We start from the raw sequence: 57,671 nt of genomic DNA on the forward strand, positions 1-57,671 counted from the left end.
TGAGCCCGTAGAGGACTTTCACCTCCTAGATCAACGCCATGCTCGGCGCACAATATAAAAAATGGACGCTCGTAGCGTCCATTTTTGTCTCAGCGGCTAACCACGAGAAGATGTCTGATTTGATTCGTCTACGAAGTAAAGAAAGAAGACAACATCCAGATAGCTAACACGATGAAAACTCCGCCCATGACTTTCTGTTGATAGGTACGAAACTTCGCGTTTTCTACGAGAGATTTACCAATCGTACCCACTAACGCCACCAGCAAAAAGTTAAACGTTAAGCCGAGAACATTCAGTAATAAACCCAGAACAAGCATCTGCTGACCGGAAGTCGCTTCAATATTCGTCGACACAAACTGAGGCAGAAACATCACAAAGAAAACCAACGCTTTAGGATTAAGCAGGTTACTGATTAGCGCTCTTTGATAGTACGCTTTTGCTGCAAAGTTATCGCTTAACTCAGGCGCGTTACCCTGCTCTGTTCGCAGGCAATCCCAACCCATCTTCAACAAGTACGCGCCGCCTAACAAATGGAGAGCTTTAAGCGCTATTGGGCTCATTGCGATCAACGCTGATACACCCATGGCCGCTAATACTGTCAGAATGATTCCAGAAGTCGCATTACCTAGGCTTGCAAACACGCCGACCTTACGGCCATAGCTCATGCTTGAACTCGCAATCAGTAACATATCAGGGCCAGGTAAAAGAAGAAGTGCAACAACGGCAGTCAGGTAGACAGGTAAAATGGTTAAGTCGATCATGAGGGTCAGCATTGATAAAAACGGAGGCGGATTTTATATCAATTACTAACACCCTTCCAGATGCAATCAGTTGTTCGACGTTTATTTAATCGAATTAAAAACCAACATTAAGCGACAAAGCCAATTTATTAACTAAATAGAAAAGACTAATTAACTTGCTACCCATTCGATCTCAATCAATGTCGTATCGCCACACTTTAGGCGACCAAGGAAGATATCGCCTCGATGTACGGCCCCAACACCTTTTGGCGTACCTGTCATCACAACATCGCCGTCTAGTAAGGTGGTATAAGAAGACAGCTCTTCTAGGATAGTTTTTGGAGAGTAAAGCATCTGCTCAACATGTCCTTTCTGAACACGAACACAGTTAATAAACAACTCTAGGTTTAAGTCTGCAAGGTCTAAGTTATCAATTGGAACAAAGCGACTAAATACGGCTGAGCCATCAAAAGCTTTGGCGCGTTCCCAAGGTAAGCCTTTCGCTTTTAAGCTACTTTGCAACTCACGCTTGGTGAGGTCTAACCCTAAGCCCACGGCTGAGTATTGGCCATTTTCAACGATAAAGCAGATTTCAGCTTCATAGTGCAGTGCTTCTTGATGAAACGAAGAAAGAGAGGAAGTCACGCTGGTGCTTGGTTTATTAAACACCACCATAGAGTCAGGGATCGCGTTGTTAAGTTCTTCAATGTGATCGACATAGTTACGCCCAACACACAGCACCTTGGTCGGTGTTGCGGTTCGTTTCGAATTCATCAATTGTTCCTGATCTACAACGCTGCTCATAGTTTATCCCTGAACTATTTTTAGAGAGCAGAGTTTAGCGCATCATAAAATGAGAGTCTTCGACAAGATGATTACCGATCTCTAAATTCTGATCTTGAGCTCAATTCATTGATTTGAATACTTTTAGGTAAATATCGGTGTATACCTCGACCGACCCAGCAGGAATAGAGTCATCGGCTTACATAAATTAGAGAAAATGAAACTAAAGTAGGCAGTTAAATTTGAAGAGCATTAAAACGAAAGAAGCCCTCTCAAACCAAAGGCTTGAGAGGGCTTAGCATGGTGTCTAGGACAGTATCCTAAAAGGTAAACTTAAGGAGTAAACACTATGCTAAATAAGTCTGCGACTTATAGGTAGTAACGAGCACCAAGTAGCCACTGGTCATCAGCTTTTTCTTTGTACACGCCAGAACCTTGTAGGTCGAACTGGTAACCAGCAAAGCCTACGAACTGAGATGTGAAGTTGTATTCAGCTTGTAGAGCTGAAGTGCTGTATACAGTTTCGCTGTTCTTGTCGTCTTCTACCGCTTCGTAGTTAACGCTTAGGTTAAGGCTGTTAGCTAGTGCGTAAGATGCTAAAAATTCGTAACCTGTAGACTCTGAAATAACGCCAAACTTACCATTATTCATGTAGTTGTTCGCTGCGTATACAGCTGCAACGTAAAGACCTTCAGAACCGTATGAACCGTAAGTTGCACTTAGTACATTAGAATCAGCAGTCTTTGAATCAGTACCAACATTAGCACCAGTACCGAAAGTAACGTCACCAGTATTGTAAGCGTAGTTCACAGAGAAGTTAGCGATATCGTAGTTCAACGCGATTTGAGCACGGTTGCCGTACTTATTCTCTGAAGCAACTTCGTTGTATTTTTCGTCAGAAACCTTACGACCTTGCCATGCAACGCCAATTGCTAGAGAGCCAGCGTTACCGAAATCCACAGCGTTAGCGTAGCTCACCATCTCTTCAGCACGACCAGTACCTAGATTACCGTGATCGTCGTAGATGAAGTCATTCGCGAATGCGATTGGCATATCTGCAACACCAGCAACGTTGTAGTATGGCGCCCATTGAGTACCAACAACACCACGACCGAAGTCTTCATGAGTTAGACCAATGTAGCCAAGACGAGTTGTGAATGACTGATCACCACCGTCAAGCATGTTTAGCGCCCATTCACCTTTAGCATCAGCAGTAAAGCCGTTACCAAGTTCGTGAGTTGCACCGAAGTTGATACGTGGAGAAACAGTTTCAACACCGATGTCATCGCTGTTTTGACGATCGTCGCTGTTTACATCACCAACTGCAACTGAAACGTGGCCGCCAACAGAGAATGTTGTTCCGTCTTCGTTGTAAAGTTCTACTGCAACTGCCTGTGTACCAAATACTGCACCAGAAATTGCTAGCGCTAAAAGTTTCTTATTCATTTGTCATGTCCATTATGTAACTGGGTGAGTTATTCACTAACAACCTCGTGCTTACGGAGAAGTTGTTACCTGCATTTAACAAGTAGGCAAACCCTAATATACGAATGACAAGAAAGTTGCATTAAAATATATAAAATAAAAAAAATCGCACTATAAAAAACAAAAATACCTTCTAAAACAAATAAATAATACAGTAATCACTGGGAGCTCTTTTCATTCTTTGAGATAATTACTTTGATTATTTTTGATTTTATAATCACCAAGAAAGCATTAAAAATCTAAACCCAAGGTAACTCATCAGACCATCGAGAGGCTCGCCTTTGCCTTTGAAACATTTTGTAACACGTAGATCTCAGCTGAAATATTTAGCTTTGTGAAACAAATCCCAATATGAGCTAGGAAAAATCGTTCAATAGAAAGTTCATTAGAGAAAAACAAAAAAAGGGCAACCAATCAGCGACTGGTTGCCCTTCATAACTCATCATTGAACTCTTATTTGAAGCAAACCTCAGCCCAACGAGCTAAACCTGCAGTTACTGAACCGAAGTAATTACCACTCACAATCGGTACATTCGGCACAGCTTGTTGTACGGCTTCACGAAGTATCGGTGAACGAGCGGAACCACCCGTCATGTAGATTACGTCTGGCTTTTTCTGGCCTTGTTGAATCGCTTCTTTAACCAACTCAATCATCTTAGACTTTGGTGTTTCAATCGCTTCAACCATCTGTTCGACTGAGATATCTACCTCGACCAGTTCAGAGGCAACATTAATCGCAGCACGATATTGAGGGGATTCTGCCAGCGCAATCTTGGCTTCTTCAGCCCTACGCACAATGCCGTAGCCCAAAGTGTCGTGATAAACCTTCATCAAACGTTCTAGCTTTTGAGGCTCTGACGCTTCTTTACGAAGTAATTTTAATGCTGCTAGGTTTTCTCTTGAATAGAAATTCTTTTGAGCTTCAACATTATTAATCGCAATTGGATTCCAGAATTGAGTCAGTGGCATATCAATACCCGAAATGCCTTTGCTGCCCATACCAAAAGGTGACATCAGTTGTTTGAACGCAAGATAGATATCGAGGTCATTACCCCCTACCCTTTGTCCACTGTGTGCGAGCAAACTCTGGGTACGATCCGCTTTACCAGACCAGCTTGGTCCCATATCCAATAATGAGCAATCGGTGGTACCACCGCCAATATCAACAACCAATACCGTTTGGTTTTCATTTAGTGTGCTTTCATAATCAAGACCTGCGGCTACGGGCTCAAATTGAAAAGCGATATCAAGGAAACCAGCACGCTTAGCTGCGCGAGTGAGGATGTCTTCAGCTTGTCTGTTTGCTTCTTCACCACCTCGACCGTGGAAGTTGATTGGTCGACCGATAACAGCTTGCTTGATCTGCTCTTGAGTCGTGAGTTCGGCTTGATTCTTGATATTTGCCATCATGGCGCACACTAAATCTTCGAAAAAGCTCACCTGCACATCATGCAGTCCACTCGCGCCAAGGAAAGACTTAGGGGACTTTACATAATAAACATCGCGAGGGTCTTCTAAATATAAGTCCAACGCAGCCTGACCAAATGCCATGTCTTCTGGCACTAAGTCGATACTCTCTTCTCTGTTCTGCGCAATCGCACGTCGTAACACTTGCTCACCGATCGCATCACTCGGCTTGATATTCAAGTGGCGGAATAAGTGTTCAGAAACACTCTCACGGGTAGGCGCAAACACGGTTGAGGGAATATAGTGGTTGTTACCTTCTAGCGGTAACAGGCTTGGCTCTCCATTAACCATCGCCGCGACAGAACAGTTCGCTGTTCCATAATCAAATCCAATAAACATAATATCCCCCACTCAACAAAAGGGGCGAGATGCTACATGAAAAGCCTAAAAATTACGAGGTCATTTCTAAATTTAACTGAGTAATTTCTTAGCTCAACGACTCTTCAAGAAGAAACAAATATGCTACATTTCAGCCCAAATTAATCACAGGTTAGAGAAATGAAAACACCTTGCCGAGCGGCTTGTAAAAATAATGGCGGAATGTGTAGTGGCTGCTTTCGAACAATGGATGAAATTATAGGTTGGAAAGGCTTATCTGAAGAAGAGCAAACGTCGGTTATGGATAATCTTAGTGGCGCGAGTTCGACTCACCAATGTCCACAGTGTAATGAGCCAGCTCAATGCGATATCAGTGCGGGCAAAGAGACGTGTTGGTGTTTTGAGTTAGAAAAACGAGATACTAGCGATATTCCAAAGGCTGGAGTTTGTATGTGTCGTAAGTGCTTGTCTGCCCTGCCCGTTCAGTAGTTTAGAGCCCATTTAGTAAGTTACTGGATAGCAAGTTACTAGCCAGTTCAACATAGACAAAAAAAGCGAGAGGTTGTTTTCTCGCTTCAAAATACTGAGATTAAATTTCGACCTAATCGTTACCTGGTTAGTGTCTACTTCACTTTTGCAACCAGCGCAGGCTGAGAAAACTGGATACCATTCCAGCCATGAACCATAAAGTTACGAATATTTTGATGGTCGCTGTTCTCAGGAAAACCTAGCACGTCGTTACGATAAAATTGACCAAAACAAGCAAGTGTTTGCTCTGCTGATAGGCCTTGCTCTAAACCAAAAGCAAAAATCTTACACGAACCATTATTCTGCCCTGCAGCGTTCACTACCTCACCATTGCGAAATTCGCGCTCAGAAAAATCATAGTGAGCTTCGATCACTTGCATTGTATCTTCAAATTGCACGGCCTCTGGGGTTTCAGCCAGAGTATTCAATAAGGTTTCCAGTTCCATTTACTATTTCTCCATCAAGTATATATCTGTCAGCAGTGTATCTTGTTTTACGACAAGAGTAAGCCGTTGTTTACTTGAGATAGCGATTCACTTTTTTGTTGTACGCTGCTAATTACTTCAATGAAACTAATGACATAGTTTTATCAGGGCGTTATATTATTTTATCAAACGATTAACATTGTTCAGTAACGAATATGCATAAAGATAAAAACTTAGAACTGTTCAGATACCTAAAGCCAGGTACAAAAACAGCAGGTGTATTGGAATTTGGCCCAGACGACTCAATCCAGATCAGTACACTTTATATCGGACACAAAGAAGATCAGTACCTCATCCTAGAGCTTACGCAAAAAGCGACAGAAGCACTGACGCTGAGAAAGCTCACAAACGTTGATATTATTGTTCGTGCGATTACCGACACCGAACTTGGGCACATTGTCGCGTTCAAAACCAATGTACTGGCTCATATCACCTCTCCAGCACATCTAATCTTCCTTCGCCCACCCTCAAACTTTGCAAGCAAGCCTATTCGTGAACACGAAAGGTATAAAGTACGTCTCAGCTGTGAAGTCACTTTTGATACCTTGTCGCTGGATGCCACACTAGTCGACTTTTCAGCGTCAGGGTGCGGTATCTATCTTACCCAGCAATCAGATATTGATGTCGGCTGGAAGATAAAAGTTAATTCTGACTTAAATGAGTACTTAGATGACGATCTTGTCTACAAGGTGGTAAGTAAGAAAAGGCAAAGACAAGGCTGGCTGCTAGGTATCCAATTCCCTGAACACCTAGATATGAGTGATGAGTTGAAAACGCTGCTATTGGAACAAGCCTTTGTCGCTGGCTCGATATAAAGGCAGAAAATTAGTTACTTCTCTTCAACAGACTCCATTAAAGAGCACTAAGTTAAAGCCTAGTGCTCTGTGTCATTCCAGTATGAGTTTTTGAAATGAACAAACGCTTGGTGGAGCGACTCTTCTTTAATCGGCTTTACAATCACGTAATTCGCCCCTGCGGCCATAAAGCTGTCTCTAGTTGACTCTTGAGCATCAGCGGTACACGCATAAATAGGGGCTGACACACCAATCTCACCTCTTAGCTGCTGAGTGGTTTCAACACCACCGAGATTAGGGAGTTGGTTATCCATCAAGATCAAGTCATAGGTAATCGTCTTAGCCATCTCAATCGCTTCTAAGCCATCTTTTACCCAGGTGACGACCATGCCATATTTCTTACAGAAAGCCTGAGCAATAAAGGCGTTGGTGTGATTGTCTTCCACCAGCAACACATTCAAAGGTCGACTAAACAACGCCTCTGGCTCAACCTCAGCTTGTTGCTTAGCATCGACTAATAGCGGCTTGGCGTGTACGACTACAGGAATTTCTATCGTGAGCTCTGAGCCTTGACCTATCACGCTGCGGACTTGAATGTCCCCTTCCAGCATATCGACCAGATTTTTTACAATTGTAAGTCCTAAACCAGTGCCACCATATTCACGAGTGGTGGTATCTTCGGCTTGAACAAAGGGTTCAAAAACAGCATCAATTTTGCTTTCATCAATACCAATGCCAGAATCTTTCACTCGAACGATCAAGCTGGCGTGATCGGAGTTAAAGATACTCTCGATCTCAAAGCTGACGGAGATACCGCCTTGATGAGTGAATTTAAAAGCATTACTCAACAGATTAAACATGATCTGATTGAGGCGTACTTGGTCGGTATTGATTTCAATGTCATCAACCAAGTGATTCACAATGGTAAATTCGACGGATTTATCTTCACACAGCGGTCGATAGATGCTGTCTAAGGTATTAACTAACTCCCCTAAACGGAAGTCTTTCTTTTGAATATTAAACTGCCCTTGCTCAATCTTTGAGAAGTCCAAGATATCGTTAAGTACCGCCAGTAAATGTTCCGCACTATTACACAGTACATCCACCTGCTCGCGATTATCTTCATTGTGCATAGAGCGCTTGAGCAGCTGAGACACACCGAGAATACCGTTGAGCGGCGTGCGAATCTCATGACTCATCTTAGCTAAGAAGTCTGCTCGCACATTCGCAAGATGCTCAGCTTCTTCTCTTGCTCGATCAGCCTGTCTTTCCGCCTCGATTAGCTTAGTAATATCTTGCCCTTGTACCACCACTCCTGTGATGCCGTGTTCCACGCGAATAGCAGACATGTTCCAACGAAACACCTTTTCACCAATGGGTACGTTAATACCCGTCAGTTTAGAACCCTGAACCACCATTTGAATATTAGGCAGCATTCGCTGCTCAAACTCTTGGGCAATTGGACCATAATTGTCATCAGCATCGAACAACGCCATGCGAGCGGCGGGGTTCATCTGAATCAAATCGCCTTTTTCAGACCAAACTAAGATAGGCGAATGAGCAAAGTTAAAGAGATCTTGGAATTTTTGATTCTGTTCAGATAAGCGCTCAAAGGTGTCTTCAAGAGTACAACCAATATGATGAAATTCGAAAATGTTAGAGCCATCGAACTTGTTGTACTCTTCGCTAGCACTTGCCGAACGAGTAAAGTCCATTAGCTTATCAAGCTCGGCTGAGACTCTCTTTTGAATCCAAGTTCGAGCAAAAAAAGACATCAATATGATCACCACAATCACCACGATGATCGCACGCTGATAATTCTCTTCTAACGCAATGAAATTATTATTTTTTTGAACAGCTCGAATGATTAAAGGAGTTTCAACAGCATTAATCTTAATGGTTGCGATGGTAACGAAATGACGCGGCAACTGTTCGTACATTTGGTAATTGAGGATGTCAGTAATGGTGTAGCTTTCATCACCACTGAATGTCGATGTCACCGGTGTACCGTGCGCTTCAATCACGATATTTTCGCTATTACTGCCCTGTTGGATTGACTCAGCCAAAGAGAAGTTGTTGTCAAGCACAATGGCGATATAGAGTTGACCAAGGACTTCCCCAGTAGCGTTATCAACAATAGGGGTACGGCGAGCCAACAAGTGACGCTTACCTATATCTGTCCTCAGTTTAATAAAATGCCAATTACTGCTGAACGAAACCTCATCAGAAATATGCTTTAAGTTGGACTCATCCAAACCATAAAATTGACTGTTGCCGTCTTCCCAAGCCAAACCATCGTGGGTTGAGACAAAGCGTAAATCTGGTGCATGATCCGGTTCACGTTGGTCAACACCAAAGAAAAAGTAGCTCAGAGTCTCGTCATTACCCGTATCAAAGTACTCTCTGAGAGTTTCACTGTGTGAGCTACTGTCTTGATGGATTTGCAGCACCGACAAACGATAATCAAACATGTTTTGGATCAGGCTTGAGGTTTGCTGTACCGTTCGATTCGTCTCTTGCTGTACGATATTACTGCTGGTTTCATAATTATGAATAAGCACGCCAAGTGCCATCACGCCTATCACCAAAATAACGATACGCGTAATGAGTCTAGCTAAAGTGTTTCTAGGTGTACTGGCGTAACTTTTCTTCATTAGTGACCTGAGTACCTAAATGCTCGCTGTTTAAGTTCTGAAATACGTTCTGGGGAATCTTCCTTGGTGACAATTTCAAATTCACCAGAGTAAACGGTAGGCACTTCCAAACCGGCTAGATCCCACTTGATCGCCTCTGCCATTGCAATGCCTGTATCGTCGTTCATACGCATGACAGTAACATCTAGGTCGCCCCTTGCAATGGCTTCAAGTTCAGCAGAGCCGCCTCCCCAACCATTCACTAAGATGTCTTGGCCCGATTCACGAATCGCTTCCATTGCACCGAGAGCGACATCCGTTGAACATGCATAGATAAAGTCTAGATCCTTATCGTTCTCTATGCTGATTTTAGCCGCTTGGTAGCCACTGTCTTTGTTTGATTTTGTGTAAAACGAAGACTTAAGGGTAAAGTTGGTAACCGTATTCACTTCATGGATAAAAGTATCTCCACGCGCATCACTGATATAGCCTTGTGAGTAATACAAAACAGAATACTTACTGTCTGGCGGACTTACTTGTTTAAAATAGTCCGCCAGTTTTAAGCTGCCTGTCGCATGGTCAAAACCCACATACATAAATGGCTGTCTATCTGCCCAAGCTCGCACTGGCGTCGTGATATTTTGAAGAATCAGTTTGGTGTCTGTAGAGGTCAACACGTGCTCGATAAACTTGCGGTGGCGCGTGGTATCTAGCGTGAAAATCAAATAATCCGTCTTGTTTTCAATCGCTTCTTGCAACGAAATACTCTGCTGCGCGAGATCGGCATTAATACGGGTAAATACTTGATTTATTTGGTAGCGGATCTTCAGCCTATCGAGACGCTTCTCAAAAGCTTGAATATTACGAACCCAGTAATCCGAGATCTGTTGGCCCGGATACACCACGGAAATCGTAATTGGTTCGTCTTGGATTCTTCTCAGTGGCACAGGGTGATTTTGTACAGCCTCGACCATTTTATCGGTCAATGCTCTTTGTTCTGGAAAAGTGGAAAGATAATCTTGGTATTCCCAGTACCCATTGAGGACATGAGTACCATGGGAGAGAGCGGACGCAGAAAATACGGCAAGTCCAAACAACATCAGTAAACGTTTCATATTTTTCTCGTTTTATATGAGCTACTTTGGCTCATTTTTTAACCTAGCATGACACCATCTCTTTGTATGGCTAATGGATATTATGTAGGACAACGATGATAAATGATAGCGTCTAACACTAATTAGAACGACATTCTAAATGAGCAATATGTTAATTTGGAATGGAGATTAAGAACATCGAGTTAAATTATGATTTCAGCCCATTCACGGTAAGAGTAATTACCATTTAAATTCATAAGCTTAGCTAGAGCCGATATAGCTCCTTACACTATTAAGATTTAATCAATAACAAACATTTTAGCTATGAATTATGAGACTTCGATATATTGAATTTTGTCTTTTTGCCACTCAATAATCAGTTTGAGTGATACCAGTTTTTCTTTGCGGGATTTGGGCAACTGCTTGATCGCGTATTCGGTTTTCAACGCCTCACTTTTTGAGCCAACACCAAAGCTCCAAACCAGCTTAAGTGGGCCTTTACCTTTTAAAGCTTTGGCGCCTTTACCGGTTTGATGTTGTTCAAATCGACGTTCTAGATTGTTCGTCACGCCACAATAAAGGGCATTGTGACGATTGCGGATCAAGTACACGACCCAATCCGCATTTTTATCAGCATCTGACATTTAAAGCAGTGATTCAACCAGAGCCTTAAGCTCTGCCACTTCTGCTCGTAGGCTTGCAACTTCAGACTCAAGCTCTTCAAACTTTTCACTCGTTGCAGAGGGGGCAGCCGCGCTTACTGATGCCATCGCAAACGCTTCAACGTCCACTTCACCGCTAAACAAATGCTGGTAGCGTGATTCACGTTTACCCGCTTCGCGTGGCAGCTTCACAACCAAGGCACCTGCTTCTCTTGCAGCGAGTTTGTCTAATGTTGCTTCTACTTCTTTCACATCACTAAAGTTTGCAAGGCGACCCGTTCGAGTACGAAGTTCACCAGGTGTTTGCGCACCGCGCAGTAACATACAGCAGATGATTGCACGCTCTTGCTCTGTAAATTGCAGATCGCCGAACTCAGTGTTGCAGAAACGATGCTGATACTTATTAACACGGCTATTGAAGCTGCTCTCATCACTCACCATGCGACGTCCGATTAAACCATCAACTGCATCTAAAACATCTGACTCAGAAAGAGAGAGAACAGGTTCACGGTTACTCTTTTGATTGCATGCCGTGGTTAAACTGTTCAGTGTCAGTGGGTAATGATCGGGAGTAGTGACTTCTTTCTCGATCAAACAACCGATAATTCTCGCTTCAATTGGGGAAAGTACTGTGTTCATCGTTTTTCCTTTTTATTATTTTGATAATTCCATCTCAACACCTAACAATGCAGTAACTAGTGTTCAGACAAAATTGGTACTCGTTTCTTTCTGCCCTGTTCATCAATCATTATGATCTTAGAACGGTTTAGCTCTATTTCCACGACTTCCAAATAAGTACGCTCTTGTACATACGCATCACGAAGCTTGTTTTGTTCTGCTGAAGATTCAGTGACATTCTCGTCCAATTCTTCGTTTTCCAATTGTTGTTGATTCATTTCACATTTCGTATCAATGCAGTATCTACATGGGATACTAACTTGAACGGTAAGATAAAAACAATCACACATCAGCGAGAGTGACGAATAATTAAACAACCTTACTTTTGCTTTGATCTAAAGACTGTTACATCATCAATTGATGTGCTTTAATCAGAAGCAGACAACGTATTTGACGAATAGGAAAAGGAATCTATGAGCAGCGTATTTGAAATTGTTAACCAAGCACGACGTAAGAACAAACTTAAGCGTGAACTTTTAGACAACGAAAAGAAAGTTCGTGACAACCGTAAGCGTGTCGACCTTCTTGATAACCTACTTGATTACATCAAGCCAGAGATGACTCACGACGAGATCCTAGGCATTATCAAAAATATGAAAGCTGACTACGAAGACCGTGTTGATGACCACATCATCAAGAGCGCTGAGATTTCTAAAGCTCGCCGTGACATCAGCCGTCGCATTCGTGAACTGACAGAAGAAGACAAGCAAATCCAAGGTAAGAAGTAATCTAACCTCGCTAATTTACTTGTAACAATGTTAGTAACCCACTCTTAGTAGTGGGTTTTTTTTACCTAAACTCCAGCGTCTATACTTAAGCATCTAAACCTAACCGTCTAGGCTTAAGCGTACCTAAGCAAAATGAATGAAACTCAACAGCAGTATCAAACTAAATAACCAGTGTACACTAGCGATGGAGAGACTTTATGTACGGAAGTATTCTGATTACCTTGGCGTTATCAACGACACAACCTTACCCTGAAAAATTTGAGAAACTTTATACCGAAGAAACCGAAATCACTTATGACGATCTCGTGGTCGATGTTCATGGCTACAAGGTTCCGACCCGATCAGCATTTCGAGGTTGGATGCTCCTCAATCACGCTCAAGACCAAGTGAGAGCAATCGGACAACAACTCAAGGACAATGGCGTTACTCAGAGCATGCCTCTGCATCTCGTTCTATTGCAAGGGACGGATTGGGCAATGAGTAATACAACCTTGTTTACCCTCCCAAATAAGAAACATGTGCCAAACATGATCAATACCCTGAAGTACATACAACAATATATTGAGCCTGAAATCGGTGTTGTTATACCAGTATCTGGAGAGCGAACCGATATCTACAATCAACAAGCTGGTGGTGCACTGCGAAGTAAGCACTTAGAGTTTTGTGCCTTAGACCTAGTGCCTGCAAATGACATTACTCGCGAAGATCTACACGTGAAACTTAAAAAGATTCATTCGGAATTCGGGCAAAAAAATAATGTTGGGCTTGGTTTATATTCAGGTGTTCGATTCCACATCGATACTTGTGGGTTTAGACAATGGTAAAGAAACACGATCAAGTCATAAAGACCTGAAATTCGCACGTGTCACTTAGACTCTAAAAACAAGTGAAATTACATAAGATTATGATTTTAAATGTAAATTAAAACTGGAACGCTAATTGATATTAATAACAAGTATCATAATTATTAATAGCAATTAGGAATTCAATATGAAGACGATGACTCAACGCTTTCAAACTCTGCTTTCTGTTTCAAACTTCAGTCTAGCTATCACAACCTTGCTTATGCTTCTCAGTATTATTGTTGCTTATCCAATGGCCGATCACTTCTCACTGCCAATTCAAATCGTCGCCCACATCAGCACCATCTTAGTCGCAGCCTTGCTGAACATCAGCTATGTCGGTCGTTGCCTTGCACAATACAACCTTGGATTGGAAGTTCGTTAAGTAGCGCCGCGCTAGCCTTGATACGGGAGCCCTAGACAATATCAAGGCTACTGAAAAGATCGTACAGCTGGTGAGATTTATAGGGTTTAGGTAAGTAGGCGTTCATACCGGCTTCAAAACAATCTTTGATGTCTTCTTCTAGAACACTGGCGGTTAAAGCTATGATGGGTAATGGTGTGACTTGTTGATCGGCTTCCCACTGACGTATCGCACGAGTCGCCGTTATGCCATCCATAACAGGCATCATGCAGTCCATTAAGACTGCATCAAACTGAGCACCCTGGGTGATCACATCCACCGCTTCTTGGCCATTACTGGCAATCAAATATTCATAACCCGCTTGCTCAAGGAAGAAGCTCGCTATTTTTTGATTCATCAGATTGTCTTCAACGATCAAAATGCGTCGATTCAGAGAGCGAACTTCTTCATCTTTTGCTTCCACTTGAGGCGTTTGCTCTTCGCCCACATCGAGAGATTGTAAGCTGGTTAAGAAACGTCGGCCCAAGAATGGCAAGGTATGAGTCGAGTGGACCGTTTCTCTGATTAGGTTGGTTTTAAATAGGTGATGCTGACAAACGATGACGCGAGCAAGAGGATATATCACCTTCAACGTCGCAAGATCTTTTTCCATAGAGTGGTGCAAGGTATGACAATAAAGTATGAAGTCACTTTCTTTTACACTTTCACTAAGGGCAGCAATGGATGACACCACATTGGCTCGAACATTCAAACGCTCACACTCTTTAACGAGCTGATCGAGGTAATTGAAAGAGTTCGAGATGATGGTCGCTCGGCTCAGGTTATCGAAAGTTTGAACAGGCGCTTCTACAACATCGACATACAAACAAAAAGTGAATGTAGAGCCCTCTCCTTTCACTGAACGCGCGGTAATGTAACCACCCATCAAATCAACAAGCTGTCGACAAATCGCAAGCCCTAACCCCGTACCGCCAAATTGACGGGTAATGCTGCCATCTTCTTGAGTGAAAGGTTCAAATATGGACTCTAACTTCTCGGGCTCAATCCCAATCCCGGTATCAGACACGCTGCATTCAAGCTTGCCCCTGCCCATAGACATAGGTGTATAAGCAATGTCAGTTGTAATTGTGCCCTTAGATGTAAATTTGATGGCATTAGAAAGCAGATTGGTCAGCACCTGTCTCACGCGGTACTCATCGAAAAACAGTTGTGACGGCGTTTGATAATCGATATTGATGTCGAGCTCAATATCCTTACTTATCGCTTTCGACTGAATCACACTCACAGAGTCATAAACCGCTTCTCGCAAATCAGCATTGTGTGGTGACAACATCAAGTTACCCGACTCGATTTTAGACAGGTCGAGTATGTCATTCAGCAGCACCAGTAAAGAGTGAGAGGACGATTCGATATCCCCCAGTACTTCTTGTTGATTTGGGCTCAGTTGGCTTTGAGATAAGATCTCAGCCATGCCAATGATCCCGTTAAGTGGCGTGCGTATTTCATGTGACATATTTGCTAAGAATGCGCTTTTGGCTTTGTTAGCCGAAATCGCGTCTTCTTTTGCTGTTATCAACTCTTTGTTGTGCAGATAGTTGCGTTCCATCACTCGATTTAGGGTTTCAGTGAACTCGGCAAGCTCATCGTTCCCTTGGATACGAATCACCTTTGGCTGGCCGTAGCTATCAGCGCATTCCGACACACCTTTCAAGATAATCGACAGGTTTCTGTTTAAGCGCAGAGATGTCGCAACCCCAAGCCACATCAAAACACCAGAAGCGATGAGTATAAGCAACGTCATGACCAAGGTTTGCCTTTTCTGCAACGCGATATTCTTGGTCAGTTCAAACTGTATTTGATTGGTGTAAGCGCCAATCGCGTTTGAAATAGCCCGTTTTTTAACCTCTAAGCTTTTCAAGTGTTGATATATTTCGGGTGATGAAAAGTCCCCTTTGAGGATTCGAGATATAAATTTGTCTTGAAAATCATCTTTGGCAACCGCGTTTAGCAGTTGCCTAATTTCAGGTGAACGAGTATCAGAGCGGAAAAATGTATCAAGCAACTGTTGCTGCCTCTCTAGCGCACCTACATAGCTCAATAAATATTGATTTCTTAGCTCGGGCGAGCGATACAAACTGAAGCTTAACCACGCTTCTCTCTGAGTCCAAAACACATAATGCGTAAGATTGATAAACATCGCTTCCGCTTGACCAATATTGCCATCGACTAAAGCCATGCGATATTCGGACAGCTCCATCAGCACGTCTTTTAACAAGTCGAAAGCGCGCTCTGTCAATTTTCTGCTGTCTGTCGTTTCAGGTGTACTAGCTAGGATCATCAACAACTTTTTCAATTCAGCTAACTGAGGGTCAATACTCCAATTGCTGTCGAACCGTTGAAGTCGCATTCCATACTGAGTCAGTCTATCCAGTTCTGATTGCAGTGTTAAAAGCAACTGACCTTTCTCAGGGGAATCATTAGACAGCACCAACCATCGATAAGCATCACTTGAAACCGTATTAAAAAATTGAAGCGCTTCGACCTTAATACGCGTTGTTTCAAGGTGATTCATCTTCTCATCGTTCTTAAGCACTTCATTCACTGTAAACCCGAACATAATGAGTACAGAAACCGTGGAAAGAAAAATAAGACGCCATCTAATTGACATATTTATCATTTTTATAACGACTCCCTTCCCGAAAGTAATTTACCTAGCCCAAATTAAGAATAGGACATTAACAGGGGGTTATTGATCAAATTGGATATGAACAAATGATACTCTGAGCCCAGAACGAAAAATTAGAATCAACAGGCATCCAAAACAGGGCTTTAAAGCGGAGGAGTCTGCTTTACTAAGTGAGATTGAGACAAGCCGATTTTAGACAAGTGAACGTTACGTGAGAGAGGTCTACTCGAGGAGGTTTCTACAAATGAGATGTAAGCAAGCGAGGTTTTAGTGAGCAAAATGTAAACAAAAGACGTTTTCTCCAGTTATTATCACCGGCATAACAAGTACACATCCACATTCTGCGGCTCAACTAGACTGTGAATAATGACTCTGCGTGCTAACAAAGTGGATAGTTAGGTTAAAATTGTGACATCCAATCGTTTGCGTGATGCACTTTTCACACTCAAGCTAGGCTTATTCAAAGGTCAAACATCAATACTCGTTAATTCCCTTATTTATCGTTTACTGTTTACGTGTAACTTGAGTTAGCGATCACACCTTTAATGTTCAATATGACCTGTATTACATATTATCCTTTGAATTGAGTATTTTTTGACGAAAAATAAGTGCTACAGATTATTAAAGTCAATAGTCTTTATCGACGTTCAAATCTTGATTTATGGCTAATATAAAGCCAATTTACAGATATTTTGTCTGCATTTATTTTTCCTAGCAGAATAACCCGTCGTACCTTACAATCCTGCCACATAAAAATTACAAGTTACACACAAGGTATATCAGCACATTTAAGTGGCAATAAAGACCACAGACTGATGCCTCAAATCCCCTATGCTGATTGGCTTCCCTACAACCGTCATGAATGCAGAAACTTAACGTGAAAGGTCCCGAGTAAAGATGAGTCCCGAAAAGCACCTCCTAGATTGGCAAACTAGTCAAACCATTGCTGAATCCATCGCTCCAACTTTAGGTCAGTTATACCGTCAAAAAGGCGTAGAAGTTATCCTCTTTGGTAAGACCTTAGTTAACGCGACAACTATCGACATCATCAAAGCTCACCGCATCGCAAAACGTTACACTGGTTCTCCTCTTACAGCAGAACAGACTCAACCTATTATTCAACACCTTCTCTCTATGGACTTGTCTCCATGTCGTATTGATGTTGGTCGCCTTGCCCATGCATTCTGGCAAGATCGCGAACACACACATGGATTGGATGATTTTCTACAAACTGCACTTGTAGAATCGCTTCAAGGCGATGCAATGACAGAACCTCGTGACGTTGTATTGTACGGTTTTGGTCGTATTGGCCGACTGCTAACTCGTCTGTTGATCGAGAAAAGTGGCCCGGGTTACCCACTGCGTTTGCGTGCCATCGTTGTACGTGGCGGCAAAGATGGCGACCTAGAGAAACGTGCAAGCCTGCTTCGTCGTGACTCTGTACACGGCCAATTCAACGGCAGCATTGTTGTAGACCAAGAACGCAAAGCGATCATCGTTAACGGTAACTTCATCCAAGTTATCTACGCAAACAAACCAGAAGAAGTGGATTACACGGCTTACGGTATTGAAAACGCACTTGTGGTTGATAACACAGGCGTATGGCGTGACGCGGAAGGCCTGAGCCAACACGTTGCGTGTAACGGTGCGAAGAAAGTGCTACTGACTGCGCCTGGTAAAGGCGACATCAAGAACGTGGTATTTGGTGTGAATGAAAATGTTATTCAGCCAGAAGACACCATCATCTCTGCAGCAAGCTGTACTACCAACGCAATCACGCCAGTATTGAAAGCGGTTCACGACAAGTTTGGCGTGCTGTCTGGTCACATCGAAACGGTGCACTCATTTACCAATGATCAAAACCTAATCGATAACTTCCACTCGGGTGATCGTCGTGGTCGTGCTGCGTCACTGAACATGGTTTTGACATCGACTGGCGCTGCTAAAGCTGTATCAAAAGCGATGCCGGAAATGGAAGGTAAGCTAACAGGAAATGCGATTCGCGTACCTACGCCAAACGTTTCAATGGCAGTTGCGAACCTAAACCTTGAGAAAGGCACAAACAAAGAAGAGTTGAACGAGTACCTGCGTGAAATGGCGCTGTCTTCTGCTTTGTCTGCACAAATTGATTACACAGACTCGACTGAGATTGTATCTACCGACTTGGTTGGCTCTCGTCACCCAGGTGTGGTTGACGGTGTGGCGACTATCGCACAAGACAACCGTGCCGTGCTGTACATTTGGTACGATAACGAGTTTGGCTACAGCTGCCAAGTTGTTCACTGTATGGAACAGATGATGGGTGTACGCTACAAGACATACCCAGAAGTTTAATTAACTTCGCTCTTGTAGATACGTCCATCGCAACAAGCTCCACAACATAATAACTATATCTGCGAAGTCTGTATGGACTTCGCAACCCCTTTTGTTTTACTCCCCCGTATAAACAAGAGGGTTGCCACTTAGGTCTGCTCTCTCTAACTGATCTAGGTGGCCTTTTTACATCTAGCGCCCTAACTTTTATCGCTATAATAAGATCTTGTCTTCATCACTCTTGCACAGCTTTACGTCTGTTATAACTCAACCTCAACATCTGACTGAATCGAGCTTGAACATGCAAGCACGTAGCCCTGTTCAATCTGCTCTGGCGTCAATGTTTCTTGGCTGCTTGATTCCACAGATCCTTTGGTCACTTTGCATTTACACGAACCACAAATCCCACTACGACAAGCGATAATAATTGGAACGCCTGCTTTTTCTAATGAATCCGCCAATGGTGTGCCAGTTTCCGCTTCAACTTCAGCGCCGAACGCAGGCACAAATACCTTAACAGCACTATTCGTATCGTCAGCAATTTCGGCGTTTGACGCTTCTGATTGAGCATCCTGAGTAGCAGGAGTAAAGCTTTCTTGATAGAAGTTATCCATGTTGAACTCAAGCTCTTTCAGATAACTCTCAATATCTTGCATGAAGCCGACAGGCCCACACAGGTAAACCGTTCTATCTAAGATATCTGGGCTCAGTTTCACCAACCAGTTTTTATCTAAACGACCTTGAGAGGCGGTTGTTCCTTCGTTGTCTTTTAACAGCAGTTTTAAGTTGAAATTCGCATGTGATTCATCGAGCTGATGAAGTTCTTGAAAGTAGATAGTCTCAAGCTTGTTGCGTGCCATGTGGACGAAATCAATCTCAATGTCACTGTCACTGTCTTGAGACAGCCAATATTTTACCATCGCCATTACGGGTGTAATGCCACAGCCCGCACTCACTAGCGTTACTTTCTTTGTTGCCGTTGGCATGCAATCAATACAGTTAAACGAGCCTGCCGGCTTCAACACAGAAACCTCGTCACCTTCATCAAGCTCATCAACAATAAAGTTCGAAACCAAGCCACCTTCCACACGCTTGACCGTCAACTTCAGGCGGTTATCTTCGGGGCAAGAAGCCACGGAATAAGCACGGTAATCCGTTTTCGTCGGCATATCTAAACCCAAGGTGATGAACTGACCGGGCTTAAAATTGAAATGTAAATCTTGTGGAATACTGCCAAGCTCAAAGCTGACCGTATCTGGCGTCTCGTGCCATTTCTTTAAACACACTAAATTGATTGAATCGCTATCCGACCATGCATACATAGTTCACACACCTCACTGATACTAAAGAATTAAATCTAAAAAGCCCCGCCGCTGCACGTTCCTAGAGAACAGCAACAACGGGGCTTGGGAGTGGGCTTAGATTAAGCCGCTAAGATTGTTTTAAGATCTTGCTCTGGCGTTGAGATAGAACGCATATCGAACTCGTCTTGAATAATCTTTAGTAGGTTTTCAGTTAGGAATGCAGGCGCTGTTGGGCCTGTGTAGATACCTTTCACACCCAGTGCGAACAGAGTAAGCAGGATAACGATCGCTTTTTGCTCGAACCAAGAAAGAACAAGTGTTAGTGGTAGTTCGTTGATGCCACAATCAAACTCTTGAGACAGCGCAAGAGCAAGCTGAATCGCTGAGTATGCATCGTTACATTGGCCAACATCGAGCAGACGTGGAATACCGTTAATGTCGCCGAATTGGTTTTTGTTGAAACGGAATTTACCACATGCCAATGTCAGGATTACTGAATCTTCTGGCGCTTGAGCTGTGAAATCTGTGTAGTAGCTACGTTCAGATTTGTCGCCGTCACAACCACCCACTAGGAAGAAGTGTTTGATGTTGCCTTCTTTCACTTGTTCAACAACCGCAGGCGCTGCTTCCATCAAGGCGTTACGACCAAAACCGACAGTGATCATTTGCTCGATCTCGTCATGCTTAAAGCCTTCTTGCGCAAGAGCACAATCGATCACTGCACTGAAATCGTCACCTTCAAGGTGAGCAACACCCGGCCAGCCTACGATGCTACGCGTAAATAGGCGGTCAGCGTACGAGCCCACATCTGGGTTAAGCAGACAGTTAGATGTCATTACGATCGCACCTGGGAAGTTCGCAAATTCTTTTTGCTGGTTCTGCCAAGCGCTGCCGTAGTTACCCGCAAGGTGTGGGTACTTGTTTAGTTCAGGGTAGCCGTGTGCAGGTAGCATCTCACCGTTGGTGTAAACGTTAATGCCCTTGCCTTCCGTTTGTTGAAGGATCTTTTCTAGATCATGCAGGTCGTGACCAGAAACAAGGATACAGTGACCTCGCTTCGTCTTCACATTCACGGTTGTTGGTTGAGGGTGACCGAAGGTATCTGTCTCGCCTTTATCCAACATTTCCATGACCTTGTAGTTCATTAAGCCGATCTGCATAGACGTATCTAACAGTTGTTTTAGGTCTGATGGATCTGTACCTAGGAACGCCATGATTTCATGGTATTCAGCGAAAATAGCATTATCAGTTTGACCAAGAACACGTGCGTGCTCCATGTAAGCTGCTGCACCTTTTAGACCGTATAGGCAAAGAAGGCGAAGACCAATCACATCTTCGTGTTGAGAGTCGTGACCACGGTTTACCGCCGCTTGAGGGGCAAGCGCCAATAGCTCTGAAGAGTCCGTTGGAAGGTCGAATTGAGCAGCAGCAGAAAGCGCTGGGATCTCAAAACCAATCAATGTCGCTGCCGCGCGAACCTGTTGTTCTAAGCGCTGCTTAAATTCATGAGATTGCTGTGCAAATTCAATGATACGAGCAGGGTCGAAGTTAACGTTGGTTAATGTTGCGAAAAACGCTTTTGGCGCCCACTCGTCGATTTCAGTATCAATAACATCACACGCACGGCCCAAATTGGCCCAAAAAGAAACACCTTGAAGAGAATGCACCAACACGTCTTGAAGGTCGGATACTTCAGACGTTTTTCCACACATGCCTTGTGCGAAAGAACAGCCTTTTACGGTTGGGGTTTGAATTGTTTGTTCACATTGAATACAAAACATATAAGGGCTCCAGTAATTTTTATTAACTGTAAGTACTTTGCTTACAGTGACTTATTCCAAACCCTATAGAGCATTAAGCGTGCCAACCTTTAAGTTATTGATTTTATTTAACTTAGTTTTATTCCATATTTTTAGTGCGTGATTATGACTACATATAAACTCCCTAACAGCACACATCCGTGTCATAGTGACTCTCTGAGATTTATTAACGACGTTCATGTTTCGTTCAGAATAGAAGCGATAAAGTAACAACATAGAAAAAGAGGAATGAATATGAAAAATATATTAGTTACGATTGTTGCATTGTTTACTGGCCTTTTGGCGTTATTCACAAGCTTGATCCTTGCTATTCCTTTAGCTATTGCAGCTTTAATTACTGGCAAGCGCATTCAGAATCAAATGAAGAAACAAGGTTTCGCAGCACATATGAACACTCGTCAGTCATCAACCAATGATGCCGGTGTTATTGAAGGTGAATACGAAGATCTTTCAAGCAAAAAGTAACCTAAACTTTAGTTTCAGACATAGTGAAAGCACAACAGAGACAAAATTACATAATGCAAAGAAAGCCCCTCCTAGCACTGCTGGCCTTAACGACTTTAAGTCTCGTTGGTTGTTCCAACGAGACACCGATACCCGCTTACGAAACATCTCCAGACTTGCCTAGCTATCAGCAAGACAGCTTTGATGCCTACGTCAATGACACACAAGATTGGTTATTGAAAAACCGCGTGTTCATGACGGAAGACAAGCAACTCGAGATCCAACTCAATTCACCAACCGAGTATCAACCAACCTCGCCAAACGGCAAGGCGGTATTATTGGTTCATGGATTAGGCGACTCACCTTACTCATTTAAAGACATCGCTACCCATTTGGCAGAGCAAGGTTACTTAGTGAGAACCGTATTACTTCCGGGTCACGGCAGTCGCGTGGGTGATTTAATGCAGCCGAGCCTAGAAGATTGGCAAGGTGTGGTGGCTCATCATACGAAGTTACTTGAGCAAGAGTATGATTCTGTTTGGCTAGGCGGCTATTCAACCGGCGCGAACCTCGTGACTTCACAGGCGATGAACGATCCAAAGATCTCTGGGTTACTGCTGTTCTCACCTGCGTTTCAACCGAGCTCGTCTGCCGTTCAATACGCGGGACTAGCAAGCTACTTTGTCACTTGGGCGGATCAAGATCCTGAAGACAATGTGTTGCGTTACAACTCGTTGCCAATGAATGGTGCATCGGTTTACTACGAGACATCAGAAGTCGTACGTGGTGACTTACAAGATAAACACTTCGATAAACCAGTTTTTATTATGATGAGTGAAGGCGACAGCGTGATTGACACCAACTACGTTCAGCAAGCCTTTATTGAATCTATGCCGAATCCAAACAATGTGTTGGTTTGGCAAGGAGAGACGACTCTCGAGGATCCTCGCGCTGTTCAGTACAGCATGAAGATCCCAGAGCAACGCATCTCGAACGGCTCTCACATGGGCTTACTGTTCTCACCAAACAACCCTTATTACGGAATCAATGGTAGCGAGAAGATTTGCTCCAATGGTCAGGCAGAAGGGTTTGAAGAACAATGCAATGCAACCAGTGAGGTTTGGTACTCAGCTTGGGGCTATCGTGAAGAAGGGAAGAACCATGCGCGTTTGACCTACAACCCCTACTTCTCAGACTCGATGGCGAAGCTAGATGCCGTACTGAACTCTGAAGGCTAATAAGCTCAAGTCTTCCAAAAGCTAATCCAGAGAAATCAAAAAGGCTCACTAGATAACGTCTAGTGAGCCTTTTTTAATGAGTGTCGTTTCTGGTGAACGTCTAGGGTCTGTTGACCTTTAGAGCTGATTTTTGCAGCACTTTGTGGGAAATTTCTACAAGGCAGAGGCTTTGAAGTGTAGCTAGCCTACATGAGAAGCCGATAACGCAGTAGAAATGAACCACAAAGGCTGCCCGAAGGGTTCGGCTAGAATCGTTTTATGCTTTGTTAAGAAGTATTAACTTAGAATGACTAGGCTACATACTCCTTGCCGCGCCTAAAACGATTCTATCTCGAACAAAATTTAACCACTAAAAGTTAACAGACCCTAGTTACTTATTCTTATCGTTTACTGCTATATCGTCCACACCACGCGAACAGCAAGCAGGATCAGCACCACGCCAGATAGTCGATCAATCAACTGAGCTTTCGAGCGAATACGTTCAACAATCAACGGGCTAGACAGTACCAAGGTGATAAAGGTGTACCAAAGGCCGTCGACAATCAGCGGCGTTGAGACAATAATCACTTGATTGGTCAGTTCATTACCTAGCGCTACAAATTGGCTAAACAGAGCGATGAAGAACAGTGCGATCTTTGGGCTCAAGATAGAGATCAAGAAAGCCTCACGAGCAGACTGCATGTAACTCATCTTTTCACCCGCTTCTAATTTCGCGGCAACACCACCTTTCGAACGTAACGCATTAACGCCAAGATAAAGCAGATAAGCAGCCCCCGCTAAGCTAATACCTTTAAATAACATTGGGGATTGCTCAAGCACAACGGCTAAACCAACAATGGTTGCGAACGCATAAATACCGATACCAGCAGCGTGTGACCAAGCTGCGATAAGCCCGTTCATACGGCCACCAGCCAAACTGTGTTTAGCGATCATCGCCAAGCTTGGGCCCGGAGACATTGCACCCAACAAGCAAATCGCTAATAAAGAAAACCAAATTGTTACTGTCATCATTCCATTCCTAATAAAATAAAGCGTTCCAGCTGAACGCTCTACGCTTAATACTCAATACTTGGCACTTACCATAATTCGCATGAGGTATTATTTGAAATCAAAGATTATCATCACACCTATGATTTCAAGTCATACTGATATTGTAACTCGACTTTTGCATGGCTTGGAATGCTTTTTCTCGCGCCCATTTGTGGGCAGAGTCGTTGTCATATTTAGGATGCCACATTAACCAATAGGTATGCATTTCCGTATCAAATGGCAACGAAAAGTAGGTAGTATCGAGGTGTCGACCTAGGTTATAGGCAATATGTTCTGGCACGATCATCAGATAGTCGTCTTGCAATAACACAGTACCAGCAGATGAAAAGAACGGAACCTGTAAAGCCACTCTTCGCTTCAGCCCTTGCTTCTTCAATGCTATGTCCGCGTAACTGTCTTTATCTCCACCACCCGTCACTTTGATGTGAGAGTAGTGAACAATATCTTCTGCACTCAAAACCGCTTGTTGAGCCAGCGGGTGCGACTTTCGCATCAAACACACCGACTTATCTTCACCAAGTTTGATACTTGAGACATGTTCTGGCTTTGTGGGAAACATACTAGAAGCCAAATGAATCCCAGACTCGTTCAGTGCTTCAAGGTAGTTTGGCTGCCACAATCGATAAGCCAAATTAATGTTCGGCGCTTCAGCAGACACCTCTGCCACAATCACAGGAAGAATATACTGAGCGACATAATCACTCGAAGACAACACCAATTCACCCTGCCAGTCTTGCGGCTCGAAGGGTTTATCATCTAACAGGTGGTCAAACTCGCCAAGCAGGTCGTCGAGTTTACCTTTGAGTAGCAATGCACGGTTGGTCGGCACCAGTTTGTTGCCGTCACGGACCAGCAAAGGGTCGCCACACAAATCACGTAACTGGCTGAGCTGACGGCTCACCGCGGATTGTGTGATATGCAAACGTTGGGCGGCACGGCTCACATGACACTCTTCAAGAAGTACATGCAGTGAACGCAGTAGGTTTAAGTTGATATTGCCTAACATGAATGCACCGTCGTATTCTGTTTGTTGAAAAACTCGGTCAAAACCGTATGAGTCATTAAGTGGCGAAGATCCGGGTAACTTTGCAGCTGATCGCGAACTCGGTTCAAGCTCTCCATGCTTTCCACTTCCACGTACAACATCATATCTGTCTCACCGCTAATAGAGTGGCACCATTGCACCTCATCAATACTCTGGATTTGTTTCGCGTAAGACTCACAACTATGGTCACTACTCGACATGTCGAACTTCAACAAGATATAAGCGCACACATTCTTCGTTTGGTTGGGTTCTGCCACTTGAGCGCAGTAGCCCGTAATCACTTTGTCGCTTTCCAGTTTCTTGATTCTGGCGTTCACCGCTGAGCGCGAGAGGCTGACATCTCGGGCGATATCGCTCACTGAGCATCGTGCATTGGTTTTGAGAATATCCAAAATCTGGCGATCAAATTTATCCATGCTTCTGATTCTTTTCATTTATTGTTCTATTTATAACGCCTAATTTGACACAACTTTCCTACTTATAACAGCCATTCTGACAGCCGACACTTTCACACTGAATCGGATTAATACCGTTAAAATGACGGTGTCTTACGACGTTTCGCTAGCTGTATTATTGATGTCAACAATGTATGCTTTCAATCATAACTTCTCACACACCAGAAGAAAGTTACTGGAAGACCGTGACCAGAATCAAATAGCTAGGAGAGCGAATGACACAACTCAAACAAGAAATCACGCTTATTTCAGGAATCGGACAACTCTCGACGACCTTGCTAGGCACTGGATTATTTATGATCCCTGCGATCGCAGCAGGCATTGCAGGACAGTTGTCTCTTCTCGCTTGGTTAATCCTGTTTATCGCTATTTGCCCGATTGCACTGACCTTCGCATCATTAGGAAAACGCTACCCGAATGCAGGTGGTACTGCCTATTTTGTGCGCCAGGCGTTTAGCGAGCGATTAGAAACAAGCGTGGCGTGGTTGTTTGTGAGTGTTATTCCTGTCGGTATTCCAGCGGCCATTGCACTGGCTGGTGGTTTTGCTCAACAATTGTTACCCGCACCTCTCGATACACCACTTGGTGCTCAATCCTTTACCGTCGCCCTGCTTATTGCCGTCAATTTGATGGGCAGTAAATCTTCTGGCCGACTGCAAACCGTGATCGCATTGTCGATTTTTGCCTTAGTCAGCGCTTTTGTTTGGAAAGCCGACATCACGGCAACCGATGTTGCTCTTCCTGCCATCTCATCCAATTCAATGTGGTCTATCGGCGCTGCTTTAGCTGTCATGTTTTGGTGCTTTGTCGGAATAGAAGCTTTTGCTCACATGGGAGAGGAATTCAAAAATCCACAACGTGACTTCCCAATCGCCATCATTGCAGGCTGTTTTGTTGCGGGGCTAGTGTACTGGGCTTGTTCAGTAGTGATTCTTAAGCTGGGTGCTTTCGGTTCATCTGAATTCGATGCCGCATCCATCCCTTGGGTAACAGAACAACTGTTTGGTAATGGCTTCAAAACCGTCATCAGCGTGCTGGGGTTCTTTGCTTGCTTTGCCAGCCTAAACCTTTACACACAAAGCCTGTCTCGGATGATCTGGGCTCAGGCCCGCCAACACAGCCCTGCAAGTCGAATGGCTCAACTGAACAGCCGCGGCGTACCGCTCTACCCAACGTTAGCAATTGGCTTTGTCGTGCTTATTTCGTGTGTGATTGGTGAGCTGTCTAATTTAGACCTTGAGTTCTTTCTCAAGCTCGCCAACGGTATTTTTGTTCTGGTTTATCTGCTCGCAATGTTAGCCGCTTGCCGATTACTAACAGGCGCATCTAGATACACTGCCATGCTTTCATTGGTCATCTGTACCTTGGTGTTTATCTGTTTAAGTTGGTCGATGCTCTATGCTGTGATTGTTTTTGTGACATTGTCACTCCCTTGGCGGAAGTGGCTAGGTAAAGGTAAACCCACCGTCTCTATCGACAAGTTGTAACTCGATTCGTGATGAATCAGAAAATGGTAAACAAGCCCTACCAATATTACTGATAAAAAAGCCGAGCGATCTGTTTGATCTTCGGCTTTATGTCAGCCAATCGGATATTTCCAAACCCCAACACCACCCCACTCCAATCACGAGCATCACTTGATCCATATTCATAAAAATCAAACGGACGAATGATGATATTTTCAAGCTCAGCTCTATGACTCCATTCAGTCTCAGATATACCTTGATACCACTTCACGGTCACATGTAGCCCTGCTGCCTGACTGATCACTTCAAGATCACCGTTAAACTCGCTTTCAATCGCTTCTATCATCGCTTCATACTTGAGTTTGTATGACCGACGCATCTTTCTAATATGACGCAGCAAGTCGCCTTCTCGAACAAAATCCGCCAAAGCTTCCTGTGTGTGGGACGCCGTGTCTCCAGTGAGCGCGTCTTTGATCTCAAGACACTTCGCCACCAGACTTTCTGGCACCACTAAGTAACCTAAGCGGAGTCCGTTGAACATGACTTTACTCAGCGAACCAATATAAATGATTCGTTCATCAAACCCGAGTTTACCCGCTAAGCCTTGCATACTGGTGTAAGGGCGATGAGCAAACTGGAACTCACTGTCATAGTCATCTTCAATGATCCATGACTGATGTTGATTGGCCCAGTCGATCAGTTTAAGGCGTTGCTCAGTATTTAAAGTCGTGCCCATTGGGTATTGGTTACTCGGTGTGACATACAGAGCCTTAGCATTACTGGCCAACACTTTTTCAATATCTAGCCCCACCTTTTCACGCACACTTACACGATCCAGCTCTAATCTCAACAGATCGATAATTTTATGCACTTGTCGATAACCGGGCTCTTCCACGAGGATTTTTTCGCCCATCGCTAACGTCGCCATTAATCCGATTGAGATGGCTTGCTGCGCACCTGCGGTGATGATGATTCTGTCGGCACTGCAATGAACGGAACGACTGCTTGCAAGATACCCACTCAACGCTTCCCTCAAGGCTGAGCTTCCCTGAACCTCTTGATTGCCCGCAATGTTCTGACGTGTAGAGTGACGTTGCAGCAACCTCTGCCATTTCGCAAAAGGGAACGCATCTAAGTCAGGAACTCCTGGGGCAAAGCTGCGGTTAATGTCGTTAGGTGTCGCTATGTTTGTACTCGGTTTACTGACTGTTTGTTTGACCTTCGGATCCTGAACACTGTTTGGCTTAGACAAACTTAGAAAGTGTTCTGGTTGTTCAACCGAGACATAAAACCCTGAGCCTTGCTTACTCTCGATATAGCCTTCAGTAACCAGTTGTTCGTACGCATAAATCACCGTATTTCGACTCACCGATAACTCGACAGCCAACTTACGTGTTGAAGGTAACTTACTGCCCTTGCTCCATAAATCTTGAATGATCTTCTCTCTTATCGCGTGGAACAAGGCGGTTTGACGCGTGCCGTGTTGTTCGTCTAACTGTAGATCACCGACATCGATAGGCTGCATAACTGGATCCAAATAGTGTTTAAAAGTGGCTCTATTTAATAGACCAGTTAATCGCTACATTAATCAAAAGGCAATGATTAAGGAGCGATTATGTTATCTAACACGAAAAGAACCACGATTAAAAAAGGGGCTCACAAAGCCGTATTTGAACAAGAGAAACTGCACCAAATTATTGATGAGAGCTTAATCGCACACATTGCATTGCAGGGCGAACAAGGACCAATGGTCATCCCGATGCTCGCGTGGCGAGTGGGTGATATAGTCTACATTCATGGAGCTAAAAACAGTCGCCTACTAAAAGGACTAAAAAAGGGAGAACCAACCTGTTTAACGTTCACCTTGTTCGATGGTTGGGTGCTGGCTCGTTCGGCATTTCATCATAGTGCGCATTATCGTTCTGCTGTGGTATTGGGGTCATTTTCAGTCATCGATGACAATCAAGAAAAGGATCGCTTGTTGAATATCTTTATTGAGCAAATCGCACCGGGCAGAACCGATGAAGTGAGGCTCAGTAATGAAAAAGAACTCACTGCGACCGAGTTGTTGGCGATACCTTTAACAGAAGCTTCCGTGAAGATTGGTAAACATGGAGTGAATGATGATAAAGCCGATATGGACATTCCAGTTTGGGCTGGCGTATTACCCTATAGAACTGTTGTTGGGCCGTTAGAAACCGTTCCAGAACAAGAAGGCATCATTGAAACACCAGATTACCAACAAGCTTATGGTGAACGCTGGTATCAGAATTAACACTCGAAGATGGTGAACTTGATAAAATTGCATACAATCTGAATTAAAAAAATTTAACATGACTCAATAATGTAATCAGACGATGAAAACGAACAAGGATATTCTGCCGTTTCAAGGCTTGCTCAATGGCATTGGGCAAGTCTATTTCACACCGTCTATCATGACGTCGACTTTGCTGTTGCTTGCCATTTCTATTGAGTCACTGGCGCTGGCTTTTCTTACCTTACTTGGCGCCAGTTGCAGCTATGCATTAGCTTTCTATGGCTATATGTACACCAACACCAACACCAACACCAACACCAACACCAACAAGTCAGTTGACGACATTGATAGTGGAATGTACGCGCTAAATGGCGCTTTGATTGGTTTATTTATCGGTAACTTTTTTGGTGTGACACCATTATTGGCTTTAGTGACTGCGTTAGGTGCATTACTCACGGTGCCGATTGCCCACATCGTATTCAGTTTTGAGAAATATCGCGGTTACACTAGCGCCTTTATCCTCACCACTTGGCTGATTTATATTATCCAATCAACCTTTGAGCTGTCAGCGTTTTCTGCACCTGATTCCGCACTGATGCCACTCATCAGTATTGAGGCTAACTCGTGGTTCAACCTGCCGACAGTGGTGATCCCGTTGTTAAAAGGGATAAGCCAAGTCAGCTTCATCGAAAATGCGTTGTCGGGGCTCGTTATCTTAGTCGCCATCGCACTCAACAATATCAAGCAGGCCATTTGGGTTATGCTCGCAGTAATAATTAGCACCGTATTTAGCGGGTTGATTGGCGCTTCTAACGAACTGGTAGCCCAAGGTCTTTACGGGTACAACGCCATTCTTGCCACTTTAGCACTTGTGCCCTATCCGCGAATCCGTTGGCCGTTAATCCTATTAGGCATGCTGTTAAGCTGTCTCATCACACTTGGTTTTCATGAACTGTCACTGTTACCACTCACCGCCCCTTTCATTTTGAGTACTTGGGGGATGGTTTACTTGTCCAGCCTGATCCATAAACGAACCATAAGTTAGCTCTGAATAGTTACAGGCCAGTTTTTAGGCGCTCAACATATTGCTTGGGTGTCAAACCTCGATGTTTCTTAAACATCCGATTAAAGCTCGCGACATTGGTATAGCCGAGCCTCGTCGCGACTTTATCTATTGGCACTGAATACATCAACAACTCCACCGCCACATTACTTAACGCATAGCCCATAATGGTAGAAAAGTTGATGCCTAAGTTATGCAATCGACGTTGAAATTGCTGTTCAGATAACCCAAGCAAACTCGACACTTTATGCAGTGTTGGCAGGCCGAAATGGCGACTGTAATTGATCATCTCATAGGTCACCTTATGCTCATCCGCGGCATCAGGCATGTTGAGGTAATTATCTAAGTCATGAAAGTTCATTGCCAAGCTCATCTTGCCGCTAGAAGGGGCTTGATTGCTCGATAACCTCGACTGGCTTGGTATCCAGATTTCAGTTCGTGGCTGGCCCCACTGAATATTGCACCCAAAATACTCTTGATAGAGTTGAGTGTTCTCGCGATAACCTGCGATAGAGACGGCTGCGGGAGTAAAGTCGTCTCCCAAGTAACGCCTTAATATCTTCATCATAAAGATGGCAACTCGAATTGAGTCATGAACTTTACCCACCTCAGTATAAGCAGGATTGTCGTAGCACCATTTGATGAAATTACCGACTTGAGCGCCATATAGAAAAGCCCCGGACTGCAAACAGTGCAACCCGATGTTAACTCGGCGTATAGACGACGCCAGATCGTGCCCCGAGAAAAACCAGTTAGAGAGAGGACCTAGCCTTTCAATATCCACTCTATCAGCCAGCTTCAAGATAATATCGGAATCACCGGTTTGTTGTTCAAGTAAGCCATACCATTTGTCCACTTCACTTACGGGGATAAGGTTCATCGGGTTATTAAACACCGATTTAGGAATACCTAATTGCTCAGTATTCACCGCCTTATTAGTCGTTGCGTATTGGTAAATACCCAAAATACCCAATGCTCTTAAGAAGTTACAATTGTTCATTAGCCACCATACTTAGAAGTCACTATTACAGATCAAATCATAATGACATCATTATTAAAGTAATTGGTAAATTATCAACTTCTAAATCTGATATCAATAACACTCGGTGCTCAATTTAACCTAGGGTATATCAATGAGTTTAGTTAGTGTCCCATTTGTCGGAACCGGCGCAGATACCGCACTACACGTAGTTGCAGGCGTAGTGTTAGTCGCAACCATCGCTGCTGCATGTTACGGCTTCTGGCGTGTGCATGAATTACCAATCAACAAGGCTCACAGTAAAGAGCATCAACAACTCGGTTTGATCACCGCATTAACATGGATTGGTTTTGTATGGCACTGGGTATGGGTACTAGCAGTAATTTTGGCCTTCGTTGATATGGAAAAAGCCATCATCAATCTAAGAGACACATGGAAGTCACCGACCACAACCAAGGAGCAAACAACTTCCGACAAGCAAGATGAGGAGAGCCAAACATGTTAGAAGGCTTGGCAATTTGGGCACTGTTCATTTACTTACTCAGACTTGTTGGTATGCCTTGGAACAAAGGCACCAAGGCGTTTGCGTACCTAGGGGGTACATCTTGGTTGCTGTTTGTATGGGTTGGCCTACTCAATTTTACTCCGATGGATCTATCGGGAGGCTCAGTGGTTCAGTCTCCACATATTCAGCTGCGTCCCGATTCAACTAATGTGTCGGGAAAAACTTCTAAAGTCCACATCCACCCGAACCAGGATGTGACTGAAGGACAACTAATTTACGAAATTGATGACACCAAATATGTCATCGCAAGAGACAAAGCCAGCGTTCAACTTGAGTCTGCAGAGGTCGCTTTAGACACAGCTCGTCAAGAAGTGAGCATTGCAAAAGTCAGCTATCAATCGGCGCTTGAAGACATCAAAGCTTCAGTCGCACAAATAGATTCGGCTAAAACAGACTTAGTACTGCAGTCAAAGACGCTTGATCGTTACCAGAAGCAAAACAAAGTGGTAGAACATACGATCACTGAAACTGACATCGACCAACAAACAGCAAAGGTAGACTTAGCGACGTATAACGTTACGACATTGGAATCTCAGCTTAGCAAGAAAGAAGTCGATGCCGAGAATGCGAAGTTGAACATCCACAAAGCTGAAACCAATGTGAGCAAGAAGCAAACTGAGGTCGATTCAGCAAAGGCAACACTGGCACAAGCACAATGGGACTTGAACAGCACCAAAGTCACGGCACCGACTGACGGCTTTGTAACGAACTTTATTCTTCGTGAAGGTCAGCGTGTTTCAATGATGCCTCGTATCCAGATGTATACCGAAGAGAAGTACGTGCTGATGCGAGTTAACCACCAAGCGATTCGTAATATTAAGGTCGGTCAACCTGCGGAATTTGCGACAGCGGTATACCCAGGAAAAGTGTTCTCTGCAACCGTAGAAGGCATTGTAGAGGCCACTGGTGAAGCGCAAGCAAGTTTGCTGGGTATCGATGAGCAGGTTCGTGTTACCACAGGCAAAAACCTTCAGAACAAGCACCACTTTGTTCGTTTAAAAATTGATGAGGCAGAGGGTTACGATATTCCTGTTGGCTCTGTCGGATTAGCGTGGGTAAGCGGTGAGAAGCCTATCAGCTTTATGGCGTTCCTAGACGTAATACGCGGGATCATCATTAGAATGAAGTCTCAACTGTACTTCTTCTACTCCATCTAATACTTCCTATTGGTGAAACAATACCCAAGCCCGTGCGCTCTTAGATCGCACGGGCTTTTTGTTTATTTCACCATTCGTCGCCAGAAAGAACACAAACCCGAAAAACGAATAAACACTCTAAAGTTGCAAATCGCAATTGCATTTTGCAACTAGGCATTGCAAAAACGCAAATTAAACGCTCAAATACGCACCAGATTGCTATAAAACTGCCGTTTTACGTGGTTTTAAAAGTTGGCACACTAACTGCAATGTATATATTGACCCTTCTTAAGCCGAGGGTCACCTAGCCAACTGACGTTGTTAGTGAACCTATTCTTGTTCACAAAATATATAGGCCAATTGCGATTATTGCGATTGGCTATTTTTTTGCCTGCAGTTTGGCCAACCGCCCTCTTTTTCGATACAGACACCCATTCAGACGTATAATAATAAGCATTCATAGCCAACCAAGAACAGCAGATAACCAACGCATTATAGAAAACGTTTTCTATTTGTTTTTTTAAATAAAGACAGAAAATAACCCTATGTTTTACAAAATAATTACTGCAATAACTGGTTTTTATGGGCAATTATTGACAAAATTAGCATTGACCATGTGATTTATATCACCATAATGCGCAAGTTTTCCTGCAATACGGCGACCGTTAATTTTAATTTTGATCATTTGCGGAGGTAAAAAATGGCTGCTGATAATAACTACAGTCTAGGGCCGGTTCCTACATCGGCTAGGAAAGGAGTCGCTTCACTCACCATGGTAATGCTTGGACTCACTTTCTTCTCTGCAAGTATGTGGACAGGTGGTTCACTCGGGACAGGTCTTTCATTCAACGATTTCTTCCTCGCCGTTCTCATCGGTAACCTAATCCTCGGTATTTACACTTCTTTTCTTGGCTACATCGGCTCATCTACTGGCCTCTCTACCCACCTCCTTGCTCGTTTCTCTTTCGGTACTAAAGGCTCATGGCTTCCTTCTGCTTTACTTGGTGGTACACAAGTCGGTTGGTTTGGTGTGGGTGTTGCGATGTTTGCTATTCCAGTACAAAAAGCAACGGGCATTGATACCAACACCTTGATTATCGTATCTGGCTTATTGATGACGGGTACAGTGTACTTCGGCATTCAAGCGCTAATGGTGCTTTCAGCGATTGCAGTGCCTGCGATTGCGATTCTGGGTGGTTACTCAGTACTGACTGCGGTAGACAGTGTTGGTGGACTAGAGCAATTGCAACTTATTAAACCAGAGACGCCAATGGACTTTTCAATGGCTCTTGCAATGGTTGTAGGTTCGTTCGTAAGTGCGGGTACGTTAACGGCCGATTTCGTTCGCTTTGGTAAAAAGCCAGCAAGCGCAGTATTAATTACTATGGTTGCGTTCTTCATCGGTAACTCGCTGATGTTTATCTTCGGCGCAGCAGGAGCAGCAGCAACCGGTCAGGCTGATATTTCAGATGTGATGATCGCGCAAGGTCTGCTGCTTCCAGCCATCATCGTGCTTGGCTTGAATATCTGGACAACCAATGAAAATGCACTTTATGCATCCGGTTTGGGTTTATCTAACATCACTGGTCGCTCAAGTACTACAATGTCAATCATTAACGGCATTATCGGTACGATTTTCGCACTTTGGTTATACAACAACTTCGTTGGTTGGTTAACCTTCCTTTCGCTGGCGATTCCACCAATTGGTGGCGTAATCATCGCCGACTTCTTCGCGAACCGTAAACGTTACAAAGATTTTGCAAATGCAGAGTTCCAAACCGTTAACTGGGCTGGCATTATCGCGGTAGCAACAGGCGTAGCCGCTGGTCACTTCCTACCTGGCGTTGTTCCTTTGAACACAGTGTTAGGTGGTGCAATCAGTTACCTCGTGCTTAATCCTCTATTGAACAAAAAAGCTCTGAAATCTCAGGCCGCTTAAGGACACACTATGACAACCTTATTAATCAAGAACGCGAAACTTCAAGACCAAGAAGGCTTGAAACAGATTCTGATTGAAAATGGTCAATTTTCTCGCATTCTCGATAATGGCGCGCAAATCAATCATCAAGGCGACATCCTTGATGCTGAAGGTGGCATTGCAGTTACTCCTTTCTGTGAACCGCACATCCACCTAGATACTACTCAAACTGCTGGTGAGCCTAACTGGAACATCTCTGGCACTTTGTTTGAAGGTATTGAGCGTTGGGCTGAGCGCAAAGAACTGCTATCAATCGAAGACGTAAAGTCTCGTGCCAAGCAAACACTGAAATGGCAGATAGCTAACGGTGTTCAACACGTTCGTACACACGTTGATGTGTCTGACCCAACACTCGTTGCGTTAAGAGCGATGGTTGAAGTTCGTGAAGAGATGAAAGAGTGGGTCGACATCCAGATCGTTGCATTCCCTCAAGAAGGTATTCTTTCATACCCTAACGGCAAAGAGTTGCTTGAAGAAGCAGTGAAGATCGGCGCTGACGTTATCGGTGCTATCCCTCACTTCGAATTCACTCGTGAATACGGGGTTGAATCTTTGCATTATGTGTTCGAGCTTGCACGCAAGTACGACTGTCTGATCGACGTTCACTGTGATGAAATCGACGACGAACAGTCTCGCTTTGTGGAAACATTAGCAGCCCTTGCTCATAAGTTTGAAATGGGCGAGAAAGTAACTGCTAGCCACACCACTGCAATGGGTTCGTACAACAGTGCTTACACATCTCGCCTGTTCCGTCTATTGAAGATGTCTGGTATCAACTTCGTGGCAAACCCGTTAGTGAACATTCACTTACAGGGCCGTTTCGACGATTACCCGAAACGCCGCGGTGTAACGCGCGTTAAAGAGATGCTAGCAGCAAACATCAACGTTTGTTTTGGCCACGATGATGTGTTTGACCCATGGTACCCACTGGGCACAGCGAACATGCTTCAAGTTCTGCACATGGGACTGCATGTGACACAGGTTATGGGCTACGATCAAATCAACAACTCACTTGATTTGATCAGCAAGAACTCTGCTCGCACATTGAACATACAAGACAACTTCGGCATCGAAGAAGGTAAGCCAGGTAGCTTACTGATTCTTCCTGCTGACAATGGCTTTGATGCAGTGCGCCGCCAAGTACCAGTGCAGTACTCAATACGACACGGTAAGGTGATTGCAGAGACTCAACCAGCGAAAACAAAAATAAATTTAGATCAAACTGAAGATATCAACTTTAAGCGTTAATATCGTCTATACTAATGATCAAAAGGAAGCTGAGATGCTTCCTTTTGTTGTGTTGGACGAAGCGACAAAACTATCACTAAATCAGTGTAAATCTTGTACATTCGCACGGTATGACAAAAAAAGCACAAATTTCTTAAGCAATGCGTGTACATCTCAAAAGACTGTGTTAACATGCTCTCGCTCTGTTAGCCGGAGTTATTTAAGTTAGATGAATAGTAAAAAATTGACATGTAAAATCGTTACCCGTTTTTGTAAGTAGTTTTTCCTTATTTCTTAGCAATATTAAATAATTCAATTATCAGCGCATTGCATTAAATGCAATCAACAACTTAGAAAATTTATGAATAAGGGACAAATTATGTCTAACACAAATACTGGCACTGTAAAATGGTTTAACGAAGAGAAAGGTTTCGGTTTCATTTCTCAAGACAACGGCGGCGCTGACGTATTCGTACACTTCCGTGCAATCGTTTCTGAAGGCTTCAAAACTCTGAAAGAAGGCCAAAAGGTTTCTTTCGAAGTTGAAAACGGTCAAAAAGGCCTACAAGCAGCAAACGTTGTTGCTCAATAATTAGCTCTTATAGCTAAAAAGAATTTTAAAGCGCTGATTTTTATCGGCGCTTTTTTATGCCTGCTTATAAACATTTCCCCTCTCGATACAGGCTTTCCCCCGTAAACTCTGAACAAATGCAAATCACCAGCCAAGCGTCCTCAACCTAGACTTTCTCAGTTAAAGCTCAACGATCAATTTACGTCACTTTTTGTATGCACTTCCCTAAACAACACTTAATTCTCAGCAATCTTTTGATACTAACTCACGCTACGCCGAAAGTTTGATAAGCCCAAATATGGTTAAAGAACAATCCATTAGATTACACTTATGAATACGCAATCGATATTCATAATAAAAATGAGTTATTTATCCAACCCTCATCCACTAATCATATAATTTTTAAAGCAAAGACCTTCGAAATCCGCTAACCTTGTTCGCAAGTGGCTTAGTTGTTTTGGTATCTGCAGTAAAAATAATGAACAAAGACGAATTTCAGAAATCCACCGCAAATCTAAAAAAAGCGGTGCCTCTTATGATGAAGAACAGGGTGTCAACGACACCTGCAAATTACGCACTTTGGTACACCTATGTCGATAACGCTATTCCCCAGCTGACTCAAGACATGGATGGTGTTTTAGAACACTACGGTATTTGTCCTCCTGCCGTTGGTGAGCAGCTATACAACAATTATGTTGCCAGCAAATCCGAAACCAATATCAATGACCTTCGCGCTAATTTGGAACTGTTAGTTTCTGAAGTTTCCAATTCAATGAATGACACCCTGACCGACACCTCCGCTTTTTCTGACATGATCGATAAAAGCTTCGAGGACTTGGCTCGTGTTGATAATGAAAGCCTATCTATTGATGAAGTCATGTCCTTAGTTCGACAGCTGGTGTCTGAATCCCGTCATATTCGTCACTCTACTCAGTTTTTAAACTCTCAGCTAAACTCTGCAACCTCAGAGATCACCAAGCTAAAAACCCAGTTAGTAGAAGTTCAGAAAGATGCGCTTTTCGATAGTACAACCACACTCTATAACCGTCGCTCTTTCGACCGTGACATAGAAACCCTGTGTGAAGCACAACAATCTTTGTGTCTGATTCTTCTCGATATCGACCACTTTAAAAATTTCAACGACACCTATGGCCACTTGTTTGGCGATATGGTGCTTAAAGCGATCGCTCGCAAGCTGAAGTTAAGTTGCCGTGAAGGTATTTCTGCCTATCGATTTGGTGGTGAAGAGTTCGCGCTGATTGTGCCTAACAAGTCTTTGCGTATTGCTCGTCAACTCGCTGATACCAATCGTCGCTCTCTAGAAAAGCTGTCGATTAAAGATCGCCGCAGTGGTCAACAAGTCGGCAGTATCACTGCATCGTTTGGTGTCGCTGAACTTGAACCCGGCGAATCAGCTCAATCGCTGATTGAACGTGCTGATAAGCTACTTTATGAAGCGAAATCACTTGGCCGTAACCGAGTCATGCCTTTGTAAAACACACCAACAATGCTCTTATCGACATATTAGTCGGCTCGTATTGAGACTAGAAAGCCCCAAAGACATTATCTTCGGGGCTTTTTCTTTAGTTGTATAAATTACTTTAGCTAACTAGGATTCACCGTTAGATCTGGAAGCAATAATTCAAGCAGTAGTCTTCACCACTCTTTGCTCTGAACTCTTTATCTTCACTGCATGCCTTTGGTTTACCCTTTGCGTCACCTTGAATCAAACTGATCCAGTGGCGCATCGCTGCAATGGTCTCTTCACGCATTGTGGTTGTTGCTTCCATTGGTGATTGGCCAAACGTGGTGCATGATTCCAACTGAATATCATCAATTTCTACTAGCTCAATACAACCTGTCCCTTTGTGGCAACCAAACATCACCTCTAGGTGGCTGCCACTGCCATCTCGAAACAAGATAGAGTCTGGGTCGTTCTTCTCACCCATGTACGCTACAAACTGCTTAGGGTGCTTCAGACCGCTGTGCTGACCGTCTTTAAAGTAAGCCATAATATGGCGGTAATCGACTACGTAGCTGGTTACGTCTTGATGTGAGCCATTCTCTAGTGGGAATAGTCGATCAAGCAGCTGCTTTGCTTTCACTTGCTTTTCAGTTTGCTGATTAGCATTGATTGTCTCCACGGCAAAGACAGCTTCAGCGATAAATGGCTTTGATTGTTTTTGGATTTCTGTTTTATCGAATGTAAGCATATTCATAGTCTTTCCCTCTTGACCAGTCCGGTGATAACCACCGATTTCTACAGCAAAAATGTGTCCTAGAGCAATTATTCCAAACTAACGTTTAATTTATTTGTCATTTTGTGAATTGCTTAGTTTGTAGATTAGCGCTTTTTTACATACAATTTCACAACAAAAATTTTACAATGTGAATTTTACAAATATGGCCTTGTCAAAAAGTTTAGTTCGTCAGTCACATTTCCTAGGTACGAAAATACGTAACCTAAGAAAACGTAACCATTTAACGATGGAAGACCTGTCTGCGCGTTGTATTAGAATCGACCCAGAATGTGCTCCTTCCGTTTCTTACCTTTCAATGATTGAACGTGGAAAGCGGGTTCCGAGCATCGATATGCTGGAAGTGATTGCACAGGTCTTTCAGAAGAATCCGACGTGGTTCCTCGACGACGAATCTGAACAACAAGCCATTGCTCCTGATAAGGGGAATCGTGGTGGGATAAGTGGCATGGCGCTCGAGCCGAGCTTCCTATTCTCAAACGACATCCTGCAAATTGCGATTCCTGAGATGCTGTCACAAACGGGCATTTCAGGCCGCCAGTTTGCGCACCTCTTGATTCGAGCACACCAAGAGAGCAACCAGAACCACTTCCCTGACCTTGAGCGCGCTGCGGAAGAGGTAGGCTTAAAACGTCTTAACCTCAGCGTAGAAGACCTGATAGACATCGCTAGAAGCCTAGGAATCAACATCCGCTGGGTGACGCGCACGCCGCAAGACGTCGTCGATGAGCTCGGAATTAACGCTAAGCAGTTAGTGACCTCCTTCTTTGAGCCTCCCGGTACTATCTTCTTAAACGAGATTCTTAAAGAGTATCCAACTCGTCTGAAATACGACCTTTCGGTTTATATCGGTCATTGCATTCTGCACAGCAAAGAAGGCCTAAAGAGTGTGTTGTCGGTCGGTAACAACAACACGTGGGACGACAACCAGGTATCAGGCTCTTCACAGCTCAACTCCCAAGATATTCTTCAAGCATGGCGAGACTTTGAATCCAGCTTCTTTGCTGGCGCACTTCTGTGCCCGAAAGTCCCGTTTAGGCAGCTACTTGACCGCACTGGTTACGAAATCGACGTTCACAAAAGAGCAGGGGTTTCCCCCTCTGTTGCGATGCGTCGAATGACTGTAGTATCGCCCTACCCTCACTGGCACTACTTTGATGCTTATGGGCCGGGGAAACTCAAGGCGGTATATCGCGGGAACGGGATTCCGCTACCTTGGGGAAATATGAGAACGGTCGCTGACCCATGTCAACATTGGGCTGTGTTCCGTCGATTATCAGAACCTCGAGCGGGAAGCTCGGCTCAAATCTCCATTTTGAACGTGGGTGATGAGCCAAGAATCTACTGCTGTGAATCCATCAATATGACGGATCCTGCGGGTAACAATCGTGTGTTGTGTGCTGGTATAGATCTCAACCCTGCAATTGATGCTCAAGGCGGTAATTCAAGAGACATAGCAGAGCAGCTTAAAGCGTCATGCGTTAACAATGGTGGCTCTGTGGCAATTCCGCGTAACATCAAAAAAGATCTCACGACAATAGCCAAGATTCTAAATATAAATTGGATTGAACGTGGGATTGAGACAGAGGCGAGGCTTATCTGCTCCAGAGGTGGAGAATGCCCACGCCAACCAAGCTGTTACTCTAAGTGTGGTGAGTAAAAAAGTAATAACAAAAAATAGAACCTAAATTTCAGGCAAAAAAAAACCAATCACAATAAGGGTGATTGGTCATATATTTTGTGTGAACAAAAAAGGTTCACTAACAACGTCAGTTGGCTAGGTGACCCTCGGCTTAAGAAGGGTCACCATTACTAATGCAGCATGCGTGCCAACTTTTAAAACACGTATTTACTACGCATCTGGACACGTATTGGCCGGATATCCTTGTTTGTTTTGCAAACTGGAATTGCAAATTGCAAAATCCAACAAAAACGCTAGTGATTATGTTATTATTAATGAATAATTAAAGATTCATTACCCTTCCCAAAAATGTCATATTTCCCTTAGATTCAATCACTTTAAACAGCAATAACCCCCCCCCCTAGCTTACTCAAGCTATACGGTTACTCAACATAAACAACACCCTAAACAACGCCCATAAAAAAACGCGAACATTGAGATTCAATATTCGCGCTTATTCGATTTCTATGACAGAAAGAACTTAACCCACGAGACGCCTTTTTATAAAGCGACTCATGTTCGTTGCTCTTTCAATATCTCAGAAAAGATTACTTCTGAGGAGCTGGCTTAGAACGGCTTCGAGACGGTTTGTTTGTAGAAGGTTTGTTGCTTGTCGGCTTATTTGACGACTTGCTTGGGCCGTAGCTACCGCCGTAACCAGACTTCTTAGGTTTGCCTGCAGGTTTACCCGCGTTGTTTGGCTTACCAGTACCGTTAGATTTACCCGCACCGCTTGGTTTGCTCAGAGTGTTCTGAGCACCTGCGTTATTTGCAGCAGGTTTATTGCCCGCACTACCGCGTTTAAAGTTGCTGCCGTTGTTTCTTATTGATTTATCTTCAGTTGTCGCAGCTGAGTTGTTTTCAGCAGGTTTCTTACCAGATGTCGGCTTACGCTTTGGAGCCGAACCATTACCAGCTACATGACGCTTGTTCTTACCTGCTGGCTTGTGCCCGCGAGCGTTATCACCAGAGCGTTGACCATCAGCATGTTCACGTGGCTGTTTTGCTTTCTTCGGTTTCTTAGGCTTGATTGGACGTGAATCCAACCGAGACTCAGGTAACTTATTTACTGGAGAGAAACCTTCCAGTTCACGACGCTCTAGCACTTGTTGAATCAGGCGTTCAATACCGAACAGCTCACCCACTTCATCAGCACAAACCAATGAAATCGCTTTACCTACTTCACCTGCACGGCCAGTACGACCGATACGGTGTACATAGTCTTCTGATACATGAGGAAGATCGAAGTTAACTACTTGAGGCAGTTGCGGGATATCGATACCACGAGCGGCGATATCAGTTGCAACAAGTACTCGTACCTTACCTGTTTTGAAGTTCTCTAAGGCTTTAGTACGTGCACCTTGGCTCTTGTTACCATGGATAGGTGCAGCAGTGATGTCTTGCTCTTCAAGGAAGCGAGCAAGCTTGTTCGCACCGTGTTTCGTCTTGCTGAACACCAACACTTGTTGCCAATCGTTATCTTTGATTAGCTTCGCTAGCATTGCGCTCTTTTTCTTTTTGTCTACGGGGTAGATGCTTTGCTCAACCGTTTTTGCCGTCGAGTTTGCAGGGCTTACTGAAATCTCAACAGGATTGTTCACTAAGCCTTTCGCTAAACTGCGGATATCATCAGAGAACGTCGCTGAGAACAGTAGGTTCTGACGCTTCTTAGGCAAGAAAGCTAAGATCTTACGAATATCGCGGATGAAACCCATGTCTAGCATGCGGTCCGCTTCATCTAGCACTAGGATTTCTAGTTGGTCAAAACGCACTGCATTTTGGTTGTATAGGTCAAGTAGACGACCAGGTGTTGCCACCAACACGTCACTACCTTTACGCAGTTTTTGCATCTGAGGGTTAATCTTCACACCACCAAACACTACCGTCGAAGTCAGCGGTAAGTTAATACCGTACTTCACTACGCTGCCATTCACTTGCGCAGCAAGCTCACGAGTTGGCGTTAGCACGAGCGCACGAACTTGGTTCTGACGTACGCGAGTACCTTTCGATAACATTTCAAGAATAGGTAGCGTGAAGCCTGCAGTTTTACCTGTACCTGTTTGAGCAGCGGCCATAACATCTTTGCCCGTTAGGACAGCTGGCACGGCTTTCTCTTGTATTGGTGATGGCTTATCGTAACCTTGTGCTTCAATAGCTTTAAGGATCGGTTCAGAAAGGCCAAGGGAGGTAAAACTCATAGATTATTTTCTCAGTTGAATAACATTTAGTATGAGCAACACGTTAAAAAGTGCGTTGCTTCAGCTTTTGCTCATCAAATACATTGATACGGAGCAAAGCGCGGTATTCTGAGGCTTTTCCCCCCATTCAGCAACTAAATTCTAATCGCAGCTAAAATTCAACCTAGATAACTTGTCGCTTCTGTTCGTACATTTTTTCATCAGCGGCTTTCAAGAGCGCATCGACATCATTGTAGTTACTATTGTGAATAACCCAACCCACACTGATTCTGAGATAAATAGAGTGCGCTTCGTACACAACTGGCGCCGAGCATATCGCCTTTCGTAGTTTAGTCACGATTGAAGATACGTGTTGATCATCGATGATGCGCGGCAACAAGACCAAGAACTCATCACCGCCTATCCTTGCAACGATATCTGAAACACGCAGCTCACTTCTTATGCGGTTAGCACACTCAATCAATACCTGATCGCCTGCCGCGTGACCATAAGTGTCGTTGATTGCTTTAAACCCATCGAGGTCGATATTTACAACGGCAAAGGTTCTCGCTCTCTGTTTTTGAGTGGGTTTGAAGGCCTGTTTGAGGCTATACATGAAGTATCGACGATTCGGTAACATCGTTAGCTCATCATGCATAGAGCGGCTATCTGCAATCCGGTACAGACGATAAATAGTAAAGAAGGCAAACGCCAACACTAATATAATGGAGTAGCCTACCAGCCTTACCGCTTGGATTCGATACCAAGGCTCATCCATCAATACATGTTCGTTACCGGAGAGAGCAAGGTACCACCCCCCGTATGGGAAACTCACCTGTTCAGTGGCGAACGCATTATCGAACACATCCTGAGTGCCATAAAAGACAGCGCCATCTTTCCCTGAACTGTTTGCACCACGAATTGCTAATTCATACTTGTTCTCTATCTTGCCGATTCCAACATCTTCAAACAGCTCATCTAAACCGATAACAGCACTGGAGACACCCCAGTAATCTTGATTGAAAGGCGGGTCTCGGAAGATCGGAGTGCGTGCAATGAGGGCTTGTCCACCTTGAAACAGCTCAAAAGGACCGGCAATAAAGGTGTTGCCAAGATTACGGGCTATCTCAACAGACTCCCATTGATTTGGGTGATCACGATAATTAATACCGAGAATCTGCTCATTACCTTCCATCGGGTAAACAAAGTTTAGAATGTCGTCTTTGGCGAGTCCGATAAGTCGAATATGGAAGCCATCTTGAATGATATTCTCAGCAATCTTATCCCAATTTTTCACCTCACCATCGGGGTTGATGGTCACTAAGGTCGAGAAATTATTGAGGATATACATATCTGACACGATCGCGGCTTCAATCCGAGAACGAATAATGGATAGTTGCTTTTTTGCCTCTGAATACGATTCGTTTTTAAGAAAAGTTAATTGCTTGGCATGAAAGAACTCAATTGCGCTTACTATCGCAAGGAAAAAAAGAAAAGATACTACTCTGGCAGACCACTGCTTGCTAGAACCACTTGGCATTTACGAACCTCTAACACTATTGTTCTATATACTGCCTTATAACGGCTCATTTCTGGCTTATTGCCCCAGTATGCCGCTAAGTCATTAAAAATCCATACTGACGTCGACTATCTATCAAATATTGAGTGATCCATCACTTCAAACTTCTTTACTAAACGAATGGTTTAATCAAAAAGGGTTAGTGAACCTTATAAAGCTTACATTGTATTGACTCAACGCTTACATTGAAGGATTCATCAATGTTATTTTACATAGACTAATAATCAGCTTGGTACCTCACGACATGAAGTTAAAAACTATCACACTGTGTACATTGCTATCAGCCTCGGTTGCCGTTCACGCACAAGAAAACGTTCAAGCGCCAACCGCAGTGAACGTTCAATCCCAAGCAGATTCGCTCAATTCTCAAGAACAATCTTTCAAGCAATCTGCAGACCTAATTCGCACCACCTACGAAAGCCAGCTTTACACCCTGCCTGCATTCAAAGAAGGTCACTACGGGCTGCGCATGTATCGTCAAACATTAGACGATAAGTATTCAGCGGCGGTGTGGAGCGACATGGCTCGAGTGGCAAGCAAGCTCAGCACCCTGTCGAATGACGTTCAAACCATGGAACAAATCGTACTCTACTCAGAGAAGCGAGTTGCATCTTATATTGGTGATAACGATGAGCGCAGTATTCGACGCTACAACATCACCAAGCACATGCCTGAATACCTTTACCTTGGTGTTGACCTTCTAGGCTCTATGGCTCGTGCTAACGAATACGGTTTAGAACACAAGAACGATGCCAAGCTACGCGAAATCATTCGTCGCTATGACTTCTCACGATACGTGACCAATGAAGACATGGTGAAAGCGTGGGCCGCTCAATTAGCGAATCAGGTTTACTGGTTGCGCCAACTGGGTGAGCAGGATGTCGTTGATGAGTTTGTCGATACCTTCAAAAAAGCGTATCCAGACGATAAAGACAAAAAACTCTCAAGCCAGCAATTCGGCAATAAGATCTATGGTATGACACACGTCATCTTCGGCGACTCAGAATATTACCAACATCAAGTAAGCGAACAAGACCATCAATGGATCTACGATTACTTTAGAGAAAACATCGATACGATTCTGCTGCGTGCGAAAGAAGATGTGATTGCTGAGGTTGGATTAACCTTCTTATTGGCAGGTTTAGAAGATGACCCAGTTCTAGAGAAAACTCGACTCGCGATTCAAGCTTCAATCGATGAGAAACAAGGCATGATCCCTTCAATTACTGGCGATTTTGACCTTGAGTACGGTGAACACCGCAACGTATTAGCAATCATGCTACTCGATTGGCAGCAAGTGAATGAAGCGCCGACTTATGAAGGCAACCCTAAGGTGTTTACTAACATCCCTTACGGACTCATTAAAAACCAACCACCGAAGAACTAGCAACATACCTAGCCTAGGTTCATCATAGAACCCAAAAAGCCTCATACCTTTCAAGGCTGCGGCTTTTTGCTGTTTACTACGTCAGTACTCGTATCAAAAGTTGTTAATATCAAAACCTGCGTAAAGATAAAAACAAAGACGACATCAAGCTCCTGACACGGCTTTGTTCATCACTATCGTAAAATCCCCTTCTGCGTAGCCCTCCGTTAAAGAGACATCATCGCAGAGCGTTTTACAGAAACGATAGACACCTTGAGGGTGATAACTCATCAAGGTATTACGCGAAGGATACTGGCTTGAGTTGAGAAGATTAAAAATCACCGTCTGATTCGCCAGTTCATACATGCGAGTAATCATGTTTGTCAGATAATCAGAATCACGAGAGATGTAGTTCAGTGAACCACTAGCGATGACAATGTCGTGCGCCTCAAGGTTCATTTTGCTCATATCACCCGCCAAAAACTGACAACGATCTTCTGTGTAGTTTTGCTTCGCCTTCTTAAGAAAGCCTACGTGTTGGTCAACGCCGGTATAAGATTGAATACGATAGATGCTGTCGAGCAGTTCAAACAGCTCGCCATAGCCGCAACCCAAATCTAAAACACTCTTCTTTTCGAAGTCCGCCGCACGAGCGATTACTTCAAAGCGACACAATTGACTCTCTTCGCTAGTCCAACCTAAAGCTTTAGCCTTGTCGCCATTCGAGCGGTTAGTCTGTTTTCGATGATAGCGATACACCTTCCAACGATCGAGCCAGTGCATTACGAGAAATCCACCCACACTTCACGACCTCCAGCCAGCTCTTGGTTATGGTATTGCCATTGATATTGCGCGAGCAGCTTTTCGGTGAGCTCTAACCCTAGACCAAAGCCCAAATGATTGTCTTCTATCGTGCCGCCAGTATTGTGATTAACAATGGTGACTTTCGAGCCTACCTGAACGATGACCACGGTACCGCTCCCTGTGTGTTGGAAAGCATTGCGAATCAAATTGGTCAGCACGATGCGAGTGAGTCCGACTGGCAACTGACATTGTGTGTCGTCGCTTTCAAGATTCACAGCCACGGCTTTGCCATTCAATAGATAGCTTAAATCGTGGTTTATTTGTTGCAGCAGTTCGCCGAGATGTACGTTTTCCAGAGGCAGATCTTTGTCTTGTTGTCGGGTAAGCCACAACAAGGTTTCTGTCAGATCTGTCATGGTGAAACCCGCGCGCTTGATTCGATCAATGACTTCAAGCTGCTTTTCTGGGCTCTTACCCTTTTGAATCAGCTTCTCTAGCAGTTCACTATTTGTTCTTGTGACCGCAATAGGAGTACGTAATTCGTGGCTCGCGTAACCCAAAAATTTCTGCTCTCGTTCTAAGCTGTTTTGAACCGAACTCAAACTATCACGAATGATGTTAGCCAAGGTGTTCAGTTCACTAAAGTGAAAATCTGGTGTCGGTTCATTGAGGTTATCTTTATCTAGCGATTTGGCCCAGTTCTTTAGCTGCTCAACAGGCGATGCCACCTTACGTAACACCAAAACCAAGATAACGAAAAACAATACAATCGCACCCAGTGCGGTCAAAAAAATCGTGATAAAGTGCGGAAGCCCTTCGTCATTAATGAAAGGGTCATGTTTTTGAGCAAACACCGCAGAAACATAACGAACTTCATTACCTTTCATCACCTTCATGGCGAAATAGCCTTTCTCCGGAGGTGAGAATATAGATTTGCCAATGATTATTTTGGTCATTCGGTTGAATTGCAGTTCGTTCTGGTTGAGGTTGTTCTGAATACTTTGTGGCAAGTCGCTCCATTGGGTCGCCACCGTAAATTCTTGATTGGTCATAGGCTTGCCTGCCTTCACCGCATCTTGTTGCGCTTGGGCAATCATAGAGCCACGCATAGCGATATCCATCCCCGAGACAAAGTAGTTTACGCTCAACGCAGAAAGAACCAGAATCGTCGTGACACCTGTAACCAGAATCGCCAACAAAACGTAGATCCTTAGGCTTGGTCTGATCTTCATGCTTGTCGTAACTCCTTAATCGCAAAACCTTTACCCGCAATGGTATGCAGCAGCTTATTGTCTTGTTCCGCATCCACTTGTTTACGCAGATTGAAGATATGCACTTTTAAGCTGTTACTGTCTGGTTGATCGTCGCCCCACACGCCCTGCATGATGGTCTCGCGAGAAACAGGATTAGGGCTAGAACGCATCAAGATTTCCAGTATTTTGAGTGCGGTAGGCGAAAGCTTTAAAGGGGAATTATCACGATAGGCTTGATGCTGTTTGAGATCGATTTCCAAATCGCTTACCGACAAGCGGCGAACCTGACCACTGCGTCGCTTCGCCAGCACTTGTACTCGAACAATCAACTCTTCCATTGCAAAAGGTTTCACTAGGTAATCATCGGCCCCTTTTGAAAAGCCTGTCAGCTTATCATCAAGCGTATCACGTGCCGTCAGCATCAAAACGGGTGTATCAATGCCCTGCGATCTGAGATTCTCGCACACCTGTAAGCCGTTCATTTTAGGCAAATTGAGATCGAGAATGACCGCGTCATATCGGTTTGCTTCGATGAGGTTGAGTCCAGCTAAACCATTCGCTGCATGATCGCACTGGATATCTTCTAAATCGAGGTAATCAATAACCGCAGTGGCTAAATCGAGGTCGTCTTCAACCAAAAGCAATTGAAGCTTATCTGTGAGTTTATTAGTGACGGATTCTGCCATCGTGAAGACCTCTATTGTTAGTTGTAGTGTAGCTTTGTAGTGATCTTTAATATCTTGTTCGGTAATGAACCTAGACCGAAGTTGCTGAGGCTCGCTCGGCAATCATCAGCCTAGATATCATCATTAGCTTAGCTATTGTTAAGCCGTTTGTTCAGCGCCTTTGACTCGATTTGTGACTTTAAGAATCAGAGACTTAATCTCACACTGAATCATTAACAATGCTGGCGTTAGAATCAGTGTAATAAACGTCGCAAACAAAATACCGTAGCCTAGCGCCGCTGCCGCAGGGATCAGGAACTGAGCCTGCAGAGACGTTTCACTTAATAGTGGCGTCAAACCTGCGAACGTGGTGACCGATGTGAGTAACACGGCTCTTAGTCGACCAGAACACGCTTCAACAATCGCATCGTGAACCGACTTACCTTTCTCTTTGATTAGCTCGTTAAAACGAGAAACCAACAACAAGCTGTCGTTCACCACCACACCGCTCAACGCAAGGATACCGTTTAACGATAGGATACTGATTGTTAAGTCATTCCACCAGTGCCCTAAGATTGCCCCAACAATGCCAAATGGAATCGCTGTCATGATGATCACAGGTTGAATGTAAGACTTCAGCGGGATAGCAAGCAGCGTATAAATCGCTATCATGGCAAGTATGAACATACTCATCATTGAACTAGCCGTCTCTTCTTGTTCTTCCGTTTCGCCAGCAAAGTCGACCGTTAATCCCGGGTATTGCGCTTCTAAATCGGGTACTAATGTGTCTTGCAACTGATGAACAAGCTCAGCAGGTGCAACCACGTCTTTATCTAATACTGCACTGATGTACACCGCTCGTTGGCTATCAATACGTGTGATCTCTGATACTTGGTAATCAGAATATACTTCAGCCACGGTGCTCAAAGGCACCACGGTACCGTCGTTGGTTCTCACGCTCGATTGCTTGATATCCGCAATGGTTTGGCGATCCGATTCTGGGTAGCGCACACGGACTTTTACCTCATCCTTACCACGTTGGAACTGCTGAACAATATCACCACCAAACGCTTGCAATACTTGCTGTGAAAGACTTGCAGTATCAAAGCCTAACGCACGGCCTTGCTGTGTTAATTCAAAACGATACTGAGGCTCACCAAGATCCAAGTTATGGTCAATACCACTCACACCTTCAATCGCTTGCAGCTTGGTTAAGAACTCATTACCCGCCGCAGTCACTGATTCTTCGTTCCACGCTTTCAATTCTACTTTGAAGTTGTCGACCATCTCCATTTTAGACAAGACTTTGAGCTTCTTAACCCCTTCCATCTGGCCCACAGTCTCTTGCCAAGCATCAGCAAACTCATTCGATGTGTAGACACTGTCGCTGTCCAATTCAATTTTAACTTGACCAGAGTCATCAGCATCCGCGATAACTTGAAGACTCAGCAGTTCAGATGCTTCATCTTGAGCACCGTATTGCGCTCTCAGAGTTTCATCCGTTTGGGTTGCCGCCGCTTCAAGCACCAACAAGTTTTGTTGTGTTTGACCAAAGCTCGCATCGTTTTGCATCGACATATCGGCAGTTACCGTATCGCCCGGCATATCAGGGAAGAACGCTACACGAACCGCCCCCGTCATTGGTAACCCAGCAACTAAAATAAGCAATGACAAGAAAACCATCACTACCGCATAACGCAGTTTCAACGCCCATTCAATTACGGGGCAGTAGATACGCTTATTAAACCAACCTAGCCCAGTATCGGCAGCATGTTGAACGCGAGCCCACAGCCCCTTCTTCTCACTACGCTTAGTATTAATATGAGCAAGGTGCGATGGCAGAATGAACTTAGACTCAACTAAAGACAGCAACAAACAGATAGTCACGACCGTGCCGAATTGAGCGTAAATTTGCCCCATTTTACCGTCAACATTCGCTAACGCTAAGAAGGCAACAACTGTCGTTAACACACCAAATATAGTTGGTGATGCCACCTTCATGGTGCCTCGTATAGTACTGCCTATCGAATCGCCTTCTTCTTTGCGCGTGGAATAGATACTTTCCCCAACCACCACCGCATCATCGACTACTATCCCGAGCGCCATAATGAAACCAAAGGTGGTCATTTCATTGATGGTTAACCCCATGAAGGTATCTGTCATGAAGAACATGGTGCCAAAAAAGACAAACGGTAAGCCAGCTGCTACCCAGAAAGCGACACGCACGTTTAAGAATACCGCTAACACCATGAACACCAATGCAATACCGGTGAGCGCGTTCTTCATCAATAGGCTTAAGCGGTCTTTGATCATGGTACTTTTGTCGTACCAAGTTTCGATTTCGACATCGCTCGGCAGCATGTTGCTGTTTTCCCAGCGTTCTACCACTTTCTCTGCTTGTTCAACAATGCTGACGACGTCTCCGTATTCATCCATCACGATCTGAATTGCCATCGCATTCTGTTGGTTATAGCGAGACAGCATGAAAGTGTCGTCGGCAAACATGTCTTCTACATTGGCAATATCACCCAAGGTAATTTGCGTACCGTCAGTCGTCGTCATCACCGGAATCGCATTGAAATCTTGGATCTCATACGCCTGTTCAGAAACCTTCAAACGAACCGTTTTTTCGCCATTGCGAAGGCTAGTCGAGATAGCCGCAGAAGATTCCGCATTGATCGCTTCAGAAACGTCAGTCAGAGTTAAGCCGTAAGCCTGTAGCTTGTTCTCATCAACCTCAACCGAGATCATAGGATCGGCTTTGGCTTTGATTTCCAAATCACGAATGGATGACTGGCTCAGTAGATCTGATTTCAATTGCTCGGCTAAGCTCTGCAGCGTTGCTCTGTCTGCATCCCCATAAAGCTGTACCCATAAGGCATGATCTTGCATGCGAGCTTTATCAATCACAGGATTATCAGCGCCAGAAGGCAGGTTATTGATCGCATCTACCTTGGTTTTTACGTCGGCTAATAGGGTATCAAGATCGTAAGTGCTGGTTTTTTCGATCGAAACATGGCTGCCATTCGCATCAGACGTTGACGTAATACGCTTAATGCCCGGTACGGTTTCTAACGCATCTTCAATCTTAATCGCTAGGCCTTCTTCCGCCTGAATAGGGTCACCACTGTCATAGGTCACAGATACAGTTACCACATCGGGTTCAAGGCTTGGAAATGCTTCTTTACGTAGCGTGTTAAGCGATAAAAGACCGATGATGATCACGCCCACTAACAACAAATTCGCCGCTACAGAGTTATTCGCGAACCATGCGATTGCGCCAGTGTGTGGTTTAGTTGGCTTCTGGTTACTGTCCGCTTGGTTATTCGGTTTCAACTCATGAGACATGACTAACCCTCCGCCTTAGCCAGAACGACCATGCCCGCTTTAAAGCTGCTTAACGGACGCTTAACCACTTGTACACTGTCACCAATTTCCACGCCCAGTTTGGTAGGGTCGATATAAATCAAACCACCCTTTTCAAATTCAACATTCGCGTTTGATTTCGAAAGTTGACCGCTATCATCCACAAACCACAGGTCACCTTGTTGCGAAAGTGCAGAAGCCGGAAGCTCCCACAATTGAGTTAGTTGCTTACCCGAGATCGTTGCTTGCACGAACGTGCCTGGATAAAGATCTTTCTCTTGCTCCAAAGGATTATCGACTTTAACGATCAATGAACGTTGACGCGTGTCTTGTTGTAAATGCTGCTCTACTCGCTCAACATAACCTTGCCATTGGAATTGACCATCAGAACTCGATAGAGTCACTGGCCACGGCTGCTCTTTCAGTTGGGTGTTATCGCTGTTGGGTAGGCTCAACCATTGGCTTTCAGAAAGGGGGACAGAAACTTCAACCTCATCAACGCTGTATAACGTGGCTATCTGAGCGCCCGTTTGTGCGTAGCTTCCCGGTTGAACATCACGGCTCACGACCAACGAATCAAAAGGGGCAACCAAGGTTGTTTTTTCGAGGTCTTGCTCAGCCTTTACCAACTCTAGCTTGGCGTTCTCCAAGGCTGCTGTTACTTGTGCCAGTTGTGGCTCACGTAATACTAAAGGTGAATCCGGCTCGCCAGACAAACCAGAACGTTGCCATTCAGACTTAGCTTGTTCGCCTTGCCTCTGTTCTTCCAATAAATCCAGTTGAGCTTGAGCAACATTCGCCTTCGCTTGGGTTACCGCTTGTTGGTAACTGGTCGAATCGATATTAGCGATCACTTCACCTTGGCCAATCACTTGCCCAGTTTCAAACTGCGAGCTGATTGTTTCTACTCGGCCACCAACTTCCGTCGAAAACATCAATTCGTAACGCGACTTCGCTTCCCCGTAACCCACCACTTCTGCTTGGTAGTCACCGAGAGTGGCAAGTACCACAGACACTTGCTGTTGCTGTGAAGCAGGTAAGGTCGTCGTATCAATAGACTTGGTTTGAATAGGCGTAGCTTGAGGTTCTGAAACCGTTAGTTCATTCGTCTTTTGAGGAGCAGGAGCCACTTGTGAATCGTTGTAAGCAAGGGCAGCAAAAATGCTTGAACCAGCCACTAAGGTGATTGCAATTGTGATGGTGTTCAGTTTCATGAAGATACTCCCAAGCCCAGAGCTAGGCCTAAATCAATTCGGTTTACGAGACGGTTATAAATGGTTTGTGTTAACTGCGCTTCAAGGTCATAGGTTTGCTGCTGAACAGTAAGTAGATCAAAAATGTCGACCAAACCCTGACGGTATTTCTCTTCATAGCTAGTGAAGCTGCGTTGTGCGCTTACCAAGGCGTTCGTTAGGTGTTGCTGTTGAAGCGTTAATGAGGACTCTTGCCCCATTGCGTTTTCCACTTCATTCACCGCATTGAGCAGTGTTTCTTGGTAAGCCCAGTAGCTGGTTTCTGTGGTTAGGTCAGCAATTTCTGCCTGTGCTTTTAGCTTGCCACCTTGAAACAGTGGTGCTGACACTTGGCCAAGCGCACTCCACAAAGGCCCGGTAAGCAGAGCTTCGCTCGGAGAATCCGCCATATCGGTTAGGCTGGCAGATAAGCTGATAGATGGCAGCATCGCTTTGTACGCCGCGTCAGCACGCAATGTTTCTGCTTCGATATTAAAGAAAGCGGCTTGAAGATCGGGACGACCTGCTAGATCTTGTGTCGGCATGTTTTCTAGCGGATTAATGATGGTTGGGAATGAACCGAGCTCAGCAAGGGATAGCTCATCAGATTCACCACTCCATTGCCCTGTTAACAAAACCAACTCACGTCGACTTTGTGCAAGCTGCTCACGGTAATCAGCTAAGGTTGCTTGAGTCGATGCGCTGCTGGTTTTTGCATTATCTAGATCTTCAAGGCTACCTAGCCCTGCTCGATAACGTTCTAAAACAAGTTCTTCATTGTTTTCTAGAATCACCAAACGCTGCGTTTCAATATCAACAAGCTGTTGCTTCAAACTGATATCAAGCCAACCTCTCATCACACTCGCGACCAAAAGATCTTGAGCGCCCTGAAGGTTAGCCTGAGACGTCGCAATGTCTTTCAAAGCAGCGTTGTTTGTGTCTGCAAGCTTCTGCCATAGATCGAGCTCCCAACCAACCGTGACATCAGTGGTGTAGGTTTCAGTAGTGCTTGAGCCGTTAGTGCCTTCGTCAGCTTGACCAGAAAAGCTCGCATCGACGGTTGGTAAGCGATCACCTGAAGTTACACCTTGCTGCGCATAAGCTATTTTGAGTGCTGTAATGCTTTGTTGGAGGCTTGGGCTGTTCTGCAGAGCGCGCTCGATATAGAGATCGAGCTCCGGTGCATTCACTAAATCGGTCAGTTGTAGGTTTTCAGCGTCTCGATCTTGTTGAGTCGACGCTTGATCACTAGAAGCCTGTTGAATCAGCTCTGCGAGTAAGCTTTGTTGTGTCTGATTAGTGCTTTGCTCAGCGAGTGAAACATAGTCGGCCTGACTGGTTGTCGTGCAACCCATCAATCCGATTAGAGCAAGTGAAATAAGGGAATGTTTTAAAGGAAGATTCAATTTCATCTTCTTGTCTCCTGTAAGAATGGAGACAAGATAACGAGCTGGGGGTTAAGAGAGGGTTAAGGCGAACGTTAACCCCAAAAGAAAATACAAAAAGCGTACGTTTAAACTTCAGCTTTACGCTTCTGACTTGCTTGAAAAGAGCCCACCGATTTTATAACCGATCGCATAGCAAACCACGGCGACAGTGACAAATACCAATGCCGAGAAGAAATACGCTACAGACGCTGCGGCACCAGCCCCCCACACGACGCTGAACACCAAACCGAGATAAGCCTCTTTTGGCCACTGGTAGATAGGAAACTGAGCGCCGCCAGCAATTAGGTAAACCATCGCAAACAAGCCAATGAAGGTAACAATAAGACCGATGAGAACGCGAATGTTCATGGAGAGACCCTTGATTAATTTAGCTTGGTTGCCATTGTTCCTAGTCGAAAGCGGATATGCTTAGTCGGAACCGAATATTCTCAATCGAAATCGAATGTGCTTAATCGAAGCCGAATGTTATTAATCGCAACCTGATGATATTCAAGTATATCGGATAAAAGGAGCTGGCTCTATTACTCTTCCGAGTGAACTTTTACTCACGATAGACAAATTACAGTCGACGGCCAAAACCTGATTTCGCCTGATTAACAGGCACAAAAAAGCGGACACCCTTCTCACGTTAACTCCGTAAGCAAGGTGTCCGCTTTTACTCAATTTAGGCGCTTTAACTGAATCTAGCTTAAAGCAGGATGAAAATACCCGCTAAGCATGCACTCATTAGGTTTGCTAGCGTACCAGCAGCTACAGCTTTCAAACCTAAGTTTGCAACTTCAGCACGGCGCTCTGGTGCCATAACACCGATTGAACCTAACTGAATCGCGATAGAACCAATGTTAGCAAAGCCACATAGAGCAAAAGTCACGATCACTTGGCTGTGTTCAGATAACAGAGCTTTGTTCTCAACGAAGTCGATGAAAGCAACAAACTCGTTCATAACGATCTTCTGACCGATGTAAGAACCCGCCATCAATACTTCGTCACTTGGGATACCGATCAGCCATGCAAGAGGCGAGAACAGGTAACCAAAGATAGCTTGTAGCGTAATACCCGCAAAACCGAACGTTTCACCTAGGCTTTCTAGGCCAGTGTTGACCATCGCAATCACACTCACGAATGCAACCAACATAGTACCAACCGCTACCGCAACCTTCATACCGTTCATCGCGCCGCTTGCCAATGCATCAATCACGTTGCTTTGGTCAGCTTTATCTAGTTCGATATGGTCGTAATCACTTGGTGTGCTGCGCTCAGGAACAATGATCTTCGCCATTAACAGACTGCCCGGAGCCGCCATAAAGCTTGCAGCGATAAGGTATTTAAGCTCAACACCAAGGCCAGCATAACCACCAAGTACACTACCCGCTACCGACGCCATACCACCTGCCATTACAGCAAACAGTTCCGAACGAGTCATAGACTTTAAAAAGGGACGAATAAGAAGAGGAGACTCACCCTGAGAAAGGAAGATATTACCTGTAGCAACCAGAGATTCAGCTTTACTTGTACCCAGCAGTTTTTGCACCGCTCCGCCCAAGATTTGAATCACTTTCTGCATAACGCCTAAATAATAGAGCGCAGAGATCAAAGCACTGAAGAAGATAATGATTGGAAGTACGCGAATCGCGAAAATGAAACCTTCAGTAGCCAGATCACCAAATAGGAAAGCGATACCAACGTCTGCAAAACCAAGCAAACTCGAAACGCCATTGCTTAGGCTTGTTAACGCCAGTTGTCCCCAAGGGAAATACAATACTAAGGCTGCAAAACCGATTTGAAGTAATAGTGCACGAGAGACCGTTTTCCAGTTAATTGAAGAACGACTTTCAGATAACAGGTACGCGCAAGCAATCAGTGCAAGAACACCGACAAAACCAAATAGAATATTCATAATGTGTCCTAGTAATCCTTAAAGAGTGAACATGAGCCAAGCAAATGACATCAAAGGAACAGGACAAAGAACCGCAAGCAAAACGCTACGCGATGAAGGAGCTAACAGGGTTAGCGAATGTAACAACGAGTTGTTCATGTAAAAAATCACCTTATACAAGCAGTGGAACGTAGCTGGTCCGGTCCGTGGGGTCATTCACATATCCATGTGACGGCTTGTATTGGCTAAGCACCGGCTTAAAACCGGAAGAGAAGTATAAACAGTTAAGTGAGACTTTCATCACATTTTTTAACGCAAACGATCGCGCGATCAAGGATTAAGCAAAATGTATTGTTTGTCGTCGTTTTCGAGCTTCAAAACTGTAAACAATCTGTAGGGAGTTGAATTTGTAATGTTAAGTCTTTAAGTGTGTGAGCGTAATCACTCGGTTAATTCTGTGTGATTCTTACTACTTTTCTGTGCTCTGCCTCATTTCCCGAGACTTCAAGATTCATCTTAAGTTTAGATGCGTATATACTTTGTATGACCTCACCAAATAATTATCTATAAAATACCAATAGAGCTGATTAGATATAACAGCCATCGAGACTAAGAGAGGAAACACGTGAAGAAAATGGAAGCTCCGCACGACATGAACAATGGAGCTAGATTCAAAACAAATAGACACGGCTATGTGACAGTAGTTGAATATTATAATACCTATACTGTTATTGTCGCGTTTGAAAATACTGGAAATATCCGCGCTAT

General features: G+C 44.2%; 49 protein-coding genes (1 of these 49 running past the window's edge). 20 read left to right on the forward strand and 29 right to left on the reverse strand.

Features of this window, described 5'->3' with window-relative positions:
* Positions 1 to 128: 128 nt before the first annotated feature.
* The 4 genes from AB6E52_RS12010 to yegD form a co-directional block, all read right to left on the reverse strand.
* Positions 129 to 761: a LysE family translocator gene (locus AB6E52_RS12010; RefSeq protein ID WP_017068640.1), complete on the reverse strand. Its 633-nt coding sequence runs from the start codon at positions 759 to 761 to the stop codon at positions 129 to 131.
* 150 nt (positions 762 to 911) lie between these two features.
* Entirely contained in the window at positions 912 to 1,544 is a 633-nt protein-coding gene (locus AB6E52_RS12015) for a fumarylacetoacetate hydrolase family protein (protein ID WP_102320581.1), read from the reverse strand.
* Between the two features lie 348 nt (positions 1,545 to 1,892).
* Positions 1,893 to 2,969 (reverse strand): porin, encoded by a 1,077-nt coding sequence (locus tag AB6E52_RS12020; protein WP_102320582.1) that lies wholly within the window; start codon positions 2,967 to 2,969, stop codon positions 1,893 to 1,895.
* A gap of 492 nt (positions 2,970 to 3,461) precedes the next feature.
* Positions 3,462 to 4,814: a molecular chaperone gene (gene yegD / locus AB6E52_RS12025; protein WP_102320583.1), complete on the reverse strand. Its 1,353-nt coding sequence runs from the start codon at positions 4,812 to 4,814 to the stop codon at positions 3,462 to 3,464.
* A gap of 159 nt (positions 4,815 to 4,973) precedes the next feature.
* On the opposite strand from yegD, the gene AB6E52_RS12030 reads away from it, so the two are divergent.
* The gene (locus AB6E52_RS12030) at positions 4,974 to 5,282 is read left to right on the forward strand and encodes a DUF1289 domain-containing protein (RefSeq protein WP_080582242.1); all 309 of its coding nucleotides are present in this window, start codon (positions 4,974 to 4,976) and stop codon (positions 5,280 to 5,282) included.
* A 134-nt stretch (positions 5,283 to 5,416) separates the two neighbouring features.
* Here AB6E52_RS12030 and AB6E52_RS12035 read toward each other — a convergent pair whose 3' ends face one another.
* Positions 5,417 to 5,767, reverse strand: coding sequence for a HopJ type III effector protein (locus AB6E52_RS12035; protein ID WP_017061764.1), 351 nt, complete (start codon positions 5,765 to 5,767; stop codon positions 5,417 to 5,419).
* A 194-nt stretch (positions 5,768 to 5,961) separates the two neighbouring features.
* On the opposite strand from AB6E52_RS12035, the gene AB6E52_RS12040 reads away from it, so the two are divergent.
* Positions 5,962 to 6,621 (forward strand): PilZ domain-containing protein, encoded by a 660-nt coding sequence (locus tag AB6E52_RS12040; RefSeq protein WP_017064847.1) that lies wholly within the window; start codon positions 5,962 to 5,964, stop codon positions 6,619 to 6,621.
* A gap of 59 nt (positions 6,622 to 6,680) precedes the next feature.
* Here AB6E52_RS12040 and luxQ read toward each other — a convergent pair whose 3' ends face one another.
* From luxQ to AB6E52_RS12065, 5 genes are all read right to left on the reverse strand, one after another.
* Positions 6,681 to 9,254 (reverse strand): quorum-sensing autoinducer 2 sensor kinase/phosphatase LuxQ, encoded by a 2,574-nt coding sequence (luxQ, locus tag AB6E52_RS12045; protein WP_102320584.1) that lies wholly within the window; start codon positions 9,252 to 9,254, stop codon positions 6,681 to 6,683.
* Positions 9,254 to 10,348, reverse strand: coding sequence for an autoinducer 2-binding periplasmic protein LuxP (locus AB6E52_RS12050; RefSeq protein WP_102320585.1), 1,095 nt, complete (start codon positions 10,346 to 10,348; stop codon positions 9,254 to 9,256). Before AB6E52_RS12050 ends, luxQ begins: the two co-directional genes overlap by 1 nt.
* Positions 10,349 to 10,656: 308 nt before the next feature.
* Positions 10,657 to 10,971 (reverse strand): GIY-YIG nuclease family protein, encoded by a 315-nt coding sequence (locus AB6E52_RS12055; RefSeq protein WP_017061768.1) that lies wholly within the window; start codon positions 10,969 to 10,971, stop codon positions 10,657 to 10,659.
* Positions 10,972 to 11,628, reverse strand: a complete 657-nt coding sequence (locus tag AB6E52_RS12060; protein ID WP_102320586.1) for a YceH family protein — start codon at positions 11,626 to 11,628, stop codon at positions 10,972 to 10,974.
* 56 nt (positions 11,629 to 11,684) lie between these two features.
* Positions 11,685 to 11,885 carry a hypothetical protein gene (locus AB6E52_RS12065; protein ID WP_017061770.1) on the reverse strand — a complete coding sequence of 67 codons (201 nt, stop codon included), beginning with the start codon at positions 11,883 to 11,885 and terminating at the stop codon, positions 11,685 to 11,687.
* Positions 11,886 to 12,080: 195 nt separating this feature from the next.
* Between AB6E52_RS12065 and AB6E52_RS12070 the strand changes: the two genes are divergently transcribed.
* The 3 genes from AB6E52_RS12070 to AB6E52_RS12080 all read left to right on the forward strand — a co-directional run bounded on the left by AB6E52_RS12070 (position 12,081) and on the right by AB6E52_RS12080 (position 13,622).
* Positions 12,081 to 12,395 carry a DUF496 family protein gene (locus AB6E52_RS12070; protein WP_004742367.1) on the forward strand — a complete coding sequence of 105 codons (315 nt, stop codon included), beginning with the start codon at positions 12,081 to 12,083 and terminating at the stop codon, positions 12,393 to 12,395.
* Between the two features lie 197 nt (positions 12,396 to 12,592).
* The gene (locus AB6E52_RS12075) at positions 12,593 to 13,219 is read left to right on the forward strand and encodes a D-Ala-D-Ala carboxypeptidase family metallohydrolase (RefSeq protein WP_017066096.1); all 627 of its coding nucleotides are present in this window, start codon (positions 12,593 to 12,595) and stop codon (positions 13,217 to 13,219) included.
* A 166-nt stretch (positions 13,220 to 13,385) separates the two neighbouring features.
* Positions 13,386 to 13,622: a hypothetical protein gene (locus tag AB6E52_RS12080; protein ID WP_017061772.1), complete on the forward strand. Its 237-nt coding sequence runs from the start codon at positions 13,386 to 13,388 to the stop codon at positions 13,620 to 13,622.
* Between the two features lie 31 nt (positions 13,623 to 13,653).
* Here the strand turns inward: AB6E52_RS12080 and AB6E52_RS12085 are convergent, their stop codons facing one another.
* On the reverse strand, positions 13,654 to 16,218 hold the full coding sequence (locus AB6E52_RS12085; protein WP_065585008.1) for an ATP-binding protein: 2,565 nt from the start codon (positions 16,216 to 16,218) through the stop codon (positions 13,654 to 13,656).
* A gap of 966 nt (positions 16,219 to 17,184) precedes the next feature.
* Here AB6E52_RS12085 and AB6E52_RS12090 point away from each other — a divergent pair.
* Positions 17,185 to 18,621 carry a glyceraldehyde-3-phosphate dehydrogenase gene (locus AB6E52_RS12090; RefSeq protein WP_102320587.1) on the forward strand — a complete coding sequence of 479 codons (1,437 nt, stop codon included), beginning with the start codon at positions 17,185 to 17,187 and terminating at the stop codon, positions 18,619 to 18,621.
* A gap of 239 nt (positions 18,622 to 18,860) precedes the next feature.
* On the opposite strand, the gene AB6E52_RS12095 is transcribed toward AB6E52_RS12090, so the two are convergent.
* Positions 18,861 to 19,922 (reverse strand): hybrid-cluster NAD(P)-dependent oxidoreductase, encoded by a 1,062-nt coding sequence (locus AB6E52_RS12095; RefSeq protein WP_102320588.1) that lies wholly within the window; start codon positions 19,920 to 19,922, stop codon positions 18,861 to 18,863.
* Between the two features lie 101 nt (positions 19,923 to 20,023).
* Positions 20,024 to 21,685 carry a hydroxylamine reductase gene (gene hcp, locus AB6E52_RS12100; protein WP_017068651.1) on the reverse strand — a complete coding sequence of 554 codons (1,662 nt, stop codon included), beginning with the start codon at positions 21,683 to 21,685 and terminating at the stop codon, positions 20,024 to 20,026.
* A 273-nt stretch (positions 21,686 to 21,958) separates the two neighbouring features.
* Between hcp and AB6E52_RS12105 the strand changes: the two genes are divergently transcribed.
* Together AB6E52_RS12105 and AB6E52_RS12110 are read left to right on the forward strand one after the other, a co-directional pair.
* Positions 21,959 to 22,189, forward strand: a complete 231-nt coding sequence (locus AB6E52_RS12105) for a hypothetical protein (RefSeq protein WP_017061777.1) — start codon at positions 21,959 to 21,961, stop codon at positions 22,187 to 22,189.
* A 53-nt stretch (positions 22,190 to 22,242) separates the two neighbouring features.
* Complete coding sequence (locus tag AB6E52_RS12110; protein WP_017064855.1) at positions 22,243 to 23,406, forward strand: carboxylesterase; 1,164 nt, start codon at positions 22,243 to 22,245, stop codon at positions 23,404 to 23,406.
* A 393-nt stretch (positions 23,407 to 23,799) separates the two neighbouring features.
* Here AB6E52_RS12110 and AB6E52_RS12115 read toward each other — a convergent pair whose 3' ends face one another.
* From AB6E52_RS12115 to AB6E52_RS12125, 3 genes are all read right to left on the reverse strand, one after another.
* Positions 23,800 to 24,414 (reverse strand): LysE family translocator, encoded by a 615-nt coding sequence (locus AB6E52_RS12115; RefSeq protein WP_017061779.1) that lies wholly within the window; start codon positions 24,412 to 24,414, stop codon positions 23,800 to 23,802.
* Between the two features lie 127 nt (positions 24,415 to 24,541).
* The gene (locus AB6E52_RS12120; protein WP_017061780.1) at positions 24,542 to 25,462 is read right to left on the reverse strand and encodes a LysR family transcriptional regulator; all 921 of its coding nucleotides are present in this window, start codon (positions 25,460 to 25,462) and stop codon (positions 24,542 to 24,544) included.
* On the reverse strand, positions 25,456 to 25,917 hold the full coding sequence (locus AB6E52_RS12125) for an Lrp/AsnC family transcriptional regulator (protein WP_017064856.1): 462 nt from the start codon (positions 25,915 to 25,917) through the stop codon (positions 25,456 to 25,458). Before AB6E52_RS12125 ends, AB6E52_RS12120 begins: the two co-directional genes overlap by 7 nt.
* Positions 25,918 to 26,171: 254 nt before the next feature.
* Here AB6E52_RS12125 and yjeH point away from each other — a divergent pair, with 254 nt between their 5' ends.
* Positions 26,172 to 27,443 carry an L-methionine/branched-chain amino acid transporter gene (yjeH, locus tag AB6E52_RS12130; protein WP_017064857.1) on the forward strand — a complete coding sequence of 424 codons (1,272 nt, stop codon included), beginning with the start codon at positions 26,172 to 26,174 and terminating at the stop codon, positions 27,441 to 27,443.
* Positions 27,444 to 27,489: 46 nt separating this feature from the next.
* On the opposite strand, the gene AB6E52_RS12135 is transcribed toward yjeH, so the two are convergent.
* Entirely contained in the window at positions 27,490 to 28,947 is a 1,458-nt protein-coding gene (locus AB6E52_RS12135; RefSeq protein WP_102320589.1) for a PLP-dependent aminotransferase family protein, read from the reverse strand.
* Between the two features lie 90 nt (positions 28,948 to 29,037).
* Here AB6E52_RS12135 and AB6E52_RS12140 point away from each other — a divergent pair, with 90 nt between their 5' ends.
* Complete coding sequence (locus AB6E52_RS12140; protein WP_017061784.1) at positions 29,038 to 29,697, forward strand: pyridoxamine 5'-phosphate oxidase family protein; 660 nt, start codon at positions 29,038 to 29,040, stop codon at positions 29,695 to 29,697.
* 82 nt (positions 29,698 to 29,779) lie between these two features.
* Positions 29,780 to 30,724 (forward strand): urea transporter, encoded by a 945-nt coding sequence (locus AB6E52_RS12145; RefSeq protein ID WP_102320590.1) that lies wholly within the window; start codon positions 29,780 to 29,782, stop codon positions 30,722 to 30,724.
* Positions 30,725 to 30,734: 10 nt separating this feature from the next.
* Here the strand turns inward: AB6E52_RS12145 and AB6E52_RS12150 are convergent, their stop codons facing one another.
* Positions 30,735 to 31,742: an AraC family transcriptional regulator gene (locus AB6E52_RS12150; protein WP_017061786.1), complete on the reverse strand. Its 1,008-nt coding sequence runs from the start codon at positions 31,740 to 31,742 to the stop codon at positions 30,735 to 30,737.
* A gap of 133 nt (positions 31,743 to 31,875) precedes the next feature.
* On the opposite strand from AB6E52_RS12150, the gene AB6E52_RS12155 reads away from it, so the two are divergent.
* The 6 genes from AB6E52_RS12155 (at position 31,876) to AB6E52_RS12180 (ending at position 38,693) form a co-directional block, all read left to right on the forward strand.
* On the forward strand, positions 31,876 to 32,226 hold the full coding sequence (locus AB6E52_RS12155; RefSeq protein WP_017066493.1) for an MFS transporter: 351 nt from the start codon (positions 31,876 to 31,878) through the stop codon (positions 32,224 to 32,226).
* Positions 32,220 to 33,443 carry an HlyD family secretion protein gene (locus AB6E52_RS12160; RefSeq protein WP_048608932.1) on the forward strand — a complete coding sequence of 408 codons (1,224 nt, stop codon included), beginning with the start codon at positions 32,220 to 32,222 and terminating at the stop codon, positions 33,441 to 33,443. The genes AB6E52_RS12155 and AB6E52_RS12160 overlap by 7 nt, the downstream gene beginning before the upstream one ends.
* Before the next feature lie 679 nt (positions 33,444 to 34,122).
* Positions 34,123 to 35,361, forward strand: coding sequence for a cytosine permease (gene codB / locus AB6E52_RS12165; RefSeq protein ID WP_102320591.1), 1,239 nt, complete (start codon positions 34,123 to 34,125; stop codon positions 35,359 to 35,361).
* Between the two features lie 9 nt (positions 35,362 to 35,370).
* Positions 35,371 to 36,648, forward strand: coding sequence for a cytosine deaminase (locus AB6E52_RS12170; protein WP_017066495.1), 1,278 nt, complete (start codon positions 35,371 to 35,373; stop codon positions 36,646 to 36,648).
* Positions 36,649 to 37,006: 358 nt separating this feature from the next.
* Positions 37,007 to 37,219 carry a cold-shock protein gene (locus tag AB6E52_RS12175; protein WP_004740083.1) on the forward strand — a complete coding sequence of 71 codons (213 nt, stop codon included), beginning with the start codon at positions 37,007 to 37,009 and terminating at the stop codon, positions 37,217 to 37,219.
* A 457-nt stretch (positions 37,220 to 37,676) separates the two neighbouring features.
* The gene (locus AB6E52_RS12180) at positions 37,677 to 38,693 is read left to right on the forward strand and encodes a GGDEF domain-containing protein (RefSeq protein WP_017060611.1); all 1,017 of its coding nucleotides are present in this window, start codon (positions 37,677 to 37,679) and stop codon (positions 38,691 to 38,693) included.
* Between the two features lie 127 nt (positions 38,694 to 38,820).
* On the opposite strand, the gene AB6E52_RS12185 is transcribed toward AB6E52_RS12180, so the two are convergent.
* Complete coding sequence (locus tag AB6E52_RS12185; RefSeq protein ID WP_017060610.1) at positions 38,821 to 39,417, reverse strand: malate synthase; 597 nt, start codon at positions 39,415 to 39,417, stop codon at positions 38,821 to 38,823.
* 169 nt (positions 39,418 to 39,586) lie between these two features.
* On the opposite strand from AB6E52_RS12185, the gene AB6E52_RS12190 reads away from it, so the two are divergent.
* Positions 39,587 to 41,116 (forward strand): DUF3612 domain-containing protein, encoded by a 1,530-nt coding sequence (locus AB6E52_RS12190; protein WP_081090203.1) that lies wholly within the window; start codon positions 39,587 to 39,589, stop codon positions 41,114 to 41,116.
* Positions 41,117 to 41,685: 569 nt separating this feature from the next.
* On the opposite strand, the gene AB6E52_RS12195 is transcribed toward AB6E52_RS12190, so the two are convergent.
* The gene (locus AB6E52_RS12195) at positions 41,686 to 43,335 is read right to left on the reverse strand and encodes a DEAD/DEAH box helicase (protein WP_102320592.1); all 1,650 of its coding nucleotides are present in this window, start codon (positions 43,333 to 43,335) and stop codon (positions 41,686 to 41,688) included.
* 163 nt (positions 43,336 to 43,498) lie between these two features.
* Positions 43,499 to 44,854, reverse strand: a complete 1,356-nt coding sequence (locus AB6E52_RS12200; protein ID WP_102320593.1) for a diguanylate cyclase — start codon at positions 44,852 to 44,854, stop codon at positions 43,499 to 43,501.
* 283 nt (positions 44,855 to 45,137) lie between these two features.
* Between AB6E52_RS12200 and AB6E52_RS12205 the strand changes: the two genes are divergently transcribed.
* Positions 45,138 to 46,280 carry a DUF3541 domain-containing protein gene (locus AB6E52_RS12205; protein ID WP_017060606.1) on the forward strand — a complete coding sequence of 381 codons (1,143 nt, stop codon included), beginning with the start codon at positions 45,138 to 45,140 and terminating at the stop codon, positions 46,278 to 46,280.
* 144 nt (positions 46,281 to 46,424) lie between these two features.
* Here the strand turns inward: AB6E52_RS12205 and AB6E52_RS12210 are convergent, their stop codons facing one another.
* From AB6E52_RS12210 to AB6E52_RS12245, 8 genes are all read right to left on the reverse strand, one after another.
* Entirely contained in the window at positions 46,425 to 47,042 is a 618-nt protein-coding gene (locus AB6E52_RS12210; protein ID WP_102320594.1) for a class I SAM-dependent methyltransferase, read from the reverse strand.
* Positions 47,042 to 48,295 (reverse strand): HAMP domain-containing sensor histidine kinase, encoded by a 1,254-nt coding sequence (locus AB6E52_RS12215; RefSeq protein WP_102320595.1) that lies wholly within the window; start codon positions 48,293 to 48,295, stop codon positions 47,042 to 47,044. Before AB6E52_RS12215 ends, AB6E52_RS12210 begins: the two co-directional genes overlap by 1 nt.
* Positions 48,292 to 49,002, reverse strand: a complete 711-nt coding sequence (locus AB6E52_RS12220; RefSeq protein WP_102320596.1) for a response regulator transcription factor — start codon at positions 49,000 to 49,002, stop codon at positions 48,292 to 48,294. Before AB6E52_RS12220 ends, AB6E52_RS12215 begins: the two co-directional genes overlap by 4 nt.
* Before the next feature lie 138 nt (positions 49,003 to 49,140).
* Positions 49,141 to 52,329: an efflux RND transporter permease subunit gene (locus AB6E52_RS12225; RefSeq protein WP_102320597.1), complete on the reverse strand. Its 3,189-nt coding sequence runs from the start codon at positions 52,327 to 52,329 to the stop codon at positions 49,141 to 49,143.
* 2 nt (positions 52,330 to 52,331) lie between these two features.
* The gene (locus tag AB6E52_RS12230; protein WP_017069232.1) at positions 52,332 to 53,561 is read right to left on the reverse strand and encodes an efflux RND transporter periplasmic adaptor subunit; all 1,230 of its coding nucleotides are present in this window, start codon (positions 53,559 to 53,561) and stop codon (positions 52,332 to 52,334) included.
* Positions 53,558 to 54,991, reverse strand: a complete 1,434-nt coding sequence (locus tag AB6E52_RS12235) for a TolC family protein (protein WP_102320598.1) — start codon at positions 54,989 to 54,991, stop codon at positions 53,558 to 53,560. The genes AB6E52_RS12230 and AB6E52_RS12235 overlap by 4 nt, the downstream gene beginning before the upstream one ends.
* A gap of 114 nt (positions 54,992 to 55,105) precedes the next feature.
* On the reverse strand, positions 55,106 to 55,375 hold the full coding sequence (locus tag AB6E52_RS12240) for a hypothetical protein (protein ID WP_102320599.1): 270 nt from the start codon (positions 55,373 to 55,375) through the stop codon (positions 55,106 to 55,108).
* A gap of 340 nt (positions 55,376 to 55,715) precedes the next feature.
* Positions 55,716 to 56,924: a NupC/NupG family nucleoside CNT transporter gene (locus AB6E52_RS12245; protein WP_102320600.1), complete on the reverse strand. Its 1,209-nt coding sequence runs from the start codon at positions 56,922 to 56,924 to the stop codon at positions 55,716 to 55,718.
* A gap of 613 nt (positions 56,925 to 57,537) precedes the next feature.
* Here AB6E52_RS12245 and AB6E52_RS12250 point away from each other — a divergent pair.
* On the forward strand, positions 57,538 to 57,671 hold the beginning of the coding sequence (locus AB6E52_RS12250; protein WP_029235263.1) for a hypothetical protein. The gene runs 343 nt beyond the window's last position; 134 of the gene's 477 nt are visible here — the first part of the coding sequence; the start codon lies at positions 57,538 to 57,540; its stop codon lies off the right edge, out of view.

This window comes from Vibrio sp. 10N.247.311.13, from assembly GCF_041467595.1.
Taxonomy (GTDB): Bacteria; Pseudomonadota; Gammaproteobacteria; order Enterobacterales; family Vibrionaceae; genus Vibrio; species Vibrio crassostreae_C.

What these genes read in the sequence shown, in the direction of transcription:
- AB6E52_RS12010 (WP_017068640.1), bottom strand. Translation starts at nt 761, where the DNA reads ATGATCGACTTAACCATTTTACCTGTCTACCTGACTGCCGTTGTTGCA.
- AB6E52_RS12150 (WP_017061786.1), bottom strand. Translation starts at nt 31,742, where the DNA reads ATGAACAATTGTAACTTCTTAAGAGCATTGGGTATTTTGGGTATTTAC.
- yjeH (WP_017064857.1), top strand. Translation starts at nt 26,172, where the DNA reads ATGACACAACTCAAACAAGAAATCACGCTTATTTCAGGAATCGGACAA.
- AB6E52_RS12235 (WP_102320598.1), bottom strand. Translation starts at nt 54,991, where the DNA reads ATGAAATTGAATCTTCCTTTAAAACATTCCCTTATTTCACTTGCTCTA.
- AB6E52_RS12120 (WP_017061780.1), bottom strand. Translation starts at nt 25,462, where the DNA reads ATGTTAGGCAATATCAACTTAAACCTACTGCGTTCACTGCATGTACTT.
- codB (WP_102320591.1), top strand. Translation starts at nt 34,123, where the DNA reads ATGGCTGCTGATAATAACTACAGTCTAGGGCCGGTTCCTACATCGGCT.
- AB6E52_RS12035 (WP_017061764.1), bottom strand. Translation starts at nt 5,767, where the DNA reads ATGGAACTGGAAACCTTATTGAATACTCTGGCTGAAACCCCAGAGGCC.
- AB6E52_RS12050 (WP_102320585.1), bottom strand. Translation starts at nt 10,348, where the DNA reads ATGAAACGTTTACTGATGTTGTTTGGACTTGCCGTATTTTCTGCGTCC.
- AB6E52_RS12170 (WP_017066495.1), top strand. Translation starts at nt 35,371, where the DNA reads ATGACAACCTTATTAATCAAGAACGCGAAACTTCAAGACCAAGAAGGC.
- AB6E52_RS12090 (WP_102320587.1), top strand. Translation starts at nt 17,185, where the DNA reads ATGAGTCCCGAAAAGCACCTCCTAGATTGGCAAACTAGTCAAACCATT.
- AB6E52_RS12155 (WP_017066493.1), top strand. Translation starts at nt 31,876, where the DNA reads ATGAGTTTAGTTAGTGTCCCATTTGTCGGAACCGGCGCAGATACCGCA.
- AB6E52_RS12070 (WP_004742367.1), top strand. Translation starts at nt 12,081, where the DNA reads ATGAGCAGCGTATTTGAAATTGTTAACCAAGCACGACGTAAGAACAAA.
- AB6E52_RS12080 (WP_017061772.1), top strand. Translation starts at nt 13,386, where the DNA reads ATGAAGACGATGACTCAACGCTTTCAAACTCTGCTTTCTGTTTCAAAC.
- AB6E52_RS12115 (WP_017061779.1), bottom strand. Translation starts at nt 24,414, where the DNA reads ATGACAGTAACAATTTGGTTTTCTTTATTAGCGATTTGCTTGTTGGGT.
- AB6E52_RS12110 (WP_017064855.1), top strand. Translation starts at nt 22,243, where the DNA reads ATGCAAAGAAAGCCCCTCCTAGCACTGCTGGCCTTAACGACTTTAAGT.
- AB6E52_RS12220 (WP_102320596.1), bottom strand. Translation starts at nt 49,002, where the DNA reads ATGGCAGAATCCGTCACTAATAAACTCACAGATAAGCTTCAATTGCTT.
- AB6E52_RS12075 (WP_017066096.1), top strand. Translation starts at nt 12,593, where the DNA reads ATGTACGGAAGTATTCTGATTACCTTGGCGTTATCAACGACACAACCT.
- AB6E52_RS12095 (WP_102320588.1), bottom strand. Translation starts at nt 19,922, where the DNA reads ATGTATGCATGGTCGGATAGCGATTCAATCAATTTAGTGTGTTTAAAG.
- AB6E52_RS12160 (WP_048608932.1), top strand. Translation starts at nt 32,220, where the DNA reads ATGTTAGAAGGCTTGGCAATTTGGGCACTGTTCATTTACTTACTCAGA.
- AB6E52_RS12200 (WP_102320593.1), bottom strand. Translation starts at nt 44,854, where the DNA reads ATGCCAAGTGGTTCTAGCAAGCAGTGGTCTGCCAGAGTAGTATCTTTT.
- AB6E52_RS12055 (WP_017061768.1), bottom strand. Translation starts at nt 10,971, where the DNA reads ATGTCAGATGCTGATAAAAATGCGGATTGGGTCGTGTACTTGATCCGC.
- hcp (WP_017068651.1), bottom strand. Translation starts at nt 21,685, where the DNA reads ATGTTTTGTATTCAATGTGAACAAACAATTCAAACCCCAACCGTAAAA.
- AB6E52_RS12040 (WP_017064847.1), top strand. Translation starts at nt 5,962, where the DNA reads ATGCATAAAGATAAAAACTTAGAACTGTTCAGATACCTAAAGCCAGGT.
- yegD (WP_102320583.1), bottom strand. Translation starts at nt 4,814, where the DNA reads ATGTTTATTGGATTTGATTATGGAACAGCGAACTGTTCTGTCGCGGCG.
- AB6E52_RS12210 (WP_102320594.1), bottom strand. Translation starts at nt 47,042, where the DNA reads ATGCACTGGCTCGATCGTTGGAAGGTGTATCGCTATCATCGAAAACAG.
- AB6E52_RS12065 (WP_017061770.1), bottom strand. Translation starts at nt 11,885, where the DNA reads ATGAATCAACAACAATTGGAAAACGAAGAATTGGACGAGAATGTCACT.
- AB6E52_RS12180 (WP_017060611.1), top strand. Translation starts at nt 37,677, where the DNA reads ATGAACAAAGACGAATTTCAGAAATCCACCGCAAATCTAAAAAAAGCG.
- AB6E52_RS12230 (WP_017069232.1), bottom strand. Translation starts at nt 53,561, where the DNA reads ATGAAACTGAACACCATCACAATTGCAATCACCTTAGTGGCTGGTTCA.
- AB6E52_RS12020 (WP_102320582.1), bottom strand. Translation starts at nt 2,969, where the DNA reads ATGAATAAGAAACTTTTAGCGCTAGCAATTTCTGGTGCAGTATTTGGT.
- AB6E52_RS12085 (WP_065585008.1), bottom strand. Translation starts at nt 16,218, where the DNA reads ATGTTCGGGTTTACAGTGAATGAAGTGCTTAAGAACGATGAGAAGATG.
- AB6E52_RS12175 (WP_004740083.1), top strand. Translation starts at nt 37,007, where the DNA reads ATGTCTAACACAAATACTGGCACTGTAAAATGGTTTAACGAAGAGAAA.
- AB6E52_RS12135 (WP_102320589.1), bottom strand. Translation starts at nt 28,947, where the DNA reads ATGCAGCCTATCGATGTCGGTGATCTACAGTTAGACGAACAACACGGC.
- AB6E52_RS12125 (WP_017064856.1), bottom strand. Translation starts at nt 25,917, where the DNA reads ATGGATAAATTTGATCGCCAGATTTTGGATATTCTCAAAACCAATGCA.
- AB6E52_RS12015 (WP_102320581.1), bottom strand. Translation starts at nt 1,544, where the DNA reads ATGAGCAGCGTTGTAGATCAGGAACAATTGATGAATTCGAAACGAACC.
- AB6E52_RS12185 (WP_017060610.1), bottom strand. Translation starts at nt 39,417, where the DNA reads ATGAATATGCTTACATTCGATAAAACAGAAATCCAAAAACAATCAAAG.
- AB6E52_RS12205 (WP_017060606.1), top strand. Translation starts at nt 45,138, where the DNA reads ATGAAGTTAAAAACTATCACACTGTGTACATTGCTATCAGCCTCGGTT.
- AB6E52_RS12215 (WP_102320595.1), bottom strand. Translation starts at nt 48,295, where the DNA reads ATGAAGATCAGACCAAGCCTAAGGATCTACGTTTTGTTGGCGATTCTG.
- AB6E52_RS12145 (WP_102320590.1), top strand. Translation starts at nt 29,780, where the DNA reads ATGAAAACGAACAAGGATATTCTGCCGTTTCAAGGCTTGCTCAATGGC.
- AB6E52_RS12245 (WP_102320600.1), bottom strand. Translation starts at nt 56,924, where the DNA reads ATGAATATTCTATTTGGTTTTGTCGGTGTTCTTGCACTGATTGCTTGC.
- AB6E52_RS12030 (WP_080582242.1), top strand. Translation starts at nt 4,974, where the DNA reads ATGAAAACACCTTGCCGAGCGGCTTGTAAAAATAATGGCGGAATGTGT.
- AB6E52_RS12225 (WP_102320597.1), bottom strand. Translation starts at nt 52,329, where the DNA reads ATGTCTCATGAGTTGAAACCGAATAACCAAGCGGACAGTAACCAGAAG.
- AB6E52_RS12060 (WP_102320586.1), bottom strand. Translation starts at nt 11,628, where the DNA reads ATGAACACAGTACTTTCCCCAATTGAAGCGAGAATTATCGGTTGTTTG.
- AB6E52_RS12140 (WP_017061784.1), top strand. Translation starts at nt 29,038, where the DNA reads ATGTTATCTAACACGAAAAGAACCACGATTAAAAAAGGGGCTCACAAA.
- AB6E52_RS12105 (WP_017061777.1), top strand. Translation starts at nt 21,959, where the DNA reads ATGAAAAATATATTAGTTACGATTGTTGCATTGTTTACTGGCCTTTTG.
- AB6E52_RS12195 (WP_102320592.1), bottom strand. Translation starts at nt 43,335, where the DNA reads ATGAGTTTTACCTCCCTTGGCCTTTCTGAACCGATCCTTAAAGCTATT.
- luxQ (WP_102320584.1), bottom strand. Translation starts at nt 9,254, where the DNA reads ATGAAGAAAAGTTACGCCAGTACACCTAGAAACACTTTAGCTAGACTC.
- AB6E52_RS12240 (WP_102320599.1), bottom strand. Translation starts at nt 55,375, where the DNA reads ATGAACATTCGCGTTCTCATCGGTCTTATTGTTACCTTCATTGGCTTG.